This is a genomic window from Methylococcus capsulatus str. Texas = ATCC 19069, from assembly GCF_000424685.1.
Classification (GTDB): domain Bacteria; phylum Pseudomonadota; class Gammaproteobacteria; order Methylococcales; family Methylococcaceae; genus Methylococcus; species Methylococcus capsulatus.
The window spans coordinates 53511-109705 of sequence record NZ_AUKJ01000016.1 but is presented as its reverse complement, the minus strand read 5'-3'; the positions used below and the strand labels follow the sequence as shown (position 1 = coordinate 109705).

Annotated in this window: 55 protein-coding genes and 1 riboswitch (1 of these 56 only partly in view); of the genes, 27 read left to right on the top strand and 28 right to left on the bottom strand. The window is 65.6% G+C overall.

The features are described from left to right. A protein-coding gene (lspA, locus tag H156_RS0102750; RefSeq protein WP_193375376.1) for a signal peptidase II crosses the window boundary here: on the top strand, positions 1-100 show its 3' end. Its footprint begins 365 nt before the window's first position; only the last 100 of its 465 coding nucleotides appear in the window; the start codon falls outside the window, past its left edge; it ends in the stop codon at positions 98-100. Between the two features lie 374 nt (positions 101-474). Here lspA and H156_RS0102740 read toward each other — a convergent pair whose 3' ends face one another. Further along, positions 475-1098, bottom strand: a complete 624-nt coding sequence (locus tag H156_RS0102740) for a TetR/AcrR family transcriptional regulator (RefSeq protein ID WP_010961486.1) — start codon at positions 1096-1098, stop codon at positions 475-477. 112 nt (positions 1099-1210) lie between these two features. Between H156_RS0102740 and H156_RS0102735 the strand changes: the two genes are divergently transcribed. From H156_RS0102735 to H156_RS0102725, 3 genes are all read left to right on the top strand, one after another. After that, entirely contained in the window at positions 1211-2236 is a 1026-nt protein-coding gene (locus tag H156_RS0102735) for an HlyD family secretion protein (RefSeq protein ID WP_017364682.1), read from the top strand. Positions 2237-2242: 6 nt separating this feature from the next. Beyond that, entirely contained in the window at positions 2243-3793 is a 1551-nt protein-coding gene (locus tag H156_RS0102730) for a DHA2 family efflux MFS transporter permease subunit (RefSeq protein ID WP_017364683.1), read from the top strand. Between the two features lie 225 nt (positions 3794-4018). Next, a complete protein-coding gene (locus H156_RS0102725; RefSeq protein WP_248617027.1) occupies positions 4019-7135 on the top strand; it encodes a cytochrome C in 3117 nt (1038 codons plus the stop codon). Between the two features lie 179 nt (positions 7136-7314). Here H156_RS0102725 and metE read toward each other — a convergent pair whose 3' ends face one another. Next, on the bottom strand, positions 7315-9603 hold the full coding sequence (metE, locus tag H156_RS0102720) for a 5-methyltetrahydropteroyltriglutamate--homocysteine S-methyltransferase (protein WP_026045952.1): 2289 nt from the start codon (positions 9601-9603) through the stop codon (positions 7315-7317). A gap of 100 nt (positions 9604-9703) precedes the next feature. Here metE and H156_RS0102715 point away from each other — a divergent pair, with 100 nt between their 5' ends. The 5 genes from H156_RS0102715 (at position 9704) to H156_RS0102695 (ending at position 16994) form a co-directional block, all read left to right on the top strand. After that, positions 9704-10645 (top strand): LysR family transcriptional regulator, encoded by a 942-nt coding sequence (locus tag H156_RS0102715; protein ID WP_010961491.1) that lies wholly within the window; start codon positions 9704-9706, stop codon positions 10643-10645. A gap of 51 nt (positions 10646-10696) precedes the next feature. Further along, entirely contained in the window at positions 10697-11140 is a 444-nt protein-coding gene (locus H156_RS0102710) for a hypothetical protein (protein WP_154656635.1), read from the top strand. Between the two features lie 106 nt (positions 11141-11246). Then, the gene (locus tag H156_RS0102705; protein ID WP_017365360.1) at positions 11247-12527 is read left to right on the top strand and encodes a TolC family protein; all 1281 of its coding nucleotides are present in this window, start codon (positions 11247-11249) and stop codon (positions 12525-12527) included. Then, complete coding sequence (locus H156_RS0102700; protein WP_017365361.1) at positions 12524-13792, top strand: efflux RND transporter periplasmic adaptor subunit; 1269 nt, start codon at positions 12524-12526, stop codon at positions 13790-13792. Before H156_RS0102705 ends, H156_RS0102700 begins: the two co-directional genes overlap by 4 nt. A 1-nt stretch (position 13793) precedes the next feature. After that, a complete protein-coding gene (locus H156_RS0102695; protein ID WP_017365362.1) occupies positions 13794-16994 on the top strand; it encodes an efflux RND transporter permease subunit in 3201 nt (1066 codons plus the stop codon). 173 nt (positions 16995-17167) lie between these two features. On the opposite strand, the gene H156_RS0102690 is transcribed toward H156_RS0102695, so the two are convergent. Further along, positions 17168-17623, bottom strand: a complete 456-nt coding sequence (locus H156_RS0102690) for an ArsI/CadI family heavy metal resistance metalloenzyme (protein ID WP_010961495.1) — start codon at positions 17621-17623, stop codon at positions 17168-17170. A 327-nt stretch (positions 17624-17950) separates the two neighbouring features. On the opposite strand from H156_RS0102690, the gene H156_RS0102680 reads away from it, so the two are divergent. Further along, a complete protein-coding gene (locus H156_RS0102680) occupies positions 17951-18187 on the top strand; it encodes a hypothetical protein (RefSeq protein WP_017365364.1) in 237 nt (78 codons plus the stop codon). A 47-nt stretch (positions 18188-18234) separates the two neighbouring features. On the opposite strand, the gene H156_RS0102675 is transcribed toward H156_RS0102680, so the two are convergent. Continuing rightward, entirely contained in the window at positions 18235-18846 is a 612-nt protein-coding gene (locus H156_RS0102675) for a nitroreductase family protein (RefSeq protein WP_017365365.1), read from the bottom strand. Between the two features lie 35 nt (positions 18847-18881). Continuing rightward, positions 18882-19583 carry a pirin family protein gene (locus H156_RS0102670; protein ID WP_017365366.1) on the bottom strand — a complete coding sequence of 234 codons (702 nt, stop codon included), beginning with the start codon at positions 19581-19583 and terminating at the stop codon, positions 18882-18884. Between the two features lie 104 nt (positions 19584-19687). On the opposite strand from H156_RS0102670, the gene H156_RS0102665 reads away from it, so the two are divergent. From H156_RS0102665 to rimI, 8 genes are all read left to right on the top strand, one after another. Further along, the gene (locus H156_RS0102665; protein ID WP_017365367.1) at positions 19688-20590 is read left to right on the top strand and encodes a LysR family transcriptional regulator; all 903 of its coding nucleotides are present in this window, start codon (positions 19688-19690) and stop codon (positions 20588-20590) included. 212 nt (positions 20591-20802) lie between these two features. Continuing rightward, positions 20803-22533: an acetolactate synthase 3 large subunit gene (locus H156_RS0102660; protein WP_017365368.1), complete on the top strand. Its 1731-nt coding sequence runs from the start codon at positions 20803-20805 to the stop codon at positions 22531-22533. A 2-nt stretch (positions 22534-22535) separates the two neighbouring features. Then, complete coding sequence (ilvN, locus tag H156_RS0102655; protein ID WP_010961501.1) at positions 22536-23027, top strand: acetolactate synthase small subunit; 492 nt, start codon at positions 22536-22538, stop codon at positions 23025-23027. 61 nt (positions 23028-23088) lie between these two features. After that, a complete protein-coding gene (gene ilvC, locus H156_RS0102650) occupies positions 23089-24105 on the top strand; it encodes a ketol-acid reductoisomerase (RefSeq protein WP_010961502.1) in 1017 nt (338 codons plus the stop codon). Between the two features lie 48 nt (positions 24106-24153). After that, the gene (gene pssA, locus H156_RS0102645) at positions 24154-24900 is read left to right on the top strand and encodes a CDP-diacylglycerol--serine O-phosphatidyltransferase (protein ID WP_010961503.1); all 747 of its coding nucleotides are present in this window, start codon (positions 24154-24156) and stop codon (positions 24898-24900) included. A 259-nt stretch (positions 24901-25159) separates the two neighbouring features. Further along, complete coding sequence (locus H156_RS0102635; protein WP_017365371.1) at positions 25160-26704, top strand: 2-isopropylmalate synthase; 1545 nt, start codon at positions 25160-25162, stop codon at positions 26702-26704. Further along, positions 26697-27428 carry a uracil-DNA glycosylase gene (locus H156_RS0102630; RefSeq protein WP_017365372.1) on the top strand — a complete coding sequence of 244 codons (732 nt, stop codon included), beginning with the start codon at positions 26697-26699 and terminating at the stop codon, positions 27426-27428. The genes H156_RS0102635 and H156_RS0102630 overlap by 8 nt, the downstream gene beginning before the upstream one ends. 4 nt (positions 27429-27432) lie before the next feature. Next, positions 27433-27969, top strand: a complete 537-nt coding sequence (gene rimI / locus H156_RS0102625; protein WP_017365373.1) for a ribosomal protein S18-alanine N-acetyltransferase — start codon at positions 27433-27435, stop codon at positions 27967-27969. Here rimI and H156_RS0102620 read toward each other — a convergent pair. The 3 genes from H156_RS0102620 to H156_RS0102610 form a co-directional block, all read right to left on the bottom strand. Then, entirely contained in the window at positions 27950-29347 is a 1398-nt protein-coding gene (locus H156_RS0102620) for an ATP-binding protein (protein ID WP_017365374.1), read from the bottom strand. The genes rimI and H156_RS0102620 overlap by 20 nt on opposite strands. Then, positions 29334-30050 carry a response regulator gene (locus H156_RS0102615; RefSeq protein ID WP_017365375.1) on the bottom strand — a complete coding sequence of 239 codons (717 nt, stop codon included), beginning with the start codon at positions 30048-30050 and terminating at the stop codon, positions 29334-29336. Before H156_RS0102615 ends, H156_RS0102620 begins: the two co-directional genes overlap by 14 nt. 186 nt (positions 30051-30236) lie before the next feature. Then, on the bottom strand, positions 30237-30575 hold the full coding sequence (locus H156_RS0102610; RefSeq protein ID WP_017365376.1) for a Spy/CpxP family protein refolding chaperone: 339 nt from the start codon (positions 30573-30575) through the stop codon (positions 30237-30239). 175 nt (positions 30576-30750) lie between these two features. On the opposite strand from H156_RS0102610, the gene H156_RS16925 reads away from it, so the two are divergent. Beyond that, positions 30751-30927 (top strand): hypothetical protein, encoded by a 177-nt coding sequence (locus H156_RS16925; RefSeq protein ID WP_017365377.1) that lies wholly within the window; start codon positions 30751-30753, stop codon positions 30925-30927. A 167-nt stretch (positions 30928-31094) separates the two neighbouring features. Here H156_RS16925 and H156_RS16920 read toward each other — a convergent pair whose 3' ends face one another. The 4 genes from H156_RS16920 to H156_RS0102590 form a co-directional block, all read right to left on the bottom strand. Next, positions 31095-31637 (bottom strand): WYL domain-containing protein, encoded by a 543-nt coding sequence (locus H156_RS16920; RefSeq protein ID WP_154656634.1) that lies wholly within the window; start codon positions 31635-31637, stop codon positions 31095-31097. Positions 31638-31722: 85 nt separating this feature from the next. Then, entirely contained in the window at positions 31723-32577 is an 855-nt protein-coding gene (locus tag H156_RS0102600) for a hypothetical protein (protein ID WP_154656633.1), read from the bottom strand. A gap of 170 nt (positions 32578-32747) precedes the next feature. Beyond that, positions 32748-33320, bottom strand: a complete 573-nt coding sequence (locus tag H156_RS0102595) for a hypothetical protein (RefSeq protein ID WP_017365379.1) — start codon at positions 33318-33320, stop codon at positions 32748-32750. 234 nt (positions 33321-33554) lie between these two features. Further along, positions 33555-34454: a class II glutamine amidotransferase gene (locus H156_RS0102590; RefSeq protein ID WP_017365380.1), complete on the bottom strand. Its 900-nt coding sequence runs from the start codon at positions 34452-34454 to the stop codon at positions 33555-33557. A gap of 74 nt (positions 34455-34528) precedes the next feature. On the opposite strand from H156_RS0102590, the gene H156_RS0102585 reads away from it, so the two are divergent. Then, entirely contained in the window at positions 34529-35023 is a 495-nt protein-coding gene (locus tag H156_RS0102585) for a hemerythrin domain-containing protein (RefSeq protein WP_017365381.1), read from the top strand. Positions 35024-35041: 18 nt separating this feature from the next. Further along, entirely contained in the window at positions 35042-36577 is a 1536-nt protein-coding gene (locus H156_RS0102580; RefSeq protein WP_017365382.1) for a preATP grasp domain-containing protein, read from the top strand. An 18-nt stretch (positions 36578-36595) separates the two neighbouring features. On the opposite strand, the gene H156_RS0102575 is transcribed toward H156_RS0102580, so the two are convergent. Further along, the gene (locus tag H156_RS0102575; RefSeq protein WP_010961513.1) at positions 36596-37162 is read right to left on the bottom strand and encodes a YqiA/YcfP family alpha/beta fold hydrolase; all 567 of its coding nucleotides are present in this window, start codon (positions 37160-37162) and stop codon (positions 36596-36598) included. A gap of 93 nt (positions 37163-37255) precedes the next feature. On the opposite strand from H156_RS0102575, the gene H156_RS0102570 reads away from it, so the two are divergent. From H156_RS0102570 to cobD, 4 genes are all read left to right on the top strand, one after another. Further along, positions 37256-38284, top strand: a complete 1029-nt coding sequence (locus H156_RS0102570; RefSeq protein ID WP_026045954.1) for a hypothetical protein — start codon at positions 37256-37258, stop codon at positions 38282-38284. Between the two features lie 167 nt (positions 38285-38451). Continuing rightward, on the top strand, positions 38452-38742 hold the full coding sequence (locus H156_RS0102565) for a hypothetical protein (protein ID WP_017365385.1): 291 nt from the start codon (positions 38452-38454) through the stop codon (positions 38740-38742). A 176-nt stretch (positions 38743-38918) separates the two neighbouring features. Continuing rightward, positions 38919-39860, top strand: coding sequence for an adenosylcobinamide-phosphate synthase CbiB (cbiB, locus tag H156_RS0102560; RefSeq protein WP_010961516.1), 942 nt, complete (start codon positions 38919-38921; stop codon positions 39858-39860). Then, complete coding sequence (gene cobD, locus H156_RS0102555) at positions 39853-40839, top strand: threonine-phosphate decarboxylase CobD (protein WP_010961517.1); 987 nt, start codon at positions 39853-39855, stop codon at positions 40837-40839. Before cbiB ends, cobD begins: the two co-directional genes overlap by 8 nt. Positions 40840-40848: 9 nt before the next feature. On the opposite strand, the gene bluB is transcribed toward cobD, so the two are convergent. The 15 genes from bluB to H156_RS16615 form a co-directional block, all read right to left on the bottom strand. Then, positions 40849-41514, bottom strand: coding sequence for a 5,6-dimethylbenzimidazole synthase (gene bluB, locus H156_RS0102550; RefSeq protein WP_010961518.1), 666 nt, complete (start codon positions 41512-41514; stop codon positions 40849-40851). Continuing rightward, positions 41511-42800 carry a cobyrinic acid a,c-diamide synthase CobB gene (locus H156_RS0102545; protein WP_017365386.1) on the bottom strand — a complete coding sequence of 430 codons (1290 nt, stop codon included), beginning with the start codon at positions 42798-42800 and terminating at the stop codon, positions 41511-41513. The genes bluB and H156_RS0102545 overlap by 4 nt, the downstream gene beginning before the upstream one ends. Then, a complete protein-coding gene (gene cobO, locus H156_RS0102540) occupies positions 42797-43399 on the bottom strand; it encodes a cob(I)yrinic acid a,c-diamide adenosyltransferase (RefSeq protein ID WP_017365387.1) in 603 nt (200 codons plus the stop codon). The genes H156_RS0102545 and cobO overlap by 4 nt, the downstream gene beginning before the upstream one ends. Beyond that, complete coding sequence (locus H156_RS0102535) at positions 43386-43742, bottom strand: (2Fe-2S) ferredoxin domain-containing protein (protein WP_017365388.1); 357 nt, start codon at positions 43740-43742, stop codon at positions 43386-43388. Before H156_RS0102535 ends, cobO begins: the two co-directional genes overlap by 14 nt. Next, a complete protein-coding gene (gene cobJ, locus H156_RS0102530; protein WP_017365389.1) occupies positions 43735-45114 on the bottom strand; it encodes a precorrin-3B C(17)-methyltransferase in 1380 nt (459 codons plus the stop codon). Before cobJ ends, H156_RS0102535 begins: the two co-directional genes overlap by 8 nt. Further along, entirely contained in the window at positions 45107-45697 is a 591-nt protein-coding gene (locus H156_RS0102525) for a cobalamin biosynthesis protein (protein ID WP_081504042.1), read from the bottom strand. Before H156_RS0102525 ends, cobJ begins: the two co-directional genes overlap by 8 nt. Further along, complete coding sequence (locus H156_RS0102520; RefSeq protein WP_017365391.1) at positions 45694-46425, bottom strand: cobalamin biosynthesis central domain-containing protein; 732 nt, start codon at positions 46423-46425, stop codon at positions 45694-45696. Before H156_RS0102520 ends, H156_RS0102525 begins: the two co-directional genes overlap by 4 nt. Next, positions 46422-47255, bottom strand: coding sequence for a precorrin-2 C(20)-methyltransferase (cobI, locus tag H156_RS0102515; protein WP_017365392.1), 834 nt, complete (start codon positions 47253-47255; stop codon positions 46422-46424). The genes H156_RS0102520 and cobI overlap by 4 nt, the downstream gene beginning before the upstream one ends. 80 nt (positions 47256-47335) lie before the next feature. Next, positions 47336-48619 carry a bifunctional cobalt-precorrin-7 (C(5))-methyltransferase/cobalt-precorrin-6B (C(15))-methyltransferase gene (locus tag H156_RS0102510; RefSeq protein ID WP_017365393.1) on the bottom strand — a complete coding sequence of 428 codons (1284 nt, stop codon included), beginning with the start codon at positions 48617-48619 and terminating at the stop codon, positions 47336-47338. A 33-nt stretch (positions 48620-48652) separates the two neighbouring features. Next, positions 48653-49798 (bottom strand): cobalt-precorrin-5B (C(1))-methyltransferase, encoded by a 1146-nt coding sequence (locus H156_RS0102505; RefSeq protein ID WP_017365394.1) that lies wholly within the window; start codon positions 49796-49798, stop codon positions 48653-48655. Between the two features lie 7 nt (positions 49799-49805). Then, a complete protein-coding gene (locus H156_RS0102500; protein ID WP_017365395.1) occupies positions 49806-50465 on the bottom strand; it encodes a precorrin-8X methylmutase in 660 nt (219 codons plus the stop codon). Continuing rightward, positions 50462-51313 (bottom strand): sirohydrochlorin chelatase, encoded by an 852-nt coding sequence (locus H156_RS0102495; protein ID WP_017365396.1) that lies wholly within the window; start codon positions 51311-51313, stop codon positions 50462-50464. The genes H156_RS0102500 and H156_RS0102495 overlap by 4 nt, the downstream gene beginning before the upstream one ends. Further along, positions 51310-52107 (bottom strand): precorrin-4 C(11)-methyltransferase, encoded by a 798-nt coding sequence (gene cobM, locus H156_RS0102490; RefSeq protein WP_238536860.1) that lies wholly within the window; start codon positions 52105-52107, stop codon positions 51310-51312. Before cobM ends, H156_RS0102495 begins: the two co-directional genes overlap by 4 nt. 20 nt (positions 52108-52127) lie before the next feature. Then, the gene (locus H156_RS0102485) at positions 52128-52796 is read right to left on the bottom strand and encodes a CbtA family protein (RefSeq protein ID WP_428829180.1); all 669 of its coding nucleotides are present in this window, start codon (positions 52794-52796) and stop codon (positions 52128-52130) included. A 17-nt stretch (positions 52797-52813) separates the two neighbouring features. Then, positions 52814-52990, bottom strand: coding sequence for a CbtB domain-containing protein (locus H156_RS16615; RefSeq protein ID WP_017365399.1), 177 nt, complete (start codon positions 52988-52990; stop codon positions 52814-52816). A 116-nt stretch (positions 52991-53106) separates the two neighbouring features. Further along, positions 53107-53339: riboswitch (cobalamin riboswitch) on the bottom strand. Positions 53340-53494: 155 nt separating this feature from the next. Here H156_RS16615 and H156_RS0102475 point away from each other — a divergent pair. Together H156_RS0102475 and H156_RS0102470 are read left to right on the top strand one after the other, a co-directional pair. Next, positions 53495-54436 carry a GHMP family kinase ATP-binding protein gene (locus H156_RS0102475; protein WP_238536861.1) on the top strand — a complete coding sequence of 314 codons (942 nt, stop codon included), beginning with the start codon at positions 53495-53497 and terminating at the stop codon, positions 54434-54436. A gap of 1 nt (position 54437) precedes the next feature. Beyond that, complete coding sequence (locus H156_RS0102470) at positions 54438-55955, top strand: cobyric acid synthase (RefSeq protein WP_017365401.1); 1518 nt, start codon at positions 54438-54440, stop codon at positions 55953-55955. Positions 55956-56195 lie beyond the last annotated feature (240 nt).

Genomic DNA, 56195 nt, shown 5'->3' with positions numbered 1-56195 from the left:
CGACTGGCACTGGCCGGCGTTCAACGTCGCCGACTCGGCCATCACCGTCGGTATCGGCATGCTGCTGATCGATTCGTTCCGGGGCCGTGCGAACGCCTGAATCTCAAGCGGACGCTAACTCGACCGGCGGCTGAGGCAGGAGAGACAGGACGACGTGATCTCGTTCAGGAGGAACGAGGCATCCGGGTACCGATTCCGGAACCGGCCCGGTTTGCGGCGCGCCGTCGTGGATGACCGCCAGTTCGGCGGACCTCTGCCGCAGATCGACCGCACCCCTGCGCCCGGACTCGCCCAGAACGCCGGTGAAGGTTTCCGGGGCGGGCCCCACGACATCGCCGAAATAGGCCTCGCACTCCCTGCCCTATTCCGCTTCGGCCGCCGAGGAACCCTGGACCTCCAGAGCCAGATCCCGGAAACAAAGGTTTACACTCCGATGCCGGCTCATCCTCGCTTCCCCTCTGCGCCAAAGGCCGGCTATCTCGCGCACAGGGACTCCGCATAGCCGTGCCCCCGCAGAAACAGATCGACGGCCGCGCCGACCAGTGAAATTTTTTCAGCTTCGCTGAGACCCTCCTTCTGACCGAGCAGGCAGCGGAAGTGCTCGTCACCTTTCAGCATCCCCAGAAACAGCCGGGCCGAGACGCCGACATCCGGAATCGCCAGGACCTTCTGGACCGACAGGTCCTCGAGATAGGCCGACAATCTCCGGAGCACCGGCTCGGGGCCGGACCGGTAGACGCGGCCACCCAGTTCGGGGAAATGCAGCTGCTCACCGATGATCACCCGGTAAAGCGTCAAGGCGTCTTCGGAATAGATCAAATCCACGAAGGCGCGTGCGATGGCGGTGAGCGCGGCGACCGGATCACGCACCTCGGTGTGCGCCCAGGCCAAGGTGTTCAACAGCGCCTCGCACTGCAGCGAAATCACCGCAGCGAACAGATCCTGCTTGCCCTCGAAATGGCTGTATAAAGTGGCCTTGGCGACCGGCGCCGCTTCGGCGATGGCCTCCATGCTGGCCCCGGCATAGCCGTGCAGGAGAAAAATCCGCTTGGCTGCAAGCAGGATACTCTCGCGTTTGGCAAATCGGACGGTGCTCATCGGTTCTCAAGAGATCGTGCCGGCTTGCGGCCGAATCGGTTCGTCATTATGCTGAACTGAACGCATCAGTTCATTTTTCTCGTTCCGCTTTTCCCTATGGTAAACGCGCGCGATGCGACTGCCCATCTCCCCGCGGCATCTGCTGCTTCTCGCCGGCTTGGCGTCCCTGAGTACGGGCGGCGCAGCGTACTGGCTCGAGGCCATACTCCCCTACGAAACCACTGACAACGCTTACCTCAAGGCACACCTCATCCTGCTCAGTTCCAAGGAAACAGGCTACGTGAAAGAGGTGTTGCTCCAGGACAATCAGCAGGTGAGGAAAGGGGACCTCCTGGCGGTGATAGACGATCAGGAATTCAAGGCGCGCGTCGCCGAAGCCGGCGCCGAGGTGGCGGCGACCGCGGCGCGCATCGAAGCCCTGGAATCCGAGAAACGGACCCAGGCGGCCAGGGTCCGCGAAGAAGACGCCAACATCGCCTCGGCCCTGGCCGACCATGACCGTTCGCGGCGTGACCTGCAACGGCTCGACCGACTGGCCGACGCCGGCGCCGCCTCGGCCCAGTCGCTGGATGGCGCGGAAGCCGCCTACAAACAGGCCAAAGCACTGCTGGACAAGAACCGCTCGGCGCGGGACCAGGCCGAAATCCGCCTGATCGCCCTGGATGCGCTGATCGCCGAAACCCGGGCCCAGCTGCAGCGGGCCCAGGCCCGGCTGGAATTGGCCCGGATCGACCTGGAAAACACCCGCATCCTCGCCCCCATCGACGGGACGGTAGGAAATCTGAGCATTCAGGTCGGCCAACTCCTCCAGCCCGGTAGCGTCATTGCCTATCTGATCCCGGCGGACGGAGTGTTCGTCGAGGCCAACTTCAAGGAAACCCAGATCGAACACCTGCGGATCGGCCAGACGGCGAGCGTCGTCGTGGACGCCTATCCCGGCCGGCCGTTCGAGGCGGTGGTGGACAGCCTGGCGCCCGCCAGCGGATCGGAATTCAGTATCCTGCCGCCGGAGAATGCCACCGGCAATTTCACCAAAATCGTCCGCCGGCTTCCGGTCAAGCTGGCCTTCGCCCCCGGTACCGACCTCAGTCTCCTCAAACCCGGCCTGTCGGTGCAAGTCAGTATCAAAGTGCGCTGAATCGGCATGACCGAGATCGAGAACGTCCCTCTCCGCGCCTGGATCGGCTTTTTCGGGATGGTGTTGGGAGTCTTCATGGCGATCTTGGACATCCAGATCGTCGCCAGCTCGCTGGAGCAGATCCAGGCCGGCCTCGCCGCCACCCGCGACGAGATTACCTGGGTGCAGACCGCTTACCTGATCGCCGAAGTGGTCGTCATCCCGCTGTCCGGGTGGCTGAACCGCGCCCTCTCGACCCGCTACCTGTTCGTGTCGTCCTGCGGCGGTTTCACCTTGACCAGCCTGTGCTGCGCGCTGGCGTGGAACCTCCCCTCGATGATCGCGTTCCGGGCCCTGCAGGGCTTCTTCGGCGGGGCCATGATCCCGACCGTATTCGCGGTGATTTACACCCTGTTCCCGCCCCGCCAGCAGGCGACCATGGTGATCGTGGTCGGCCTGGTGGTGACGGTGGCCCCCACCGCCGGCCCCGTACTCGGCGGCTATCTGACCGAAGTCCTGTCCTGGAAGGCCCTCTTCCTGGTCAATCTGCTGCCGGGCGTGCTGGCCTGCCTTTCGACCTGGTTCCTCGTGGAGGTAGACCAGCCGGAATGGACGCTGCTCAAACGCGTCGATTTTCCCGGCATCCTCTACATCGGCGTTTTTCTGGGCAGCCTCCAATTCGTCCTGGAAGAAGGCATCCGCGAGGAATGGTTCGATAGCCGAGAGATCGTGTTCTTCAGCGCCGTTGCGGTAGTAGCCGGCGGCGCCATGTTCTACCGCGAGCTGCGCATCGAGGAACCCATCGTCGACCTGTGGGCGTTCCGTAACACCAATTTCGCGGTCGGCTGCCTGTTCAGCTTCATCATCGGCATCGGGCTCTATACCCTCATCGCGTTGACGCCCGTCTACCTTTCCACGGTGAAAGGCCTCAACAGCCTGCAGATCGGGCAGTACCTGATGGTCACCGGCATGTTCCAGTTCGCCTCGGCTTTCGTGGCGGGACCCTTGGCGAAGCGGATGGACTCGCGTCTGATGTTGGCGCTGGGCCTCTTCCTCTTCGGACTGGGCTCATGGCTGAACGGAAGCCTGAGCCACGACTCCGGCTACTGGGAATTCTTCGGGCCCCAGGCCCTGCGCGGCTTCGCCCTGATGTTCGCCTTCCTGCCCATCAATTCGCTGGCGCTGGGAACCCTGCCACCAGAGGAGGTCAAGAATGCCAGCGGGCTGTACAACCTCACCCGCAATCTGGGCGGCGCCATCGGCATCGCCGTCGCCAATACCCTGATGATCCGCTGGGACAAAGCGCATTATGCCGCCCTGCGCGATTCCGTCACGCCGGGTTCTCCACAGGCCGACGCCCTGCTGACGCGGCTGGAAGCCCAGGCCGCCCTGCTCCGCGTCTCCGATCCCGCCGACGCCGCACTCAAGCAACTCTACGGACTGGCCATGCGGGAGGCTCAGATCATGACCGTCAACGATTTGTTCCACGTCCTCGGCCTGCTGTTCTTCGCCTCTCTCCTCCTGATGCCGCTGGTCAGAAAAGTCCGGCAGGATGCCGGGGACACCGGCCTGCACTGAGCCAGCACCAAACCCTCGTTCGCAATACAAAGACCGGCGCCCGGACGCCGCGGTGCGCGGTTTCGCTCAGTTCAGCGCGGTATCACACGACATGGTTTTTGCGCTGATGTGCAATTGGTATTGATTTTCATGGAGTTTCCTCCTGGCTCGATTACTGCTATGGCGCATCGACGAAGCCCCCGCTCGCGGTCAGCGGGACAACAATCAATAAATTACGGAGGAAACGTGACTACCCCAAGCCATGCACCACCATCATTGCTTCGCAGCGGCCCGCTCGTCGCCGGCCTGCTCCTGGGGCTCGCCGCCGCCCTGGCGCCGGAAGCCATCCTGGCCGCTGGCAAGATCAAGATCGCCAAGGCCGGCTGGTCGGACAAGACCGGGACGCTGACGGTCAAGGGCAGCGTCAAGGGCAACAGCGGTCCGGTCGACGTCTACGACATCAACGGCCGCCGCCTGGGCAGCGGCCAGGGCGCCAGCTTCGCCCTCACCCTGGGCCGCCAGGACCTCGCCAACGTGCCTTGCGCCGTGCGGGTCGAGGCGGGCGGCACGGAAGCGGTCAAGCCGGTGAAGGGAGCCCCCAAATCCTGCACCGGCGTTCCCACCTGCAGCATCACGAGCCCGGCCGATGGCGCGTCGCTCCAGATCGGCGTGCAATCCCATTTCGAGGCCACCGCCAACAGCAGCGACCCCGCGGCGCAACCGCTCAGATACGAGTGGGATTTCGCGGGCGGCGCCTGGGGACACCCCACCGATCTGATGGCGATGGCGACCTTCATCCGCGACAACAGCCGTTACCGGGTGCGCTTCAGCGCCACCGACGCCAAGGGCCGGCGCTGCGAGGATGCGGTCGAGGTCGTCGTGGGCACCCCGCCCGCAGGCTTGCCGGGCAAGGTTTCCGAACGGCCGGCGCCCAGGTTCGGCGGGGAACTGGACGGCACGCCGGACGACCTCGCGGTGCTGCCCTTCGAGGACTGGACCATGCAGCACACCACCGACGCCAAGACGATGCCCAACGACTACGTGTCGTTCAATCCGCTGATCAGCACGATGAACGCCTACGTATACAAGAAGGCCAGGCTACCGGTCCCGCTCGCCGGCGATGCCGTGACAGTCGACTATTCGGCCGCATCCAACCCGAGCGATCCGGTGGGCTCCAACTCGATCAACTCCACCAGCCAAAACTGGCCGGTTGGGGCGTCGTTGATGGAGGCGGCCGTGCAGAAAACGGACCTGTGGGAGACCTTCACCCGCACCGATTTCGCGGACGTCGACCTGAGCAAATACATCAACGGCTCGTGGATCATGGACCCCTGGAAGAAAGGTGGCCAGCCGCAGCCGGACGAAGGGTATTTCAAATACAAGGCCGTGACCAACAGGGACGGCGGCAAGGTCTACGGTTCGGTGCCGGACAACGACCCGAACAACAGCGACCACGGCCGCTACATGCCCGGCATCGCCCAGCCGTACCAAGCCAACGACCCGCAGGCGTTTTCCAAATTCCTGGACAATGAGCAACGGTTCGCGGCCATCACGATCCCGATGACGGACATCGACGACCAGGGCCGGGTCAACCCCTTCCCGCTCCTGCGGGTGGAGGCGAAACAGAACGGCCAGACGCTCGCCAGCACCGACGCCGTCCTCAGCAATTCCAGGGACCACCACTGCCGGGAATGCCATGCCAAGGGCGGCATCGCCGCGCCCGAGAACCCGCCGCAGACCAAGGCCGCATGCCGTTCCAGTCCCTTCGGCGCGATTTCCGACGAACGCCGCAAGCGCATGGGCAGAGCGGCTTATCCGCCGTGCGAGGAAAAGCCCGTTTATTATTCGGTTTCGGACTTCGGCGGCGATCCCAACAGCGTCTTCGACCAGGAGTACGCCGCCGCCCTCAACTATTCCAGCATCCACGAGTTCTACGACGGCCTCTATTTCCTGGATCAGATGCTGCACGGTGTAAAGGACCACATGTCCGGCAAGGTCATCGCCGACCGTCCGTCCCCCTGCTATGGCTGCCATGCCACGGCGATGCTGTTCGTACCCTTCAAGCAGGACTGGTGGGACGTCGACGGTTTCAAGGTGAATGATCCGGTCTACGAACCGAACTACTCGATCGCCATGCACCGCTTCCACGGCGAACTGCAATGGAACGACAGCAAGACCGATATCGTCCGCGACGACAAGGGCATGTACGTGCGCTGGGATTGGAAAACCAAGGGCCGCAACACCAGGACACTGTTTCCGGTGTTTGACGCCAACGGCAATCAACTGCCGATGGAGGAAAACTGCCTGAAATGCCATGCCGGCCACCGCGAGCAGCTGTACCGGGACCGCATGTATACCGCCGGCGTCACCTGCTACGACTGCCATGGTGACATGCTGGCGGTGGGCGAGGCCTTCCCCAAGAACTATCTGGCCAACAAGGACAAAGTCGGTTCGGTCGAACGCGACGACTACCGGGTGCCCTGGTTCGACGAAACGGACTGTGGCTCCTGCCACGTCGGCAACGGCAACCTCGGCAAGGACGGCTCCGGCGGCTTCTTCAGCGCCGGTGTCATGAAGCGGGCTTTCGACGATGCCGACCTGTCGGCGACGACCCGGCCTGTCGATCGCACCCATCCGGATTCGGTCCGCTTCGCCGTCGCCCCCAAGGAGAACTACAAGGCGACCTTCCCGACGTTGTTCTATTACACCGTCGATCCGACCTCAATGGTGTTCCAGACCAAGATGGTCGACACGAAGATCGACGCGCCGGTATACCGGCACGGCAAGGACAGCCACGGCAACGTCGCCTGCGCGGCCTGCCATGGAGCGGCGCATTCGATCTGGCCCAATCGAGACCCGAGCGCCAACGACAACGTCACCGCGCTGCAGCTCCAGGGCCACACCGGCACCATCCTCGAGTGCAACGTCTGCCACACGGCGGATTCGTTCGCCAGGAAAGAGGATCTGGATGGCGGCCAGTACAGCGGCGACGCCAAAGCCGGCATCCTGGGCGGGCCGCACAACATGCATCCGGTCAACGACCCGTACTGGTGGAAGGGGGCGGAGGGCGACGGAGCCAACGGCGACGGTACCGCCTACGGCGGCTGGCACAACGACTACGCCAAGCTGTCCGACGCCAAGGGCGAAGACCAGTGCGCGGCCTGCCACGGCAACGACCACAAGGGCACGCGTCTGTCGAAGACGCCGGTGGACCGGGTGTTCGACTTCCGGGGCTTCGACGGCAAGAAGCTGAAGAAGGCCGGGTTCAAGACCAGGGTCGTGAAAGTGGCCGCCGGCACGCCGATCGGCTGCGACACCTGCCACAGTCTCCAGACCAGCTTCATCGGCTCGCCGGGGCATTGAGGATGCAGCAGGAACGGAAGTCCAACCGCGCCAGGGAGGGCTCGCCACGGCGGAGAAGCTGAGCGGCAGCGGCTTGCTCCCGCATCGGTGCCTCGAGGCGGAAAAACACAAAAAACGGCGGAACCGGACAACCGGTACCGCCGTTTTCATTCATGTCCGATTCGAGGCGGAGACCGATTTCAAGCCGCCGATCCGGCCGGCGATTCGGCTCTTCGCATCGCCCTGGCCGCTTCGACCATGTTCGCCAGCGCCTGCTCCGCTTCCGGCCACTGGCGGGTCTTCAGGCCGCAGTCCGGATTGACCCACAACCGCTCCGGATCGACCGCCGCTGCGGCCTTTTCCAACAGCGCCCGTATCTCGGCGCCGGCCGGAACCCGCGGCGAATGAATGTCGTAGACGCCGGGACCGATGTCGTTGGGATAGCCGAAGGCGCCGAAGGCTTCCAGCAGGTCCATCGCCGAGCGACAGGTTTCGATGGTGATGACGTCGGCATCCAGCTCGGCGATGGCCGGCAGGATGTCGCCGAACTCCGAGTAGCACATGTGGGTGTGGATCTGGGTGTCGTCGGCGACGCCACAGGAGGCGAGCCGGAACGCCTTGACTGCCCAGTCCAGATAATCGGCCCGGTCTGCGGCCTTGAGCGGCAGCCCCTCGCGGAAAGCCGGCTCGTCGATCTGGATCGCAGCCACGCCGGCGGCCTCCAGGTCGGCGACCTCGTCCCGGATCGCCAGTGCGATCTGCAGGGCGGTCACCGCACGCGGCTGGTCGTCGCGCGCGAATGACCATTGCAGCATCGTCACCGGCCCGGTCAGCATGCCTTTGACGGGCTTTTTCGTCAGACTCTGGGCATAGCCGATCCATTCCACCGTCATCGGCTCGGGTCTCGCCACATCGCCGTAGATGATCGGCGGCTTGACGCAGCGGGATCCGTAGCTCTGCACCCAGCCGTGCTTGGTGAAGGCGTAGCCGGCCAACCGTTCGCCGAAATACTCCACCATGTCGTTGCGCTCGGCCTCGCCGTGCACCAGCAGGTCCAGCCCCAGCGACTCCTGTCTGTTCACGGCCTCGCGGATGGCGGCCTGCATCGCATCCCGGTAGGCGTCCCCGTTCAACTCGCCGCGGCGGTGGGCGGCACGCGCCGCGCGGATCTTCGGTGTCTGGGGAAAGGAGCCGATGGTGGTGGTGGGAAACGGCGGCAGGCGCAGCCGCTCGCGCTGCAGCGGGCTGCGCTCGGCGAACGGCGAGTGGCGGCGGAAATCGGCATCGCTCAGACCCTCCAGCCGCCGTTTGACGCCTGGATCACGAATCAGCGGCGATTGCGCCCGGGTCTGCAGCAGGCGATCCCGCTCGGCGAGTTCCGCGGCGACGGCCTGCCGCCCCAGCCGCAGGCCTTTGTCGATCACGGCCAGCTCTTCCAGCTTCTGCACGGCGAAGGCGAGCCAGTCCTTGATCTCGGGATTCAGCGAGGTTTCCAGCGAGAGATCCTGCGGCACGTGCAGCAGGGAGCAGCTGGGCGCCAGCCACAGTCTCTCCCCCAGCACCGCACCGGCGCTTTCCGCCTGCTCCAGCGCGCGACGCAGGTCGGTGCGCCAGACGTTGCGGCCGTCGATCAGTCCCAGGGAAAGCACCTTGTCCGCCGGGAAATCCTTCACGAAACCGGCGACCTGTTCGGGCGCCCGCACCGCGTCGATGTGCAGCCCGGCGACCGCCGAGGACTTCAGCCATACCGCGTGCTCCGCCACCGAAGCGAAATAAGTCGCCAGCAGCAGCTTGGGACCGGCTTCCGCCAGGGCGGCATAGGCCGGCGCGAAGGCTTCGAGCCATTCCGGCGGCAGATCCATCCCCAGGATCGGCTCGTCCATCTGCACCCAGTGCACACCCGAGGCATGCAGTCGCCGCAGGATCGCGGCATAGGCCGGCAGCAACCGGGGCAGGAGTTCCAGGCGGCTGAAGCCGGCCTGCCTTTCCTTGCCCAGATGGAGATAGGTCAGAGGCCCGATCAGCACCGGCTTGGGATTGAGCCGCAGCGCCTTGGCCTCCTCCACTTCGTCGAACAGCCATTCCGTGCCCGGACCGAAGCCGGTCTCCCGGTCGAACTCGGGGACGATGTAGTGGTAGTTGGTATCGAACCACTTGGTCATTTCCATCGCCGGCTGTTCGGCATTGCCCCGCGCGAGCTGGAAATACTGGTCCAGGCTCAGGGCATCGGCCTGGAAACCGAAACGCCGGGGCGCCGCTCCCAGCAGCGCCGTCATGTTCAGCATCTGGTCGTACCAGGCGAAATCGCCGACCGGCACCAGGTCGATGCCGGAACCGCTCTGGATCATCCAGTGCCGCTCGCGCAACTCCCGGCCGGTCTGCGCCAATTCCGCCGGGCCGGTCCGGCCGGCCCAACAGGCTTCGACGGCCCGCTTCAGTTCGCGCCCGGCGCCGATGCGGGGAAATCCCAGGGAATGTGTGACTGCCATCTCTGCCTCCTCGTGTTCATCGAATTGAGAGCTGGCATGATCGGGATCGGACAATTATTATTCAAACTCAATATTTTCATAACAGTCATCGATTTCATTCATGAAGCCATCTCTGCTGGAACTCCGCCACCTGCAAACCCTGTTGGCTCTGGTGGAAACCGGCACGCTGTCGAAGGCGGCGGCGCGGGTCTTCCTCACCCAGTCGGCCCTCTCGCACCAGATCAAGCAGCTGGAAGACCATTACGGCGTAGCGCTGTTCGAGCGCAAGACCCAGCCCTTGCGCCTGTCGCCCGCGGGCCAGCGCCTGCACGGCCTGGCCGAGACGGTGATGAAGGCGGTGCGGGAAGCCGAACGCGACATCGCCCGCATAGCCCAGGGCAACAGCGGCCAGTTGCGGATCGCGGTGGAGTGCCACACCTGCTTCGACTGGCTGATGCCGGCGATGGACCAGTTCCGCGAACACTGGCCGGAGATCGAACTGGACCTGGTCTCCGGCTTCCACGCCGATCCGCTGGCGCTGCTGCGGGAGGACCGCGCCGAGCTGGTGGTGGTGTCCGAGCCGCAGGCGCACGAGGGCATCGCCTTCCATCCCCTGTTCCGGTTCGAGATCGTCGGTCTGGTGTCGCGCCGGCATCCGCTCGCACCCAGGGACTTCCTGGCACCGGAGGATTTCGCCGAGGAAACCCTGCTGAGCTATCCGGTGCCGGAGGACATGCTGGACATCGTCCGCAAGGTGCTCAAGCCCCGCGGCATCGAGCCCCGGCGGCGCACCGCCGAACTCACGGTCGCGATATTGCAGCTCGTCGCCAGCCGCCGCGGCATCGCCGCCCTGCCCCAGTGGACCGTGCAAAGCTATCTCGATCGCGAATATGTGCTGGCCAAGCCGATCGGCGAAACCGGGCTGTGGAGCGCGCTGTATGCCGCCACCACGGAACGGATGGCGCAATCGGTCTATATGGGGGATTTCCTGGACATCGTGCGCTCCAGCAGCTTCCGCAATCTGCGGGGGCTGCTGCCGCTCACGAAGGAAGATTCGCCGTGATGCCCGGTGACGACAGACGAACGCGTTCACGGTTGCATGAGCCCCGGCAACATGTTTTCATTCCCTGCCATGTTCATGCCGTCGCCCGCGCAAATCCGCCGCTCGCTCGCCTGCCGCCTCTGCACGGTACTGAGCCTGTGCGTCTGGCTTTGGTCCTCGGCCGGCACGGTCTGCCTGATGGGCGGCATGCCGCAGGCCGAGCAGGGCGCGGAGCATTGCGCCGGCATGCCGGCGCAAGACACATCCCATCAAGCAACGCCGGACGGCTGCGACAAGCAGGTCTCCTGTTTCGGCCTGCAGGCCGTGGACGAAGACGACGCCGCCATCGACAAGGCCGGCACCGGTCTTGGAGTGAAACTCCTCACGCTTTGCCTGCTGGTCGTCGCCGGCCTGTGGGCCGCGATCCTGCGGCAGCCGGATCGCCACTACCTGCGGCGGTCCCCCCCGCCTCCCAAGGTTCCCGTCGCTCTCCGATTCTGCATTCTGCTGAATTGACGCTCCTTTTCCATCGATGACCGCAGCGCGATTGCCTGCCGCGTCCTGAGCCGGACCGGAAGGAAATCGCCGGTTTCGACCTGCGCATGAAATTGAGGAGCATCCCATGTTTTCGCTATCCCCTTGGTCCAGGCGGCCGCGCCTCGCACCGTTTCTGATCGCCTGCCTGGCAGCCCCCGTCCAGGCCGGTCCGCTTTCCCTGGAACAGGCCCTGAACCAGGCGCTGGCCGGCAACCCGGGACTGGCCGAACTCAAGGCCCGGGCCGACGCCCTGGCCAGCGTTCCGCCCCAGGCCGGCAGCCTGCCCGATCCATTCCTGAGCTTCGGCGCGCTGAACGTCCCGACCAACGATTTCAGCCTGAACCAGGACCAGATGACCATGATGGAGGTCGCCGTCAGCCAGCAGCTTCCCTTTCCGGGCAAGCTCGGCCTGGCCGAACGGGCGGCGCAGCAGGATGCCATCGGCGCGGCCAAGGATGCCGATGAAGCGCGTCTCCGGCTGGCGCGGGACATCCGTCTGAGCTGGTGGGCGCTGTTCTACTACGACCGCACCCTCGGCATCCTCGCCGAAAGCCGGGACTGGATGGCCAAGCTGGCGGACATCGCCGACCAGCGCTACCGGCTCGGCCAGGCGGAACAGTCGGATAGCCTGCTGGCCCGGCTGGAACTCACCAAGCTGCGCGACAAGACCCTGGAGCTGATCAACATGCGCCACGGCGAAGCGGCCCGTCTCAACGTGCTGCTCGACCGCTCCAGCGACAGCGCGCTGGAACTGCCCGGCGAGGCCGCGTTCCATTTTCCGGAACTGCCGGCCGAACCGGCGCTGCTCGACCAGGCCCAAGCCGGGCGCCCGCTGCTGGCCCGGAAACAGGCGGCCATCGAAGCCGCCCAGAACCGCCTCGACCTGGCGAAAAAGGACTACCTGCCCGACCTCAACCTCGGCTTCGGCTATGCCTTCCGCCAGAACGCGCCGAACGGCGCATTCCGCAGCGACTTCGCCAACTTCCGGCTGAGCATGAACCTGCCGCTGTATGCCGCGACCAAGCAGTCCAGGCAGGTCGATCAAAGGCAGAGTGAGCTGATGCGGGAACGCTATGCGCTGCATGATGCCGAACGCACCGTCCAGGCCGACGTGACCACCGCCCTGGCGGCCTACCACCATGCCCATGAACGCCTGAGCCTGTTCGAGAAGGAGTTCCTTCCCCAGGCGCGCAGCACGCTGGACTCCCTGATCGCCAGCTACCGTGTGGGCAAGATCCCCTTCGCAGACGTACTGCGCGCCCAGCTCTCGGTGTTCGATTACCAGGTACAGTACTGGAACGCCCTCACCACCTCCCAGCAGGCGCTCGCCCGCCTGGCGGCCGCCCTCGGCAAGGAAACGCTATGAAACCGTCTGTACGTCCGATCTTGCTCCTCTTCTTACTGGCCGGCACCGGCCTCGGCGGCTACTGGTTGGGGCGGAAAACCGCGCCGCCGCCTTCACCCGCCCCGGAGACCGCGGCCGCGAGGCGTCCGTTGTTCTACCGCAACCCGATGAACCCACAGGTCACCTCGCCGGTACCGGCCAAGGACGACATGGGCATGGACTACGTGCCGGTCTACGCCGAAGGCCTGACGCCGTCCGCCGGTTCCGGTGAAGCGGTCATCCACCTCGGGCCAGAGAAGGTCCAGAAGCTGGGAGTGCGGTCCGAGCCGGCGCAGCGCCGGGCCCTGACCCACGTCATCCGGGCGCTGGGCGTGGTCGAGATCGACGAGCGCCGGGTCCACGCGATCACGCCGCGCTTCGAGGGTTGGATCGAACGCCTGGACGTCAACACCACCGGCCAGCCGGTGCGACCGGGTGAAGTACTGCTGGAGGCGTACAGCCCGGAACTCGTCTCGACCCAGGAGGAATACCGCATCGCCGGCTCCGGTGCGGCCAGCCGGGCCTTGCGGGAGGGGGCGATCCAGCGGCTGCGCAACTGGAACGTTCCGGAATCCTGGCTGCGCCGGTTCGAGGCCAGCGGCGAAATCCAGCGCCGGGTGCCGTTCGCCTCGCCGGTGAACGGCATCGTGCTGGAGAAGAATGCGGTGCAGGGCATGCGCTTCATGCCCGGCGACACCTTGTTCCGCGTCGCCGATCTGTCCACGGTCTGGGTCATCGCTTCGATCTTCGAGCAGGACCTCGGCCATGTCCGGGTGGGACAGACCGCCCGCATCGGCTTCAAGGCCTATCCGGACCGAAGCTTCGACGGCCGGGTGGCCTATGTCTACCCTACGGTGAGCGATGCCGTGCGGACGGCGCGGGTGCGCATTGAGCTGGCCAATCCGAAGCAGCTGCTCAAGCCGGCGATGTACGGCGATGTCACCCTGCAGGCGGCAGAGGCGGAACCGGTGCTGGCGGTACCCGACTCCGCCGTTCTCGACAGCGGCACCCGGCAGCTGGTGCTGGTCCGCCTGGGGGAAGGCCGATTCGAGCCCCGCCCGGTCGAGACCGGCCAGCGGGTGGAGGGGTATACGGAAATCCGCCGGGGACTGAGCGAAGGCGAAGAGGTGGTGGTCCGTGCCAATTTCCTGATCGATTCGGAAAGCAACCTGCGTGCGGCGATCGGCGGTTTTTCGACCGAGCCCGCGCCCGCTCCGGCCGACCATTCGATGCCCGGAGGCCATTGAGATGCTCGCGCACGTCATCGACTGGTCCTTGCGCAATGTCTTCCTGGTGCTGCTGGCAATGGCGGCCGTGATCGCCGCCGGAATCTACGCGATCGTTCGCACCCCGCTGGACGCCCTCCCGGACCTGTCCGACGCCCAGGTCATCGTCTACACGGAATTCCCCGGCCAGGCGCCGCAGGTGGTGGAGGACCAGGTCACCTATCCCCTCACCACCTCGATGCTGAACGTGCCCCGATCCAAGGTCGTGCGGGGCTTCTCGTTCTTCGGAGCCTCCTACGTCTACATCATCTTCGACGACGGCACCGACATCTACTGGGCGCGCTCGCGGGTGCTGGAATACCTCAACGCCGCCGCCGGCAAGCTGCCCAAGAACGTCACGCCGCGCATCGGCCCGGACGCCACCGGGGTCGGCTGGGTCTACCAGTATGCGCTCACCGGCGCCGGCCAGACCCTGGCCGAACTGCGCACGCTGCAGGACTGGTTCCTGCGCTATCAGCTCAGCAAGGCGCAGGGCGTGGCCGAGGTCGCCAGCATCGGCGGCTTCGTGCAGCAGTACCAGGTGACCGTCGACCCGCACAAGCTGCAGGCCTACGGCGTGCCCTTGAAGAAGATCATCGAGGTGATCCGCGCCAGCAACACCGACGTCGGCGGGCGCGTGGTGGAATTGGCGGAAACCGAATACATGGTACGGGGGCGCGGCTACCTCCATGGCATCGCCGACCTGGAGCAACTGGTGGTGAAGGCGGCGGGCGGCATCCCGGTGCTGATCCGGGACGTTGCGCGGGTGGAACTGGTGCCCGACGAGCGCCGCGGCATCGCCGAACTGAACGGCGAAGGCGAGGTGGTGTCCGGCATCGCCCTGGCCCGCTATGGCCAGAACGCGCTCGACGTGATCAGCAGCGTCAAGGCCAGGCTGCTCGAAATCGCCCCCGGCCTGCCCGAAGGCGTCGACATCGTCCCGGTCTACGACCGTTCCGAACTGATCCTGCGCGCCATCGCCACCCTACGCGAGACCCTGCTGGAGGAAAGCGCGGTGGTCGCCGCTGTGTGCGTGCTGTTCCTGTTCCATCTGCGCAGCGCCCTGGTCGCCATCCTGATGCTGCCGGTCGGCATCCTGATCGCCTTCATGGTGATGCGGGCCATGGATCTGAATTCCAACCTGATGAGCCTGGGCGGCATCGCCATCGCGATCGGGGCCATGGTCGACGCCGCCATCGTCATGATCGAGAACGCCCACAAACATCTCGAACGCAATCCGGATCAACCCCGGATCGAACTGATCCGCGCCGCCTGCCGGGAGGTGGGGCCGGCCCTGTTCTTCAGCCTCCTGATCATCACCGTGTCGTTCCTGCCCGTGTTCGCGCTGGAAGCCCAGGAAGGACGGCTGTTCCATCCGCTGGCCTACACCAAGACCTTCGCCATGGCCGGCGCCGCTCTGCTATCGGTCACGGCGGTGCCGGTCATGATGCTGCTGTTCGTGCGCGGCCGCATCCTGCCGGAAGGCCGCAACCCGGTGAACCGGCTGCTCATCGCCCTGTACCGGCCCGTGATCCGGAGCGTGCTGCGCCACAAGGCACTGACCCTGACCGGCGCCCTCGCCGCCCTGACGGCGACGCTCTACCCCGCCTCGCGCCTCGGCAGCGAATTCATGCCCACACTGAACGAAGGCACCCTGCTGTTCATGCCGACCACCCTCCCCGGCATCTCCATCACCAAGGCGTCGGAACTGCTGCAGACCCAGGACCGCATCCTCAAGAGTTTTCCGGAGGTCGCCTCGGTGTTCGGCAAGGCCGGCCGCGCCCAGACCGCCACCGATCCGGCGCCGCTGGAAATGGCGGAGACCCTGGTCAACCTGAAGCCTCAGGCCCAGTGGCGGCCGGGCATGACCATCGACAAACTCGTTGCCGAGATGGACCAGGCGCTGCAGATCCCCGGCGTCACCAACGCCTGGACCATGCCGATCAAGAACCGGATCGACATGCTCTCCACCGGCATACGCACACCCATCGGAGTCAAAGTGTTCGGCCGGGACCTGGAAACCCTGGACCACCTCGCCCGTCAGATAGAGCAGACCATCAAGCACGTACCCGGCACCACCAGCGTGTACGCCGAACGCGTCACCGGCGGCCATTACCTCAACATCGAGCCCGATTACACCCAGCTGGCGCGCTACGGCTTGACCGTCGGCGACCTGCAGGAGGTGATCGCCACCGCGCTGGGCGGCGAAACGATCACAACCACGGTGGAAGGGCGCGAGCGCTTCGGGGTGGTCGTGCGCTATCCCCGCGAGCTGCGGGACAGCCCTTTGGAAATCGGCAGTCACATCCTGATTCCCACCGAAGCGGGGGCCAACGTTCCGCTCGGCCAGCTCGCCCGCATCTCCGTGACCGAGGGGGCTCCCGGCATCCGCACCGAGAACGCCCTGCTCTCGGCCTATGTGTTCGTCGACCTGCGCGGACGCGACATCGGCGGCTATGTGGAGGAGGCCAGGCGGGCGGTCCAGGCGGCGGTGAAACTCCCTCCCGGCTATTTCATCACCTGGAGCGGACAGTTCGAATACCTGCAGCGGGCCGAACAGCGCCTGATGCTGGTGGTACCGCTCACGCTCGCCGTGATTTTCGTCCTGTTGTACCTGAATTTCGGTCGGCTGACGGAAACCTTGATCGTGATGGCCTCCGTGCCGTTCGCACTGGTCGGCGGGGTGTGGCTGCTGTGGCTGCTGGACTACAACCTGAGCATCGCCGTGGGCATCGGCTTCATCGCCCTGGCCGGCGTTGCCGCGGAAACCGGCGTCATCATGCTGATCTATCTCGACCATGCCTGGAAGGAACTGCGTGAGGAAGCCCGCCGGGCAGGCCGCCGGCCCGGCGCGGACGATCTCTATCGCGCCGTCATGGCCGGCGCGGTGGAGCGGGTGCGACCGAAGATGATGACCGTGACGGCGATCATGGCCGGCCTCCTGCCCATCCTCTGGAGCACCGGTACCGGCTCCGAAGTCATGCGCCGCATCGCCGCGCCCATGGTCGGCGGGATGGTCTCCTCCACCGTCCTGACCCTGGTGGTCATCCCGGCGGTCTACGCCTGGTTCAAGCTACGTTCGCTGAACGGTGCAGCCTGTAAAGGCTTCTCCGATCAAAATCCCCCAGCTCCTCCTCGACAACGGCAAGGACAAAATCGCTTGGAGCGATTTTGGACCGCGTAGCGGTTCCCGACGGGACGAACCCCAGGGAAGGGGTGAGCAATTCACCGACCGCCTGTCCGGCCGGCAGACTCCGATCCAAAGCATGAAAGCCCGGTATGAAACTCGTCCCGATCCGTTTCATCGGCGTATTCATGATCGTCCGGGACTTGACGACGAACCGCTATTTAGTGATGTCACCCGCAACACCTGGACGGCTTCCCGTCCACCGGCGGAGCGCAGCAGGCCGACTGCGAACCCGCTTCGGCCTTCGGCGCCTCGCCGAACACCGGAATCTCGCCCAGCGAATGGAAGGACTCCCAGGGGATGCCCTGCGGATCGAGTACCCAGTATTTGTCCGATACCGCGTAGCAGCAGCCGGTGCCCTTCTGTTCGGCGATCGGGGTATCGGCACGGTCGAGACGCCGCTTCAATTCGGCCAGTTCGGCATCGTCTTCGGCCTGGATGCCGAGATGGTCCAAGCCGGTCTTGCCGCTGCGGCTGGAGATGGCGAAGTTGACCCTCGGGTCCTCGAGCATCCATTTGGCGTAATCGGACTTGCGCACCGTCGGCTCGGAGCCGAAAACGGCGCTGTAGAAACCGACATTCGCATCGATATCGGCCACCGAAATATGGACATGCAAACGTTTCACACCGACTCTCCTCAACGTTCATCGAAACTGTCATGACTGCCCGAACGTACCCACGGCAAATGCGGGCGCTTTCCACTGGCGTCCCAATCTGCGCAATGCCTGTGGATTTCGACATTTCAATGATAATCGAAATGTTTGAGCGGGACAACCCCGCTCTTTCCTTGAAGACGCAGCCCGGCGACTGCGAACCTGGTCACGCGTTCGGAAACCGCTAACCGGCTACGGTTGACTATCAAATGATAATAGTTATCATTTCAGACAGGATGCCGCTCTGGCGCGGAATCCTGAGAAAAGACCTGCGTGCCAACCCTGCTTCAGGAGCCTTCCATGCATCCCCACTCTTCGACACTTACCGAGCCGCAAATCTCCACCGACATCCTGATCGGCCTGCTGCGCTCACTGTTGATGCAATACGCCCGCACCCCTTCCCCCGTGATCGCGGGTAACATCGCCAACTGCCTCGACCGGCTGCTCTCCCACCCTCGATTCGATGAACCACCCCGGGAACGCTGCACCTATCTGTACATGCGAACCTACTGGCGCCTCGTCGAGTCGCTGGGATAAACGGGTATCCCGACCAGCACGAACCTTCGAGGAACCACTGCCCGGCGTCACAGGCCCGATGGTACGACGGGCCTGCCCCACTCCCCCTCGAAGAAGTTTTCGCCCAGCGGACGGCGCTGGCGCAGGGCGATTTCCGAGTCATGCAAATCGCCGTCCAGGACCGCCGCATCCGCCTGATGGCCGACGGCGATCATCGCCATGGGAGTGTAGCCGTCCGGCACGTTGAATGCCCGCTTGACCTCTTCCGCGTCGAAGCCCCCCATGGGATGCGCCGCCAGCCCGAGCGCCACCGCCTGCAAGTACACGTTTTCGGCGGCGGCACCCGCATCAAACATGCCCCAGCGGTTAGGGGCGCCCTTGCGGAAGTGTTCGCTGGCGAGCACCAGCATCAGCACCGGCGCATTCTTCACCCAGCCCTGGTTGAATTCGCCCAGGCAGTCGAAGGCCCTCTGGAACGCGGCGGCATCGTGGTTGCGATCCCACACGATGAAGCGCCACGGCTCGTCACCATAGCAGGACGGCGCCCAGCGCGCGGCTTCCAGCAGGGAGATCAGCTGGGCGCGGCTGACCCGCTTGTTGACGTCATAGGCGCGCGGGCTCCAGCGGCGCGCGATGATGTCGTGGATGGGGTGTTGGGTAACGGCGGGTTTGTCGTGCATGGGGGTTTCCTTTTTGATAGTTCGCGTTTCTACTTCTAGGCGGTGAGGTCAAACAGCAGCACCTCGCCCGCGCTGTCGGTACTCAAGTGGAGCAGGGCTTCATCGACGATCGCCGCGCCATCGCCAGCGGTCAATCTCGTGCCATTCAGCCGTATTTCTCCGCGCGCCACGTGCACATAGGCGCAGCGGCCGGGCGCGAGCGTATGCTGCACGGCCTCGTCCGCGTCCAGGACGGTGGCGTAGAGCAGCGCATCCTGGTGGATTGTCAGCGAGCCGCTACGCCCGTCCGGCGAGGCCACGAGACACAGGCGACCGGCCTTGTCCTGCGCGCTGAAGCGCGCCTGTTGGTAGCCGGGTGTGTAGCCACGCCGGTCCGGCAGGATCCATATCTGCAGGAAGTGCACACCGTCGGCATCCGAGGCATTGAATTCGCTGTGAGTGATCCCGGTCCCGGCCGTCATGCGTTGTACCTCGCCGGCGCGGAGCACCGAGCCGTTTCCCATGCTGTCCTTGTGCGCGAGCGCGCCTTCCAGCACGTAGGTAATGATCTCCATGTCGCGGTGCGGATGGGTGGGGAAGCCCGCCGCCGGCAGCACGCGGTCGTCGTTGATCACGCGCAGGCTGGAAAATCCCGTGTGGCGCGGATCGTAGTAGTCCCCAAAGGAAAAGGTGTGACGGCTGTCGAGCCAGCCGTGGCTGGAGTGGCCGCGCTCCTGGCTGTGCCTGATCCGGATCATAGGTGCTCCAATGGTTTGCCTTCATTGAAAACCGAAACCATCATAAACATGGGTTTTGCGGCTTGATAGCGAGAATATTTGGAAAAATCATTCGGAAATATTGAATGATCAGGATCGACCTGGACGGATTGCGGCTGCTCGACGCCATCGCACGCCGTGGCAGCTTCGCCGCTGCCGCAGAGGAAATGCATCGTGTACCCTCTGCGGTGACCTACGGCATCCAAAAGCTGGAGCAGGATCTGGGCGTAATCCTGTTTGATCGCAGCGGCCACCGCGCCACGCTGACCGAGGCCGGCCGGGAACTGTTGCAGGAAGGCCGCCACCTGCTGCGTGCCGCGGCGGAATTGGAGGAACGGGTGAGGCAGGTGGCGAGGGGCTTCGAGACCGAGCTGCGCATCGCCTTGAGCGATCTGATTCCCTTGGACCGTTTTTACCCCCTGCTGGAGGCGTTCTACGTCCTCAACTGCGCAACGCGCATCAAGCTGAGCCGGGAGGTCTATGGGGGTACCTGGGATGCCCTGGCCACGAGCCGTGCCGATCTGGTCATCGGTGCGCCTGGCGAGGCGCCGCCCGGCGGGGGGCTGGCCACCCGGCCGCTGGGGGTGGTGGAGTTCGTGTTCGCCATCGCGCCCGGTCACCCGCTCGCCGGCCTGGCGGAACCGCTGCAGCGCGCCGACATCCAGCACCACCGCGCCGTGGTGGCGAGTGACAGCTCGCGCAATCTGCCGCCGCGCACCTCCGGTCTGCTCTCGGGTCAGGACACCCTGGCCGTACCGGATACCGAGGCCAAGCTGGAAGCCCATCGGCGTGGACTGGGGGTCGGCTACCTGCCGCGACAACTGGTTCTGCAGGATTTGGCACGGGGTACGCTGATCTGCAAGGAGGTGGAGGAGCCCAAGCCGCAGGTGCCGCTGTTTCTGGCGTGGCGCAGCGGCCATCGAGGCAAGGCACTGGACTGGTTCATTCAGCGCGTCGAGCAGGCAGCCGCCGCCGGCTTGCTGGTTTGATACGGTATCCGGGACCAATCCCGAGGCTGGCATCCACCCAGGGATGGTCCGGCGGCGGCATCGCAGGAAAGCGACCCGAGCTTTCCAAAGCTGTTCTTGACGTAACACGAAGTTCCGGGTACGGTTCTCCACTTTTCACTTGCGCGCTCCCACACTGGAGCGGTTTGCAACGGGCGCCCGTAAGCGCCTGATCAGTAAAGAGGGGCCGAAGCGTGGAACTCAGCGGTGCGGAAATCGTCGTCCAATGCCTGAAAGACGAGGGTGTGGAATACATCTTCGGCTATCCGGGCGGTGCGGTACTGCATATTTACGATGCGCTGTTCAAACAGGACGATGTAAAGCACATCCTGGTGCGCCACGAACAGGGCGCGACCCACGCGGCGGACGGTTACGCCCGCTCCACCGGCAAACCCGGCGTGGTCCTGGTGACTTCGGGCCCCGGTGCGACCAATGCCGTCACCGGCATCGCCACCGCCTACATGGATTCGATCCCGCTGGTGGTCATCACGGGCCAGGTACCCCTCCCCGTCATCGGCAGCGACGCCTTCCAGGAGGCCGACATCGTCGGTATCACTCGACCGTGCGTGAAGCACAACTTCCTGGTCAAGGACATCCACAAGCTGGCCGAAACTTTCAAGAAAGCCTTCTACATCGCGACCACGGGACGCCCGGGGCCCGTCGTGATCGACATCCCCAAGGATGTCACCGATCCGAACGTCAAGATTCCCTACGAGTATCCGCGCAGCGTATCGCTGAGGTCCTACAATCCTTCGGTGAAGGGTCATCCGATCCAGATCAAGAAGGCGGTGGAACTCATGCTCTCGGCTCGCCGACCGATGATCTACAGCGGCGGCGGCGTCATCCTCGGCAATGCCGCGGACGAACTGACCACGCTGACGCGGCTGCTCGACTTCCCCATCACCAACACCCTGATGGGTCTGGGCGGCTACCCCGCCACCGACCGCCAGTTCGTCGGCATGCTGGGCATGCACGGCACCTACGAGGCCAACATGGCGATGCACGACTGCGACGTGCTGCTCGCCGTGGGCGCCCGCTTCGATGACCGCGTCACCGGCAAGATCGCCGAATTCTGTCCCGGCGCCAAAATCATCCACATCGACGTCGACCCAGCCTCGATCTCCAAAACGGTCAAAGTGGACATCCCCATCGTCGGCGACGTCGCGCCGGTGCTGGCCGACATGATCGAGCTGATCAAGACTTCCGGCCGCACCCCCGATGCCGAGGCGCTGAAGGCCTGGTGGGCGAGGATCGGCCAGTGGCGCAGCCTCGACTGCCTGCGCTACGACCGCAGCAGCGACAGGATCAAGCCGCAGTTCGTCATCGAACAGTTATGGGAACTGACGCGGGGCGACGCCTTCGTGGCCTCCGACGTCGGTCAGCACCAGATGTGGGCGGCCCAATACTACAAATTCGACAAGCCGCGCCGCTGGGTCAATTCCGGCGGCCTGGGCACGATGGGCTTCGGACTGCCGGCCGCCATCGGCATCAAATTGGCGCATCCGCAGGAAGAGGTCATCTGCATCACCGGCGAAGCGAGTATCCAGATGTGCATCCAGGAGCTGGCCACCGCCCTGCAGTACCGCACCCCGGTCAAGATCGTCAACCTGAACAACGGCTACATGGGCATGGTGCGACAATGGCAGGAGTTCATCTATGAAAGCCGCTATTCGCACTCCTACCTGGAGACTCTGCCGGACTTCGTCAAACTGGCGGAGGCCTACGGCCACGTCGGCATGCGCATCGACAGACCGGCCGACGTGCGCCCGGCCCTGGAAGAAGCCCTGAAACTCAAGGACCGCACCGTGTTCATGGATTTCCTGACCGATCCCACCGAAAACGTCTATCCCATGGTCGAATCCGGCAAGGCCCATCACGAGATGCGGCTGGCGCCCGGTACTGCGGTTGACAGGGAGCTCGCCTGATCATGCGTCACATCATTTCCGTACTGCTCGAAAACGAATCGGGCGCGTTGTCGCGCGTTGCCGGCCTGTTCTCCGCCCGCGGCTACAACATCGAATCGCTCACCGTGGCGCCAACCCAGGACCCGACCCTGTCGCGCATGACCATCGTGACTTCCGGCAGCGATGAAATCATCGAACAGATCACCAAGCAGCTGAACAAGCTGATCGACGTGGTCAAGCTGGTCGACCTGTCGGAATCGGCCCACATCGAGCGCGAACTGATGATGGTGAAGGTACGCGCGACCAACGGCGGCCGCGAGGAGGTCAAGCGGCTGGCCGACATTTTCCGCGGCAACATCATCGACGTGACGCCGACCAGCTACGTGATCGAGGTCACCGGCGAAAAGTCCAAGCTGGATGCCTTCCTGCAAGCTCTGCGGGACGAGGACCTCATCGAGGTGGTGCGCTCCGGCACCACCGGCATCCTGCGCGGGGAGCGCGGACTCCACGTCTGATCCCGTAGCCGGGTTTCCCCGGCAACCTGCCCTTAAAAAAAGCTCAACGAGAGGAAGTTCCATGCAGATTTACTACGACAAAGACGCCGACCTTTCCATCATCCAGGGAAAGAAGGTTGCCATCATCGGCTACGGCTCGCAGGGCCACGCCCACGCCAACAACCTCAAGGATTCCGGAGTGCAGGTCGTGGTGGGGCTGCGTCCGGGTTCGGCTTCCGCCAAGAAGGCCGAGAACGCCGGCCTCGCGGTCGCCTCGGTCGAGGATGCGGTCAAACAGGCGGACGTCATCATGATCCTGGCGCCGGACGAGCATCAGGCCCGCCTCTACAATGAACAGATCGCGCCGAACATCAAGCAGGGCGCCGCCCTCGCCTTCGCCCACGGCTTCAACATCCACTTCGAGCAAATCACCCCGCGTGCCGACCTCGACGTGATCATGATCGCGCCCAAGGGTCCCGGCCATCTGGTACGTTCCACCTACACCCAGGGCGGCGGCGTGCCCTCGCTGATCGCCGTGTACCAGAATGCCAGCGGGCGCGCCAAGGAACTCGCGCTGTCCTATGCTTCGGCCAATGGCGGCGGTCGGGCTGGTATCATCGAGACCACCTTCCGCGAAGAGACCGAAACCGATCTGTTCGGCGAACAGGCCGTCCTGTGTGGCGGCGCCACCGCACTGGTGCAGGCGGGTTTCGAGACGCTGGTCGAAGCCGGTTATGCGCCCGAGATGGCCTATTTCGAGTGTCTGCACGAACTCAAGCTGATCGTCGACCTGATGTACGAAGGCGGCATCGCCAACATGCGCTATTCGATCTCCAATACGGCAGAGTACGGCGACCTGACCCGTGGTCCGCGCATCGTCACCGAGCAGACCAAGCAGGAAATGAAGAAAATCCTGCGCGAGATCCAGACCGGCGAATTCGCCCGTGAGTTCATTTTGGAAAACCAGGCCGGAGCCGCCACCCTGAAAGCGAAACGCCGTCTCGGCCGAGAGCATCTCATCGAGAGCGTGGGCGCCAGGCTGCGCGACATGATGCCGTGGATCAAGGCCAACCGCATTGTGGACACGAGCAAGAACTGATACTTTGTGCCGGCGCGGACGTCCGTGCCGGCACGACAGTTTTCCACCATGGAAGAAAACGCATCTCCCAATCCCAAGCGTCGGCGCGGCATCTATCTGCTGCCCAACCTCTTCACCACGGCCGCTCTGTTCGCCGGCTTCTATGCCATCACGGCGGCGCTCAACCAGCGCTTCGAGCTGGCCGCGATTTCGATCTTCGTCGCCATGATCCTGGATGGGATGGACGGCCGGGTCGCCCGGATGACCAACACCCAGAGCGCGTTCGGTGCGGAATACGACAGCATGGCGGACATGATTTCGTTCGGGGCGGCGCCCGCCCTGGTGGTCTACATCTGGTCGCTGTCCACTCTGGGCAAGCTCGGCTGGGTCGCCGCGTTCGTCCATACCGCCGGCGGCGCACTGCGCCTGGCCCGCTTCAACACCCAGATCGCCACCGCCGACAAGCGCTATTTCCAGGGCCTGCCCAGCCCCTCCGCCGCCGCCATCCTGGCCGGCTTCGTCTGGTTCTCTGTGGACCAGGGCCTGAGCGGCGAGACCATGCGCTACATCGCCCTGGGGCTCTCCGTCGCCACGGGGCTGGCCATGGTCAGCAACTTCCGCTACTACAGTTTCAAGGACGTCGACCTGCGGGGGCGGGTACCCTTCGTCAACGCCATCTTCGTGATGCTGCTGTTCGCGGTGCTGTTTTCCAACCCGCCGCTGGTGCTGTTCCTGTTCTTCGGCGCCTATGCCCTGTCGGGCCCCGCGTTGACGCTGGCCCTGCTGAAACGGCGGCGGGGCGAGCGGCGCCCGTGACCACCGTGCGTTGGCAAGCCGGCCGGGGCCGTGTATATTCCCAGCCAATGAAACGCATCATGTCGATCCCGCCCACCTTCCGCTTCGATGCCGCGCCGCTCACCGGTGCGGCGGCGCGCGCGCTGTCGTCTCTCGGTTTCCTCCGCCTGCTCCTGCCCTGAGGGGCAGAACACGCGAACCTTTTCGATATACCCCAATAATCCCGGACGAACAGAACCGGCCGTCCGCATCGAACCGGCGGCCCTAGCGGAGTTTCGCCATGCACGACAAACTGATCATTTTCGACACGACCTTGCGCGACGGAGAGCAGAGCCCCGGCGCGTCCATGACCCGCGATGAAAAGGTCCGCATCGCCCGGGCGCTGGAGCGTCTGAAGGTCGACGTCATCGAGGCGGGCTTTCCCGCCGCCAGCCCCGGCGATTTCGAGGCCGTCCAGGCCGTGGCCCGGACCATCAAGGACAGCAGGGTCTGCGGCCTGGCCCGCGCCCTCGACCGCGACATCGACCGCGCCGGCGAAGCCCTCAAGGACGCCCAGCGCGCCCGCATCCACACCTTCATCGCCACCTCGCCCATCCACATGCGGCACAAGCTGCAGATGTCGCCCGACCAGGTGGTGGAATACGCGGTCAAGGCCGTCAGGCGGGCCCGCCAGTACACCGACGACGTGGAATTCTCGCCCGAGGACGCCGGACGCTCCGAGGAGGATTTCCTCTGCCGCATCCTGGAAGCCGTGATCGATGCGGGGGCGACCACGCTGAACATCCCCGACACCGTCGGCTACGCCTTCCCGGAACAGTTCGGGCACATGATCGGCCGGCTGATCGAGCGGATTCCGAACTCCGACAAGGCCGTGTTCTCGGTTCACTGCCACAACGACCTGGGACTGGCGGTCGCCAATTCGCTGGCCGCCGTGCTGCACGGCGCGCGCCAGGTGGAATGCACCATCAACGGGCTGGGCGAGCGGGCCGGCAACGCCGCGCTGGAAGAGATCGTCATGGCGGTGCGCACCCGTAAAGACATCTTCCCCTGCCACACCAACATCGAGACACGGGAAATCGTGGCCTGCTCCAAACTGGTCTCCAGCATCACCGGCTTCCCGATCCAGCCCAACAAGGCCATCGTCGGTGCCAACGCCTTTGCCCACGAGTCGGGCATCCACCAGGACGGTGTGCTCAAGAGCCGGGAAACCTACGAGATCATGAGCGCCGAGGACGTGGGGTGGAGCACCAACCGCATGGTGCTGGGCAAACATTCCGGCCGCAACGCGTTCCGTACCCGGATGCAGGAACTCGGCATCGAGTTCGCCTCGGAAGAAGAACTGAACTCGGTGTTCCAGCGCTTCAAGGTGCTGGCCGACAAGAAGCACGAGATCTTCGACGAGGACCTCCAGGCCCTCATCACCGAAGCCGGCGCAGAAGCCGAGGACGAACGGGTCAAGCTGGTCGCGCTGCGGGTCTGCTCGGAAACCGGCGAGATTCCCCACGCCCAGGTCACCATCAAGGTGGACAACGAGGAACGCACCGGCACATCAAGCGGCGGCGGCGCCGTGGACGCCAGCCTCAAGGCCATCGAATCGCTGCTGCACACGGACACCGCGCTGACGCTGTACTCGGTCAACAACATCACCAGCGGCACCGACGCCCAGGGCGAGGTCACCGTGCGGCTCGAGAAAGGCGGGCGCATCGTCAACGGCCAGGGCGCCGATACCGACATCGTGATCGCCTCGGCCAAGGCCTACGTCAACGCCGTGAACAAACTGCTGGCGCCCATCCAGCGCACCCACCCGCAAGTCGGGGATGTGTGACTATACGGACCTGAAAGAGCGGCTCCGCCTCCAGTACCTGGACGCCATGGGCATCCCGGTCTGGAAGCTGCGGAGTCAGCCGGTCCCGGCGGCCGAACCGGCAGCGGACGCACCCCCTTCCCCCCCTGGGAGAAGGGAGTGCGAAGGACCGGATGAGGAAAACTGGGACCGCCTGGCGGCGGAAGTCTCCGCCTGCACCCGCTGCGAGCTGCATCTCACCCGCACCCAAACCGTGTTCGGCGTCGGCAACCGCCGCGCCACCTGGATGGTGATCGGCGAAGCCCCCGGCGAACAGGAGGACCTGCAGGGCGAGCCCTTCGTCGGCCGCGCCGGCCAACTCCTCAACGAGATGCTCAGGGCCATCGGCTTGAAGCGCGAAGAGGTCTACATCGCCAACATCCTCAAATGCCGCCCGCCGCGTAACCGCGACCCGAAGCCGGAGGAGGCCGCCGCCTGCGAAAGCTATCTCAAGCGCCAGATCGCGCTGATCCGGCCCCGCATCATCCTTGCCGCAGGCCGCATCGCCGCACAGAATCTGCTGAAAACCACCGAAACCATCGGCAAGCTGCGAGGAAGGGTGCACCGGTACGAAAACATCCCGCTGGTCATCACCTATCACCCTGCTTACCTGCTGCGCGCTCCCCTGGAGAAGCGCAAGGCCTGGCAGGACCTCCTGCTTGCCGTCGAGACCCTGAACCGATCACCCGTCACGCCCTCGAGCTAAGACCATGGCCAGCCTGTTCGACCAGATCAAGAAGTGGATGAGCTACGACGCCGAAACCGAGTTCTACTACAAACATAATCCCAGCCTGGCCGAACGGGCGGAATACCTGCTGCGGCCGATGAGGAAGACCGACCTCCGGGCCGTCATCGACATCGAAAAGAGCGCCTACGAATTTCCCTGGGAACCGCCGACCTTCCGCGACTGCCTCAACGTGAACTATGGCTGCTTCGTCGGCGAAAAGGCCGGGCGGATCGTCAGCTATGGCATCGTTTCGGCCGGCGCCGGCGAATCGCACATCCTCAACCTGTGCGTCGCCCCGCACACGCAGGGCAAGGGCTATGGCCGTATCATGCTCGAACACCTGATCGATGAAGCCCGGAGGCGCGCCGCCGAAGTCGTCTTCCTGGAGGTGCGCCCGTCCAACCACAACGCCATCAAGCTCTACCGCAGCCTCGACTTCAACGAAGTCGGCACCCGCAAAGGCTATTACCCGGCGCGCAATGGCCGCGAAGACGCCCTGGTCATGGCGCGGATGCTTTAGCCGACAAAGGCAGCATCACGACGACCCTCAGGCCCGGGGCCGCATTCTCCGCCCGGACCGTACCGCCACACATCTCGACCGCCCGTTTGGCGATGGCCAGCCCCAGCCCGCTTCCGTTCGGCGCCGGAGCGGAAACCGAAGGCTCCGGAATCCGGAAGAACGGCTCGAATATCGACGCCAGATGTTCCTCCGGAACGCCGGGGCCGCAGTCGCGCACTTCGATCACCGCACGGCTTCCGGCCACGCGCTGCCGCACTTCCACCTCTCCGGCCGCCGGCGCATGACGTATGCCGTTGCGGACGATGTTCTCCAGTGCGCTCGCCAGCACCGGCTCCGCAGCATCGATCCGGCAGGTTTCGCTTTGGGTAAGACGCACCCGCTTGCCGGCGGCGCGCGCCTCGAAATCAGCGTCGTCCACCAGCTGCGCGAGCAGCCCCGACAACTCCAGGGTCCCGGCGCCCGCTCCTGCCCCGCCATCGTTCAGGCGGGACCATTGGAGAATCTGGCCGATCAACCCGTCGAGCCGAGAAATCTCCTGTTCGATCCGCTCGTGCTCGCCCTCCGCGCCCCCGGCTCCTTTCCGGCGCGCCAGCCCGAGGGCGATGGACATCCGCGTCAAAGGCGAACGCAGCTCGTGGGACACGTCGCGCAGCAGCCGCTGCTGCGCGCTGACCAGACGGTTCAGCCGCCCGGCCATCCGGTTGAAATCCTGCCCCAACTGGCCGATCTCGTCGCGCCGGGAGACCACGGCGGCGGAAACCGCCGTGTCCAGTTGACCTTCGTTGATACGCCGGACCGCGGCGCGCAGCTCGCGGATCGGCGCCACCAGATAAGCGGTCAGGATGAAGCACAGCGCGCCGCTCACCACCAGCAGCACCAGAAACACCGAAGGCTCGTGTGAAATGAGCCGCCACAGCTTGTGCAGCATGTGGGTCGGCTTGGACTTGACCAGATAGGCCAGGTATTCCGCGCCCTCGCGCTCGAGCCGGTACGGCCCCAGCAAGACCTGCCCGTCCCGGACTGCCATGCGGTATTCCGTGGCGTCGCGGGTTTCCCGAAAGAAATCCCGCAGACTCCCCGGCGGCTCGCGCACGCCGAGCGGCCGGCCGGCCCCGTCGAAAACGTAGAGGGTATTGCGAAAGCCGTGCGACGCATGCCAGGAGGTCAGCGTGTCCAGCGCCTCGAACCGGTCCCCCGGCAACCGCTCCAGCACCCGCCCCACCGTCTCCAGCTCGCGGAACAGCGCCCGGCGTTCCGGCAGGATATCGGCCGGATCGACCAGCACGGACAGCGCAAACGTCAGCGAGACCATGACGCTGACCATGCTCAGCCAGAACCAGAAGAAGATCTTCCAGAACAGCCGGTTATGCCGAACCATCGCCGCGGCCCGATGGCGTGCCGATGTAGAAATAGCCGGAGCCGCGCACCGTGCGAATGCGCGGGCTGCCGTCCGGCTTCTCGCCCAGCTTGCGGCGCAGATTGCTCACGTGCATGTCGATGGCGCGGTCGAACGGTGTCAGGCGCCGGTGCAGGACGATCCGCGTCAGCTCGTCGCGACCGACCAGCGTGCCCGGAACCTCTGCCAGGGTCTTGAGCAGCAGGAACTCCGCGGCGGTCAGTTCGACCGGCACGCCGCCGCGCCGGACCTCCCGGTTCGCCGGATTGATCGACAAGTCGTCGATTTCCAGGATTCGCGTGCCGGAAGCCGGCCGAGAGTCCGGATCGGTGCGCCGCAGGATCGCCTTGATCCGCGCGACCAGCTCGCGGTGATTGAACGGTTTGGGCAGGTAATCGTCCGCGCCGATTTCCAGGCCCACGACCCGGTCGAAATCGTCCCCGCGGGCGGTGAGCATCAGCACCGGCAGGGACGATTCCTGGCGGATGCGCTTCAGCACCTCGAAGCCGTTGAGGCGGGGCAGGGTCACGTCCAGCAGAGCCAGCCGGTACCGGCCGCTGAGCGCCGCCGCCAGACCGGCCTCGCCGTCGTGCACGGCTTCCACCGCATAGCCTTCCAGGGCGAGGTACTCGCTGAGCAGCTCGCACAGCGCCGTGTCGTCGTCGATGAGCAGCAATCGGGTCATGCGCTGAGAGCCGGACTGTTCGAAGTGGGGACCATCCTGAATCGGGCGTCATCGGAAACCGGAAAGGCCGCAAACCCTCATCCCCTGCCCTTCTGAAGGGAGCCAGGCCCCTCTCCCTCTGGGAGAGGGGAAGGGGTGAGGGAAGGCGACGGTCAACACAACATCACGCCGCCGCCCTGACGGAAATCAGGGGGACGGAGACTTGGCGGGCTCCGTATCCCAACCCCGGTGATGGCGCGCCCGGCGTTCCTCCGCCATCTTATCCAATTTCTCGCCCTGCTCCTTGCTCAAGACCGCCTTGAGGCGGCTGCGCACCTGTTCGTGCAGCGCCCGCTTCTGCTCGTGCAGCGCCTTCCGCTGCGGTTCGAACTCCTCCAGAATCTTGCGCACCTGCTCGGTCTGCTCGGGCGTGAGCTTGAGCTCCTTTTTCATGTGTTCCAGGCGCTCACCGGGATCGCGCCCGGCGAAGGCCGGCTGGGCGGCGAGGGCGATGGCCAGTGCAAGTATCTTGATCGCGGTTTTCATGACGGACCTCGTGAGTTGAAAAGAAGTGCGGACATGCGTCGGCATGTACGGGGCCAGTCTAGGCCGGAAAAGCTTGGGAAGACCGCAAGCCTGTGTAAAGATTCGGTAAGCGCGGAACCGCCCCGCAGCGCGCGGAAATTGGACTCTATCAACGCACTATGGGGAGGAAGACATCATGTCCGGATACTTGCGCAACCTGGGACGGCGAATCGCACCGTTTGCCCTGCCCGTCATCGCCGCGGCCAGCACCCTGTTCGTCATGATCGGCAGCCTGCTGCTGGCGCCGCTCATACTCGCCGGGTTCTGGCTCAACGATTATCTGATGCGGGAAGAGGGGGTTGTTGCAGGATAGCTCTGCGAGCTACTTCGTCTCCTCCGCACCGGACCATCCAATGCCGTCTTATCCCATTTGCCGGGCCAAAGGGGATGAAGCTTGGTCCTAGATTAAGTTACTAGAATTGGCATAACGCTTTGGATCATGGGCGCACAGCGAAATGGAGCGTCCCTTTGAGCCCATGGTTAGGTCTTGTTGTTTGGCGCATGTGTTTTTGATTCTTCATTAAACAATTCCATTGCACTTGATAGCTTTCCAAAAGTACGGGCCGAAGCCAAACTCGGGCCGTAAACGTAGAATGGTCTTGAAGGATTATCATCGTATTTCGCTATTACCACATCTGCTCCTTTACGAATTTTTCCGTTCTTAAAATACCTGTGCAATGAAATTGCATCCTTCTCTAGCCCAACATACCAACCGAGTTCTTTTAATTTTTCTACTTGCCCTTGGTAAGCCTCTCGGATTGTTGCTGGTTCAAGGCTACCACTCTTAGTACTTGGATCGTACTGTTTCGGCGACGAAGTAGAGTTAGCCAGCTCCATTTTAGCGACAAGAAAGGTTTTTACCTCGTTGCTTGAAATGTCTATTCCTCGAACCTCTCTCGACGTAACTTTGATTGGACTTAGTTGGCGAACGGAACCGGGCTGGCTACCTCCGTGATAAATCACAGATAGAATCTCTCCAGTTTTTATGGCGTCGTTTAGCTTGCTTATCAATTCATCGCTCATTGTTTCGAAACCTAACGTAAAGCTAACCGGCCTGCGCGGCTTTTCGCACAGGTCCGGTTAAGCGCAATGCTAGATGACAGATGGTTCATTGCACCGGATACCCAAGAATGGGACCCGTCAATAAATCAGAGACGAAGACCTCTAGTGTTGCCACTGCCCCGCCAACGTCCTCGAATGTTGGCACTGGAAGATTTCCATGGACAAGGTCGCTTCGCATCTGATAGCAATGAGTGAAAAACTCCGGAGCGGTTCTATCTCCGTACACTCTGTCCCCCAGTCGCTCCGTTGCAAGGCGTTTACCTGCCTGATTTATCGACTCCCTGCGAAGCCAGCGCAAGGAACCAAGAATTGAATTGCGTTCTTCGACTGGAAGCGGCGAAGACTTTGTTTGCTCGATTAGCGACTCCACGTATTTTTGCGCGTCAGATGACCGAAGGGCTGGCTCAATCAGTGCCTCAATGGACATGACCAGCAGCAGAAAACGGCTATCCGCTGTAGGCTGAAAGAACGAAGCATTAAATAGCGTGTAGGCCAGCAAATCACGTTCGGAGATTTGTGGTTGCAAACTAATCGCCTGCGTGAAAGCAGACATAAATATCTCTGGGCTGGCTCTGCGAATCATTTGAGCGTTTATTGATGCGAAGCGCGGCTTTGGCTCGGACTGAAAAACCATCAGCCCATGGATATCGTTCAGTACTCTTTGCCCAATCTGTTCCTCAACCCAATTCAATCCATGGGTGGTAAACATTCCCTTTGCCGCACGATGGCCAAAATCGGCCCCAACGCGAACTCTGGCAAGGGCCACCATCAATGCATCTTGTAACCGCGAACCGGCGGCTCTTGCTTCGCTTTCGGTTTGATAGCCTGAACCGACTAGCACCAGTTGGTCTGAGTCCTGGATCGGTAAATCATCTCGTCGCGCGCTGAGAACGATGGACACCCGCGTGTCTGGCACCGAGACCGAGAGCTGATTTGCAGCGCTTTGGATTGTGTCGGTAGGGGAGCGATTGAACCGAATGCGAAACGAGTACACCGCGATGTACCTCTGTCATCCAACGTGGAGCTAACCGGCCTGCGCGGCTTTTCGCGCAGGTCCGGTTGAGCGCAGGGTTATGCATAGGCGATAAATGAGTGGTTGGTGTCATAGACGCCCCAGAGGAAAAAGCCGTAGGACGACAAGCCGAACAGAATGCACAGCATGTTGAAGGCAAACCCAACCTTCCGCATCCAAGGGCGAGTGCTTGCGTAGCACCATTGCGACAAATAGGTGAAGCCAGATGTAACGGAAATTGCCAAGACGCCATACGCGAAAGGCATGAGACACGCTGCGAAGGTTGGCACCTTCTCAGGCCTGAACTGGGCGAGGTGGCCGATGAACGCGAGCATGGCCACGGCAGCGCCACCGTTAAGCAAGAAGGATGATTTGATCGCGGCCTGTCCGGATGTGACGACCGAACGAAACATTTCGAGGCACCCCTCGTGGTTGTACTTGTTGGTTTCAATCCAGTTCTGGAGGTCGGCTTTGTATCGCTCTATCTGAATGGCCGACGGCTCTGCCTCGGGTGTGTTTTGGACTTCCGCAAGATAAGCGATGAGGTTGTCGCAATAGATGGCTGCGGTGCCATTGGCCTTGATCTCCTCAATCATGGCCTTCATCTGCGCGGCAAACTGCTTGGCGCTCATACGCGGCTCCTATGCATAACAATGCATTACATTGATCTGTATATCCAGCAATTCTGCATGATACCCAGAAAGCTCCCGATCAAGTAACACGGGTCCTACGGATACAGGACCGGATTGTAACGCCGCATACCAGCAGTAGCAAACGCCGCCAACACCCTTATGTTGGTTCTTCTCGATCGTATCTGCCGATAGCTGGAATATCGGGATCACCGCCCACTGGGGCTTATCTCCATACTAAGCCACCGCAACAATATCCTCAACATGAACCCGCATATCGGGGGTAATCTCATACACGGAACCCTCGGGTATCTCCCGCCAAGCCTCGTGCGACAGCGGCTCCGAGGCAACGACCACGGCGAAGTACGGATTCCCCGGCGTGTGATCGATGTGCGGGAAGCCGCAGATTTCGCAGTCGAGCAACCCCTCGCGTTCGACGTAGTAGAGCGTCCGGCCCAGGCGTGTGCCGACGAACCGGTCTCCGTCGGTGAGCAGGACGTTGAGTCCGAGTCCGCGGTGGGAGGGGAACTCCTCGCACCAGGCCATGATCCGCCGGGCGCCGTCGCGCACGATGTCGAGCAGCGGGCGGTCCGGCGCCGCCTCGTGCATGCTGAGGAGCAGGTGGAAGATGTGCTCGCTGTCGGTGGAGCCGCCGATCGCCGCCCGGTGCTCCGACGTCATCGCTTCCAGCATGGGCGGCCTGATCTCGGAGAAGCGGGGGATGGTCCCGTTGTGCGCGAAGGTCCAGCAGCCGTGCGTGAAAGGGTGGGTGTTCTCGAGCAAGGGCCGGCCGACGGTGGCGTGGCGCACGTGGGCAATGACGGTGCAGGCACGGACGCTCGCCGCGGCGCGCCGGAACCGCTCGCTGTGGTAGGCTGCCCAGGCCTGCCGCTCCACGTGCGGGAGGCGGTTCTCGTAGGTCGCCACCCCCCAGCCGTGGCCGTGCCGCAGCCCCTCCCGGTCGCGCCGGCTCTGGACCATCAGGGCGTTCTGGGCATGGACCAGCGCGCATTCGACCTTGGTCGGTTCGGTGGCGCGGAAGCCGTACAGCCTGCACATATGCGGTTTGCCTGCTCCGGAGCGGATACGTAGACTGACGATCATGGCGACCAGCCGCCCCGGGTGACGAAAAACCATGATCGTTTCCCTCACCCCTGCCCTCTCCCAAAGGGAGAGAGGGATAAGGTACTGCGATTTTCACGTTAAATCCTATGGAAAACCGTCAGTCGCCACCAGAGCATAACCTGTTCGACGCATTCCGCGAGGACCACGCCGTGCTCGGGCGGGGCTTTCACGAGCTTTCGCAGTGCCTGCGGGGCGCTGATGCCGCCGGCGCGCGCGAGGCCGCCGAGCGCATCGACACCACGGCCGGCGCCCACATCGCCTTCGAGGAAAAGCACTTCTATCCCGCGCTGGCGCACATGCTGGGCTCGACGGAAGTACGCCGCCTGTACTCGGAGCACGGCAAGGGGCTCGAGGCCGTCCGCGCCCTGCTGGAGCGCGAACCCGGCGCGCCGCTCCCGGAAGACGAGCGCACCCGGCTGATGGAACTGTCCCGCGCGATGGAGGCCCATATCGCGGAATGCGGGGAGATGTTCGCGGCGATGGAGCGACTTCCCGAGGAGGACCAGGCCGCGCTGTACCGGGAGTTGACGGTCTGGCGCGAACGGCATCCTCGCTGGACCGGCCTGGCCGCGTCCGGCTGAAACCGAGTCTTTGCCCCGATGGCCGCGACGACGAAGTGCCCCTGCCCCGCTTCGACGCGGCCATCCCTGCCGATCGTGGAGTTCCCCGGCGTCGGCCTCGATGCCGCGCAAGCCCGACGGATCGCGGGCATCGCCAAACGCATGCTCGCCGACGAGCCGACGCTGGCCTCGACCCGGATGTTCGGCGACAAAGTCTCCGCCGGCGTCGACGACGCTCCCGCGCTGCTTTTCGAAGACCACGCCGAGATCACCCTGTACGCCCAGCCGGGGGCTGACCTGGGGCTGCAGTACCGCGCCCTGATGCTGGCGGGGGACGAGGACATGGTCCTCATCGGTGGACCCCGCAGCGAGGACTTCGAGACGTATTGCCGCCACACGCTGGGACTCGGAAGCGTCACCGTGCTCGGGGTTCCGCCGGCATCGGCCCTCGGCCATGCCACGCTCCCCGAGCGCTGCGCCGCCACGCCGAGCGCGCTGGAACCCATCGTCGAGACGGCGCGCAAGCACCGCCGGCTGAACCTGATCCCCTACATCGGGACCCGCCAGGCATGGCGGTTCGCGGGGCTGATCGCAGAGCGGACCGGAGCCAGGGTCAAGGTCGCCGCACCGCCGCCGCATCTCACCCAGCGGGTCAACGACAAGCTCTGGTTCGCCCGATGCGTGAAGGATCTGCTCGGTCCCGCGGCGCTGCCGCCGAGCTACTGCACGTTCGGGCCGGTCGGTCTTGCCGGACGTCTGGGAGCGCTTGCGCGGCGCTTCGAGCGGATCGTGATCAAGATACCGGACAGCGCCGGCGGTGCCGGCAATCTGATCTTCCTTTCGGAGCTGATCCGGCGGCTGCCGCCTGCCCTGCTGAGCCGCCGGGTGTCGCGACTTCTGGCCCGGCGCGGCTGGAACGGCGGCTTTCCGCTGCTGGTCGGCGCCTGGGACTGCGATGTCCTCGCCAGCCCTTCCGTCCAGATATGGATTCCCGCCCGCGACGATTCGCTCCCCGTGGTCGAAGGCATATTCGACCAAGCCATCGGCGACGAGGAAGGAACCTTCGTCGGCGCCATGCCGTGCGAACTGCCCGAGTCCCTGCGCAACCGCCTGGCCGGCGAGGCCCTGCAGCTCGCGCACCTGTTCCAGCAGATGGGCTACTTCGGGCGCTGCAGTTTCGACGCCGTGATCGCTGGCAACGATGCGGCCACGGCCTTGCCGCACTGGATCGAATGCAACGGACGCTGGGGCGGAACCTCGATCCCCATGACGCTCGCCAACCGCCTGCTCGGCGACTGGAAACGGCGGGCACTGCTGATCGTACAACGCACCGACTCGAAGAACCGCCCCTGCTCCCTGCCGGCGGCGCTCGCGCGCTTGGGCCCCCTCGCCTTCCGCGACCGCGGCGAGGAGGGTATCGTGATCCTCACGCCGGCCGGGCTGGAAACCGGGACCGGCATGCATCTGATGTCGATCGCCGGAAGCACGGATGCTGCGCGCAGGCAGGCCCTGGCCGCCGAATCGCTGCTGCGGGCCGAGCCCACGGACGGGCGAGCGGGTTCCGGCCCCCGGTAGGTGCTCTGCAAGGTGTGCTCAAGGCGCCAGCGAGAAGTCGATGATCGCATCCAGATAGTCGGCAAAATGGCGGAAACTGTGGTCCCCGCCCTCGATCACCGTCTGGCGGGCGCCAGAATACTTTTCGACGGCCTCGCGGTAATCGAGTACCTCGTCGCCGGTTTCCACCAGCAGCCAGAAGCGCTCGGGATGGCTCAGTCGCGGCACCTCGAGCCGTGCCAGCTCGGCCAGATGGCGTTCGGTGAACTCGAAAGGCTCGCCGGTATGGAGATTCCGCTGCCGCCCCACCGCCGGAGCCAGACTTCGATAGGCGAAGGCGGCCGGATTGATCAGCACCGCGCGCAGGTCGTGCTTCTCGGCCAGATGGGTGGCATAGTAGCCGCCCAGCGAACTTCCCACGAGAGCGGGACGCGTTCGGCACTTCGCCAGGACTCCCTCTACGAACTCGATGGCCTGGCGCGGGCCGGGCGGAAGCTGCTCGCACCAGAATCTGTCCGCCAGGGCGCGCTCGGCCATGCGCCGTCCGAGGAGAGTCGCCTTCTCCGATCGAGGCGACGAACAAAATCCGTGCAGATAGACGATCATGACTTACATCAGGTGATACGCTGAAAACGGGTTCGGATTCCACAGGCGTAAAATCCGTACCGCCACCGCCGATTCTAACAGGAGGCCGTTTTCGTGCTGCGATTCCTGAGTTCCCTGTTCACACCGACGGCTGCAGGAGACGCAGGCCCCGACCGGGCCTTGATCGACGCAGCCATCGAACGGGCGGTCGACGGCACCGACCGCCGCGTGCGTGCCCTTGGCGACTACCGGCAGCGGCTGCGCGAGCCCGTCGCGCGCGCGGTCGATCATGTCATCGCCCTGGTCGATTCGATGCCGCCGCCGACGGAGATCAGCGCGCAGAGTTTCGGCACCGATCCACGCATCCGGGCGTTCTTCAGCTCGGTCGACCACCTTCACGACGTGCTCGGCAAGCTCAAGGACGTCCGGGAGTACCGACGGCATTGCACGGAAATACCGGCCGACGAAATTTTCGGACTGCTGGTGATGCAGAAGGAAGAGCGCACGGTGCTGGGCATGGAACTGGAAGGCGACACCGTCCGCAAGGACGTGGTCCAGGTGGCGGTCAGCTTCTCCCATCACCGCTACATCGCCCCGGCCTCCTCCGAAGAGGGAGCCCGGCGGGAACTGAAGAAGCGGGCCTTCGACTTCCTGATCGAACGGGCACTGGAACGGCTTGCCCGGGAAACCCGGAAAAGAGTGGAATTGGAACACCAGCGCCGTCTGCTGCGGCGCAAGCTCGATGCTCTGCGGGCGGGCGGCTGGGGCATCTCCTCCGCCCTGGCCGACGACGGGCACGACGGAGGGGGCATCGAGGCGGCGGAAGCCGAGATCGAGTCGATAGACGCCGAGCTGGGGCAGGTCGGGACGAATGCTCTCGGCCTCGACCAAAGCCTCGACTGCATCGCGGAGGTTCTAGGCCAACCCGGGAAATGGCTCGATATCCGGCCGGTCGTCCTGCGGCTGGATTACCGCGGGATCAAGCTCGCGGATTTTGAGCCATCGTCGGCCGGCGAACTCCGGCTCACGGAGCTGTTCTCCGCGACCGGCGCGCGGAGAATCATCCTGCCCGGACGCATCCCCAAAGGGGAAATTCCCGACCGCCCCGATGTGGTGAAAGAGCTCTCGCGCTATCTGGGATGAAGCCGGTTTTCCCGTTCCCCGTGAACCAGGATTTGCCGGGTCGGAGATTCGCCTTGCCTCGGGCGCCCGCTCGCCGGACAATCCGAGCGCACCGAAGCACCCGAAGCCGGCCGCCCGCAGGACCCGCGGCGATCCGGGCTTCCATTCGCCAGTTCAGGAGGGAGACCATGACCGAAGTATCCAAAGACACCGGCATCGCGATGGCACTGTTGGAGCGGCTGAGGACGCAGAGGCTTCCGAGGGCTTTCGCACTGAAGGAAAAGGTCGACCGGGGTGAGCGGCTGGATGACGGCGATTTGGCGTTCCTCCACGAAGTGTTCGAAACCGCGGAACGAATCAAGCCGATGGCCGACCGGCACCCGGAGTACCAGGATATCTATGCCAGCGCCATAGATCTGTACAAGGAAATTACGGAAAAAGCCCTCGCCAACGAAAAAATCGGGCCTTCGACCGGTTGACGCAGCGGGACACCGGTAAGGAAAGACATAGCCTGGCGGGCCCGGAACGCGGGGAAGACACCGGGGAATCAAACCGCCCGGCATTTCCCTGGCCCGAATCCTCTTCCAGAGGGAAGACGAACAGGACACACCTTCTCCACGATTCCGACCCGACCGCTCCACCTGAACGATGAACCATGGAATCCAGCACGGAAAAAGCCATTGCGTCGTTTCTCATGCCCGTGGCCGTCGTCATCGACCACTTCCTGGGCGAACCACGCAAATTCCATCCTCTCGTCGGCTTCGGCCGCCTGGCCAACCGGATGGAAACAATCACCTATGGGCCGCCGGAGTGTTCGGCCAAGGCGCGGCAGATGCGCGGAATCGCAGCCGTGACCGGCCTGCTGTTACCCGCCTGGCTGATATCGCTCCTCCTGGCCGGCCATGGTGCGATCGGGGCCGCCATCGCCGGCGCCGGCCTTTACCTGGCGTTGGGCGCCCGGAGCCTGTTCGAACATGCCGAGGCCGTTCGCGATGCCTTGCTGAATGACGACCTGGCGAACGCGCGACGGGCGGTCGGGCGTATCGTCAGCCGCGACGTTCTGACCATGGACGCGGGACAGATCGCTGCCGCCACCGTCGAATCGGTGCTCGAGAACGGTTGCGATGCGGTGTTCGGTGCGCTGTTCTGGTATGCAGCCGGAGGGCTGCCCGGTGTGGTCGTCTACCGCCTGGCCAACACCCTGGACGCCATGTGGGGATACCGCAACGAACGTTACCGGGATTTCGGCTGGGCGGCGGCCAGGCTGGATGACGTGCTCAATTATCTTCCCGCCCGGCTCACGGCCATGAGCTACGCACTGTGCGGCCACCTTCCCGCGGCTTTGCGGGCCTGGCGGCATCAGGGCCGGTACTGGAAGAGCCCCAACGCCGGCCCGGTCATGGCAGCCGGGGCCGGAGCGCTGGGCATCGCGCTCGGCGGTCCGGCCAGCTACCACGGCAGCCTGACACACCGGCCCGCGCTGGGTGACGGACGACCCGCCGAAACGCGGGACATCGGGCGCGCCATCTCCCTCGTCCGGCGTTCCTTGACGCTTTGGCTCTGGGCCGCCGTCATCGGAGGCGTCGCACTTGCTTGAACACGGCGGACGTTTGCGGCAAGCGGCCCGCGCCTCCGGCACCCGCCCGGCGGACTGGCTGGACCTGTCCACCGGCATCAGCCCCCGTCCCTGGCCATTTCCGGAAATCCCGGCGGACTGCTGGACCCGTCTGCCGGAAGACGAGGACGGACTGATCGAAGCCGCCATGGCCTGTTACGGCGCGCCGGCCCTGCTGCCGGTGGCCGGCACGCAGGCCGCGATCCAGCTCCTGCCCCGGCTTCGGGCAAAGAGCCGCGTGGCCGTGCTGAGTCCGGCCTATGCCGAGCACGCGCATGGATGGCGGCTATGGGGACATGAAGTCCACGAAGTGGATCTCCGAACCGTGGAACGACAGATCGAACGGTTCGACGTCGTGGTGGTGGTCAATCCCAACAACCCGACCGGGGAATACCGTGACAGCGGGCGTCTGAAAGGATGGCACGCCGCGCTGCGGAAGGGAGGCGGCTGGCTGGTGGTGGACGAAGCCTTCATGGACCCCACGCCGGAGGGAAGCCTGGCCGCTGAAACCAGGCACGAGGGGCTGATCGTGCTGCGATCCTTCGGCAAGTTCTTCGGTTGTCCCGGCGCCCGTCTCGGCTTCGTCGCCGCCCGCCCCCCCTTGCTCGAAGCCTTGCGCGATATCGCCGGCCCGTGGGCGGTGTCCGGACCGGCGCGCTGGCTCGGGCAGCGGGCCCTGGCCGATTCCCCCTGGCAGGCCGAGGCCCGCCGGCAGCTCGTCCGCGACAGCCGGAGGCTGGCGGCGCTCCTGACCCGCTACGGCCTGACGCCGGCCGGAGGCACTCCGCTGTTCCAATGGGTGCGGACCGATGATGCCCGCCGGCTCGACGCGCACCTCAGGCGCCACCTCATTCTGCCGCGTCGGTTCGAGCATCCGCCCGGCCTGCGGTTCGGCCTGCCGGCGACGGAAAGCGGCTGGTCGCGCCTCGACCATACGCTGTCGGCATGGCGCGCCGCCTAGCGGCGAGCGCTACCCCTCGACTCCGAACGCCCGCCGGTTCCAGCGGTTTTCGAAGACCACGTCCTCGAGGTCACGGCGCCGTTCCCAAGCCGCCGATTCCAGCAAGGGGCGAGGGTAGAACGACTCGACATGTCCCAGGCAAAGCAGCGCCACCGGTTTGCCGCCCGGCGGAATTTCCAGCATCCCGGCCAGATCCACCGGATCGAAGAACGACACCCAGCCCATGCCCAATCCCTCCGCACGGGCCGCCAGCCAGAGGTTTTGTATGGCACAGGCGAGCGAGGCCAGGTCCATCTCGGGGAGGGTACGGCGCCCGAAGACGTGCCGCTCACGGCCGTCGGTCAGCACCGCCGCCAGCAGCTCTCCGCACTCGCGTATGCCTTCGATCTTGAGCTTCCGGAACTCGTCCGCCCTGTCGCCCAGGGCTTCGGCGGTGCGCCGGCGCTCGGTTTCCACCAGGTCGTGGATGCGCCCGCGCAGATCCCGGTCGGTGATGCGGATGAAGCGCCAGGGCTGCATGAAGCCCACGCTGGGCGCCTGATGGGCGGCCCACAGCAGACGCCGCAGGACCGCCGGATCGACCGGATCGGGGCGGAAATGGCGCATGTCGCGCCGCTCGCGGATGACCCGGTAGACGGCCTCGATCTCTTCCGGTGTGAAATCGGGCGGAGTCATGGCCGCAGCAGCTCCGCCGCCGCCTCGGGACAGGACGGCAGATACCAGTGTAGGTACGACGCGGTGAGCCGGCCCTGCCGGTAGACCGCTTCACCGGCACTGCCTCCCCGGCGCCGCTCCGCCATAAGAAACGGCGACAATGGCGTTTCCAGGCGCGAATAATGGAAGGTGTGGGCGCGCAGCGTTCCGGACCGGAAGGCGGCCGACTGCAGGCCCAGCCCCGCCAGCCGCGTCTGCATCTTCGCCCGTCCGGGCAGGATGCCGCACATGGCGCTGGTTCGCCCGTTCTGGTCCGCCAGTTCCTCCAGCAGGTACAGCAAGCCGCCGCATTCGGCGAGCAGCGGCTTGCCGGCGGCGACATGCGCCCGCAAGGATTCCTTCATTCCGCCGTTGCCGGCCAGGGTATCCAGATGCAGTTCGGGATAGCCGCCGGGCAGGTAGACGCTGTCCACCTCCGGCAAGCACCGGTCCCGGAGCGGCGAGAAGAAGTCCAGATTCGCGCCCATGGCCCTGAGCAGGTCGAGGTTGGCCGGATAGAGGAAAGAGAAGGCTGCGTCCCGCGCGATGCCGATGCGGACGTCTTCCAGCAGGCGCGGCGGGGCGGCGGCGGGCTCGGGGGCGAAAGGGACGCCGTCCGGCAGGTCGGCGAGGCCGGTCCCGGCGACGGCATCGGCCAGGGTGTCCAGCCGCCGGTCCAGATCGCCGAGTTCGAGGGCCTGCACCAGCCCCAGATGCCGGTCGGGAAAGCCGGCGTCGGGCTGGCGGAAGAACGCGCCCCGGAACGGAATGGCGCCGGGCACGCTGGCGCGCAGCCTATCGGCGTGGCCGGGCGAAGCGACCCGGTTGGCGACGACGCCGGCAAAGGGCAGGTCCGGCCGGTGCGTCGCCAGCCCGTGCGCGACCGCGCCGAAGGTTTCCGCCATGCCCGAGGCGTCGATCACCGCCAGCACCGGTACGCCGAAGGTCTGCGCCAGATCGGCGGCGGACGGCACGCCGTCGAACAGGCCCATGACGCCCTCGATGAGGATCAGGTCGGCGGACCGCGCGGCCTCGAACAAAAGGCTTCGGCATTGGTCCTCGCCGACCAGCCAGAGATCGAGCTGATAGACCGGCTGGCCGCTGGCGGCCTGCAGCAGCATCGGGTCGAGAAAGTCGGGGCCGACCTTGAACACCCGCACCCGCCGTCCCTGCCGGACGTGATGGCGCGCCAGCGCCGCCGTCAGCGTGGTCTTGCCCTGGCCCGAAGCGGGCCCGGCGATGAGAAGGGCGGGGCAGGCGACATTCAAAACTCGATCCCCTTTTGCGCCCGGATGCCCTGGGCGAAGGCATGCTTGACGTTGGTGACTTCGCTGACCGTATCGGCCAGCTCGATCAGTTCGGGCCGGGCGCCCCGGCCGGTGACGACCACATGCTGACCCGCGGTGCGCCGGCTCAGGTCGGCCAGTACCCGCTCCAGCGGCAGATAGCCGTGCTTGAGCACGATGTTCAGCTCGTCCAGCACCACCAGCCCCAGTTCCGGGTTTTGCAGCATGGCGCGGGCGGTTTCCCAGGCGGCCTCGGCGGCCTGCCTGTCGCGCTGCCGGTCCTGGGTGACCCAGGTGAAGCCTTCGCCCATGACCCGGTAATCGACTTCCTCGGGGAAGCGGCGGAAGAACGCCTCCTCGCCGGTGGAGAACGCGCCCTTGATGAACTGCACCACGCCCACTTTCATGCCGTGGCCCAGGGCGCGCGCGATCATGCCGAACGCCGAACTGCTCTTGCCCTTGCCGATGCCGGTCAGCACCAGCAGGAGGCCTTTGTCCCGGATGGCCCGGGCGACCTTCGCCGCGACGACTTCCTGCTTGCGCGCCATGCGGGCGCGATGGCGCTCGTCAGACGGCGCCACAGCCCGGTCCCTGGTGATAGATCAGCTCGGCCACCGGCGTGCCGCCGACCAGGTGCTCGCGGATGATGCGGTCGAGATTGGCCTCGGTGACGTCGTAGTACCAGACGCCGTCCGGCTGGATGCAGACGAGGGGGCCGGACTTGCAGGTGGCGAAGCAGGAAACGCGGGTGCGCTTCACGCGCAGCTCGCCCTGGTCGATGCCGGCGGCCCTGAACTTCTCGCCGAGGCTGTCGAACAGGGCCTGCGACTCGCCGTTCGTGGTGCAGCGCGGGCCGGTGCAGACCAGGAGGTGGCGCCTGTAGGCGCCCATCTTGGGCTTGATCGGGTCTTGAACGTCACTCATCGGTTTCGGCCTCCGGTTCCGGGGTTTCGGTGACAGGAATGAAGGGCTGCCCGTAGCGTTCGCGGGACTGGTGGAAATGGCCCAGGGCGGCGGCGTCGAAATCCTCGTCCGGCTTGACCAGCAGCAAGGAGAAAACCGCATCCCCGGCTTCGTCCAGGAAATAAACCCCATGCTGGCGATGCTCCCGGCTGTAGAACCAGAGCCCCGCGACTCGGGACAGATCCGCGTGCAGATGGAAGTTCTCGGTGATCAGGTTGAGCCAGTCGCCGCGGCGGCTGAAATCCTGTGCCTCGCACAGCAGTTCGGTCACCGCGCCGCCCTCGCTGCGCACCACGGCGCGCAGCCGGCCCCACTGGCGGGCGCTGTCCAGCAGGGCGTCGAGGTCCCGGCGCGCCACGGCCGTCGCCCTATGGGTTCCGGCCCCGTCGTCCGGCTGGGCCGCGCCCACGGCGGCGAGGATTTCGCCCAGGGGCGCGTCGAAATGGCGCGCCGCCTCGCGCAGGGAGCGGTCCGGATCGTCGCGCAGCCAGCGGCGCACGCAGCCGTGCCAGCCGGTCAGGCCCATGCTCAGGGAGCGTCCGGCCCGCTCGCCGTCCTTCGCGGCGCCGGTGAGGCCGTCGTATTTGTTGGCATAGCCCCGCGGCGTGATCATCAGCCCTTCGCGCACGAAGCTGCTGCCGTTGCCGATCAGCACCGTGCACAGCATGCCGATGTCGCAGTCGGCCATCGCCTCCAGCGTGGCCATCTGGATGTTCTGCCGGCGGCGGTAGGCGGACTTGACGATGGCCACCGGCGTGTCCGGCCGGCGGTGGCGCAGCAGGATGCGCTGCGCCTCGACGATCTGGCGGGTGCGGCGGCCGCTTTTCGGGTTGTACAGGGCCACCACGAAATCCCCCCGCGCCGCCGCCTCCAGCCGCCGCGCGATCACCGGCCAGGGCGTGAGCAGATCGGACAGCGAGATGGAGCAGAAGTCGTGGGTGAGCGGTGCGCCCACCAGCGCCGCGCAGGCGCTCAGCGCCGTGGCGCCGGGGATTACCTCCACCTCGATGCCGCTCGCGGGAGTCCAGCCGGCTTGCAGCAGCACCTCGAAGGTGGGGCCGGCCATGCCGTAGACCCCGATGTCGCCCGACGAGATCAGGGCCACGGTCTTGCCCTGGCAGGCCTGCTCGTAAGCTTCCACGCAGCGGTCGATTTCCTCGGTCATGCCCTTGCGGACCACTTCCTTGCCGTCCAGGAGTTCCTGCACCAGCTTGATGTAGGTGGAATAGCCGATCACCACGTCCGCCTCGGCGATCGCCTCGCGCGCCCGGTAGGTCATGTGCTCGGGGGCGCCGGGGCCGAAGCCCACCAGCAGGATTTTGCCTTCATTCATCGTTCAGCCTTGCGATGGATACCGTGGCGTTCTTGCCGTCCGCGCCCCGGTATTTGTGTTTTTCCAGCAGCAGATCACCGATCCCGCCCCGGGCGGCGAGCAGGGCCGCGGCCTCGGCCACCGCCGGCGTGCCCATGTAGCGGCGCACCGTTTCCGAGGGGTTGGGCACCGGCACGCGCGCCAGTTCCTCCGCCGTGTAGAAGCGCAGGGGCCAGCCGTGACGGGCCGCCAGTTGCAGGATCGCGTCCTCCTCGTTCTTCCTGTCGATGGTGGCGAGGCCCGCGACCGCGTCGCCGTTCAGCCCGGCCAGCGCCAGGGCCTCGTCCACCGCGGTCTGCAGGGTCTCCGGCGCCGCGCCGCGGTCGCAGCCCAGTCCCAGGATGACCCGCAATGTTGCTGAACCAAGCCCCTCTCCCCGTGGGGAGAGCGTGGCGACGGGGGCGAAGCCGGTTGGGGTGAGGGTTTCGGCGCCCAAGGCTTGCGACGAAGTGGTTGAAACATTCAGCGCTGTTGCCCTCACCCTGCCCTCTCCCAGCAGGAGAGGGTTCCATGGCTCGCCGGTATCGAGGATGAACCGCGTCATGGCGTTTCCGGCGGACGGTAGACCACCAGCCGCTCCTCCAGTTTCGTCCACAGCTCGGGCGCGATCTCGCGGCGCGTCACCCAGAGCACGGCGCGAAAGCGGTCCAGATCGACGTCCTCGAAGCGCTCGAAGCAATGGATATTGGCGGGCAGCGGCGTAGACCTCGTCCACCAGTCGCGCGAGCCCGCCTCCTGCACGAAGGCGATGGGTTCCTCGTTCACCACGTGGGCGGATACCCTCGTGATGTTGAGCTTCGGCGCTTCCACCCGCCAGCCAAGTTCCCGCCCCAGAATGTCCACCGGGATGGTCTTGCCGACGTCGGACGCCGTCGTCAGCACGGCCGTGGCGCCGAGCAGCGCGGCCAGGTGCTCGGCATAGGCGTTGGCGCCGCCCACGTGGCCGGACAGCACCGGGATCACGAACCGGGCAGCGTCGTCCACCACCAGCACGCCGGGGTCTTCGTCCTTGGACTTGAGGTGAGGCGCGATCAGGCGCACCACCGCGCCCAGGGACACGAAGAACACCAGCTGGTCGTAGCCGGCGAACAGCGCGCCGATGTGGGCGCTCAATGCGCCGGCCAGGACCCGGACGGTGTTGGGCAGGGGCGGCAGATCGGCGAACTTTTCCGTGACCACCACCTCGGCTTCCGGCAGCTTCTCCACCAGCCGCAGCAGCTTTTGGACGCCGTGCTTGGTGATGCCCACCAGGGCGATGCGGGGTGTCGTCATGCGTCTTCCCTTTTCTTGCGGCAGCCGCGCCGTAGCTCGCCGCGCGGCCGCTCCGGGTTCTTCACCAGCAGCAGGGACAGGTAGTTCACCTTCTCGCCGCGCAGGCGGGCCACGTCGCGCTCGACCCGTTCGGCGGGCGTGCCGGCCTTCTCGACGAAAGCGGCGTGCGGCAGCAGCCCGCGCCGTTCCAGCAGGTCCAGGATGTCATCCAGCAGCGGTTTCACCTTCAGCAGCACCAGGGTGTCGAAGTCGTCCAGCAGCCGCTCGATCAGTTCGATGCCATAGCCGGCGGGGACGATCGCCACGGTCTCGTCGCTGTCGGCCAGCGGCATGCCCAGCCGGGCGGCGGCGGCATTGAAGGACGGCACTCCGGCGACGGTCTGGATGTCGATGCCGGGTTCCAGCGCACTGACCGTCCGGGCCAGATGGATGAAGGTGGAATAGGTGGACACGTCCCCTTCGGCCAGGAACAGCACGTCCCGGCCTTCCCGCAGGCGCGCCAGCACGGTTTCGGCCGCGCGCAGCCAATAGCCCGCCAGGATCTCCGCATCATGGGTCATGGGGAAGACCAGCGGCGTGTGCTCCGCCGGCAACCCCAGCCCCGCTTCCAGGGCGATTTGCAGCGCGAAGCTGTCGGCGCCCTTTTTGCGGACCGGATAGCTCCAGTAGGCGTCGGTCCGTTGCAGCAGTTCGAAGGCGCGGCGGGTGATCAGGCCGGGATCGCCGGGGCCCAACGATACGCCGAAGAGGCGTCCCTGCGAGCGTGTGTGAGAAGCTACTGCGCAATCCGATTGCTGCGTTGCGCGGTGCTCGGAATCCTCATGTACCATTTGTACACTCCGGTTCCTGCGCTCCGGGCGCCTTGCACTCGGACTGCTCGTGACGCTTCCCACACGCGCTCTTGTTGATTTCACTCATTGTTCTCTCGCTGGGCGCAAACGATCCAGACCGGGTTTTCCGCCTGCAGGCGGTGCATGTCCAGGATGGGACGGCTGCGCGCCGCCTGCAACTGGGTGACATCCCAGCTTGCCCCGGACGCCTTCAGGGCATCCGCCGCCGCCGCCAGGTTTTCCAGGGTGGCGAAGTTCATCACCAGCCAGCCGCCGGTGCGCAGCCGTCGCAGGCAGATCTGGATCAGCTCGCGCAGTTCGCCGCCGGAGCCGCCGATGAAGACGCCATGCGGATCGGGCCAGCCGTCCAGTTCCCGGGGAGCCTTGGCCTGGACCAGCGTGTAGTTGCTGACGCGGAGGCTCTCGCGGTTGCTCAGGGCGATGGCGAAGTCCTCCGCATTCTTCTCGATGGCGTAGACGTGGCCCAGGGGGCACAGGCGCGCCGCTTCCAGGCCGACCGCGCCGGAGCCCGCGCCGATGTCCCAGACGATGCTGTCCGGGCGTAGCGCCAGCCGGGCCAGGGACACGGCGCGCACCTCGCGCTTGGTGATGAGGCCCTTGTCCGGAGCGCGCTGCCGGAAACGGGTGTCGGGGAGGCCGAACAGCGCCTCCCGCTCGCAGGGCCGGCGGCGCAGCAGCACCACGTTGGGATCGGCGAAGCATTGGCCGGCGGCCTCGGCGATGCCCAGCCAGCCATGTATACGCTCGTCCGCCTGCAACAGCCGTTCCGCGATGGCCATCTCGAATTCCTCGTCCAGCCCTTCGGCCCGCAACATGCGGGCGATGCGGTCCGGGCCGTTTTCCGGACTGGTGAAGACGCCCATGAGATCGGCCTGCCGCAGCTTTTGCAGCAGCCCGTACAGGCCGTGCCCGGGGCCGGCGCCCGGTGTCCACTCGCCGGCATCGCGGCTGTGCACCGAGCCGATGGCCAGGTCCTGCCAGGGCAGCCCCAGCCGGGCGCAGGCGAGCTGGATCGTGGAGACGTTGGGGAGGATCTCCAAAGCCTCGCAGCCGAGCTTGTTGCACAGATAGGCGGCGATGCCGTGGCACAGCGGATCGCCGGTGGCCAGCACTGCGACCCGCTTTCCATTCCGGCGCGCCTCGGCGATCCAGTCCGGCACTTGCGCAAGGCGACCGCCCAGATCGCGGCATTCGGCGCCCTCGGCCAGGTGAGCTTCGAACAGGGCGAGGGTGCGTTCGGCGCCGATCACCAGATCGGCGGCGCGAAGGCTCGCCAGCGCCTGCGGCGTCAGTCCCTCGGCGCCGTTGTCCAGTGCGCCGATGATGCGGCAGGGTTCAGTCATGAGGAAGAAAAATCCATGTTAATTCCCTTCACCCTAATCCTCTCCCCGAGGGAGAGGCGATGATAAACGAAGTCCCGGAGAATCCTCCTCTGCCACTTCCGCCAGCTTGTTGGCCTCGAAATCGCACATCAGAATCCGCAGGGTGAATCGATCGGGGTAGCGTTCGCGCAGGGTGCGGATCGCCCGCCGCCCCAGTGCTTCGTAGAAGGCCGTGATCAGGCCCAGATCTTCCATGCGCTCGCTGGCGTAGCGGGCCATGGCGGAGCTCCGGATGTCCGCGCAGACTTCGGCGGGCGCGCCGACCTCGGCGGCGATGTCCGCCAGCAGGTCGGTGTCCACCGCGTTGCGGTTGGCGTGGGTGATGGTTTCGCCCTGGGCGATCTTGGTCAGCTTGCCCACCATGCCGCCGATCACCACATGGCGGAGGCCGCACCGCACGACGGTGTCCAGGGCGTACTTGAGGAAATCCCCCATCTGCACGAAGCAGACCGGCGGCAGTTGCGGCAGTTCGTTCATCACGAAGCGTTCGGTGCGCCCCCCCGTGGTGAGCACCACGACGTCCTGGCCCTGGTTGGCGGCGACCTCGATGGCCTGGATGACGCTGGCACGGAATGCCGCGGTGGAGTAAGGGTGGACGATGCCGGTGGTGCCCAGGATGGAGATGCCGCCGACGATGCCGAGGCGATAGTTCAGCGTGCGTTTCGCGATCTCCTCGCCGCCGGGCACGGAGATGACGACCTCCAGCCCGGCCCGCTCCAGCAGGTCCCCCGCCGCCTCGCGCACGTTGGCCTCGATGTTGCGGCGCGGCACCGGGTTGATGGCGGGTCCGCCGACCTCGAGGCCCAGACCTTGCCGGGTGATGGTGCCCACGCCCTCTCCGCCCTTCAGGACCACGGCGCCCACCGCCTCCGGAAGCAGGGCCACGTCGGCGGTGAGCCGCGCCTTGTCGGTCACGTCGGGGTCGTCGCCGGCGTCCTTGATCACCACGGCGTGGGCCGTCGCGCCCTCACAGCGGCCGTCGGTGACGGCGAACACGACGCGCTGGCCGTTGGGCAGCTCGCACTCCACCTGATCCGGCACCCTGCCCCGCACCAGCCCCAGGGTCGCCGCCCGCGCCGCGGCGGCAGAGCAGGCGCCGGTGGTATAGCCCGTGCGTGTGCCCTTGGGTTTCTTTTCCATCCGCCGGTCAGCTTGCCGCCTCGGCCAGGGCCAGCAACGCGTGGAGGGCCGCCACCACCAGGGTGGAACCGCCCTTGCGGCCCTCGGTGACGATCCAGGGCACCGAATCCAGCGCCGCGGTCTCGGCCTTGGACTCCGCCGCCGCGACGAAGCCCACCGGCATGCCGACGATCAGCGCCGGCCGGAGTCCCTCCTCGCGGATCGTGCGCACCACTTCCAGCAGGGCGGTGGGGGCGTTGCCGATGGCGACGATGCCGCCGTCCAGGAGGCCCGCCGACCGGGCCTTGCGCATGGCCTGCACGGCCCGCGTGGTGTTTTCCGCCCTGGCGCCGGCGATCACGTCCGGATCGGCGATGAACTGATGGACGCTCATGCCGAAATGGTCCAGGCGCGGTCTGGACAGCCCGACGCAGATCATCTCGACATCGGCGACGATGGGAGCGCCGCTGCGGATCGCCCGAATGCCCGCCGCGATGGCTTCCGGATGGAAGCGGGTCAGGCCGTTGAACTCGAAATCGGCGGTGGCGTGGATCATGCGCCGCACCACCTGCCATTGCTCGGGGCCGTAGGCATGGGCGCCGGCCTCGGCATCGACGATGGCGAAGGAATCGTGCTCGATGCGGCGCCCTGCTTCGGTGAGCTGTTCGGTGACGCTGTCGTTGCTCATGCTGCGTGATGATCGTGATGATGATGGCCGCCGCCGTGTTCGGCGGCGAATTCGCGGTACTTGCAGCCGTCGCATTCCATCATGGCCCGGGCTGCTCCGGTGGCCTCGGCGAGGCGCTGTTCCAGCAGGGCGTAGACTTCCTCCTCGAAGCCGAAATAATCGCCCAGCGCGAAATGGACGCGCGGATACTGCTGCTGCAACCGCGCCGCCTGGCGCTTGATGCGCTCGATGAGGATGCCGGTGAACAGGTAGTAGGGCAGGATCACGATCTGCCCCATGTCCAGCCGGACCTGCCGCTGTACGACCGATTCCAGCCGGGGATGGGTGATGCCGGTGAAGGCGATGTCCACCAGCGGGTGTTCCCCTTCCTCGAACAGCCAGCGCGCCATGCGCGCCACCTCGCCGTTCGCCACCCGGTCGGACGAACCGCGCCCCAAAAGCACGATGCCGGTGTTGCGGGGGTCCGGCATGTCCAGCCGGCTCATCGCCTTGCGCAGGTTGCGCTTGAGGATGGCGAGGATTTCCTCGCAGGCGCCGAGATGGCGGGCGTAGACGAATTCGACCTGCGGGTGGCGCAGGCGGGCGTGCTCGATGGCTTCGGGTATCTCCATCTTCACGTGGCCCGCGGCGTTGAGGATCAGCGGCGCCACGAGCACCCGGCCGCCGTGGCGGGCGGCGCGGTCCAGTCCCTCGTCCAGCAGCACGTCGGCGAATTCGATGAAGCAGACCTCGATGCGCCACCCGGGACGGCGCTCCCGCCACTTTTCGGCGAATTGCTCGATCTCCCGGTTGCCGGCGCTCTCCCGTGAGCCGTGTCCGACCAGTAAAACGGTATCCCGTGGATTCATGCGGTTCTGTCCGCCTTGCGGAAACGATGGGAAAAACCGGCGTCGTAGAGCCTGGAGCGCCGGATGTCCGGCCAGTGGCGCGCGCCGAGGGCGGGGCTCACGATGATCATGGCCTGGCTGGCGATGCGCTCGGCCTTGCAGCGCTCGCGGATGTCCGCCAGCGTGCCGCGCACGATCCTTTCCTCGCCCGGCCAGCTCGCCTTGTGGACCACCAGCACCGGCGCCTCGTCGGACCAGCCGGCATCGAGCAGGGCCTCCCGCACCTCGCGCAGCAGGGTGATCGAAAGGAACAGGCACAGGGTGCAACGGTGGCGGGCCAGCTCCCGCAGGGATTCGCCCTCGGGCATGGGGGTGCGTCCCTCGACGCGGGTGAGGATCACCGTCTGGGTGACTTCCGGCAGCGTCAGGCTTTCCACCGCCGCCGCGGCCGAGGCCATGGCCGAGGAGACGCCGGGCACCACGCCCACCTCGATGCCGGCCTCGTCCAGCGGGCGCACCATTTCGGTCAGCGCGCCGTAGAGCGAGGGATCGCCGGTTTGCAGGCGCACCACCACGGGGTGGCGCCGCGCCTCCCGGATCAGCCATCCGGCGATCTGCTCCAGCGTCATGTCCCTGGAATCCTCCACCACGCAGCCGGGTCTGGCCCAAGCCAAGGCGGCTTCCGACACCAGGGAACCGGCGTAGAGGATGGCTCCGGCGGATTCGACGAGCCGGCGCCCCTTGACCGTGATGAGGTCGGGATCGCCTGGCCCGGCGCCGACGAACCAGACTTTGCCACCTGCCAAGGTTTCCATGCTCACGGGAACCGGGGGAGTCATTCCGCTGGGCAGAAGCGCCGGAAGGCGACGGCGGAAACACCCCCCAGCATCCCCCAGAACATGGCATTGCTCAAAAGGGTCGCCAGCCTGAACTGGCCACGGAGCGTCTCCGGCGCGAGCCCCCCGCTCACCGGCGGATGAGGCGCGCCGACCAGGTGCGGCAAGGCCAGCAGCAGCACCCCCAGTAGCCGCAGCACACGACGCTCCTGGAGACCAAGCAAAGCCAGGCCGCCCGTGGTACAAAGGGCCGTTGCCAGCCACCAGGACTGCCGAGCGCCGAGTTCGGCGGCGAAATCGCCCGGCAATTCCGGCGGCAGCCCCAAGCCGGGGGCGGCGAAGAACACCACGAAACCGGCAAGCCCCCAGGCCAGGCCTTGCGTCATGCCCTTGGGCCGGCGCCACGCATACAACCCCGTCATCATCAGGCCATAGCCGATGCCCAGGAGACAATTCCCGGCGGCCGTGGCGAGCAAACGCGGCCAACCGGTTTCCGGCCGCCAGGCGTCGAGCGCTCCGTCAGGCGTTTCCGCCGGCGCCGGCATGCCGGCCGCGGCCGCCTCCTCGTAAACCTCCGCCTCGAGAATCAGAGGAGTCACCCAGAAGGCTTGCGCCAGGGTCAACACGGAGGCCGCCGACAGCCCCGCCAGCACGGCGGAAAAAGCCAAGGCGCGGAACATTCCGGTCAGTGGCAAGGAAAACCGGCGGAATGCCGGGTGTCGTGCGTCGCATCGTGCACGGCTGGCAAGGGTGAAAAACCGACCATGAGCACCAGCAGACCACCGAGCGCGAAGGCGGCGATCGCGGCGGCTCTGGCCCCGACATGGGCCGGCAAGGAATGAGATGATGTCTGTGCGTTCATGGAGGTTGACTTTCCGTCAATTCAAAGACGATTCGGACCCAACCGCTGGACGTGAACGCGCGCCGTTGGCAGCACCTGGGGTGCGGTGCCATGGAGCCGCGCCCGCCCGCCGCGGGTCAGCACCACTGCCACGGGCCGGTCTCCGGACTTGCGAGCGACACGGGCCGTGCCGGTCCATCGCCTTCCCGCAAGGGCCAACCCTCGCAGTGGCGTCGTGATGGGGTTTGACTCGCTTACCGTTGCGGGGGCAGCGCCGGCCTTGCCGGAGGCTCCCCTCCGCCGCACCGGCTTCCCGTTTAACCCGGACGCGGCGAATGCCGGCCGAGCACCCGAAAGCAGAGCGCACACTCTAAGAGATTTGTCCCATCCCGTCAAAATCCGCAGCTACCGCAGCCCACGAAGCGCAACCCCGGCTATGCAAGACCCGAGCGAATGGCGAAAATCCGTGCTTCCGGTTTGAAACAGCCTTTCGCGTCACCTTGCCCCAGCGAACGCATCCGACAAATGCCCTACTTGCTTTCCATGGGCCGGGGGGAATCCCACGGACACCACGGAGAAATCCTGCAGGGTGCGATCCCTTCGGCGGTCGGCACCCCGAGACCCATCCTGGTCACGCTGCCCTGCCTGCACTACCGGGTCACCGTCTGCTTTTTTCCGGCCGCCGGAAACCGGTTGCAAACGATTCCCGCTGCCCGTCCCAAGGCGGCACGAGCGGCGTTGCTGACACTGTCCTGCCTTGGAGTCTCCGGTGTTGGCGGTCTGCTGTTCCTGAACGGCAACATCCCCCCCGGTCAGGGACTCGGCTCTTCCAGTGCCGACGTCACGGCGACGATTCGGGCAGTCGCCGATGCCTGCGGACAGACCTTGGCGCCTGAACGGATCGCGCGCCTGGCCGTCGCAGCCGAGACGGCCTCGGACCCGCTGATGTTCGACGGCCCCGCCCTGGTTTTCGCGCAGCGCGAGGGGTTCGTCGTGGAACGATTCGACAACCCGCTGCCTCCCATGGAACTGCTGAGCGTCCAGGATCCCGCCAACGGCAGCGGAGTCGATACACTGAGCGGTACCCCGCGCCGTTACGAACGGCGGGAAATGGCCCGGTGCCAAGCTCTGCTGGAGACATTGCGGGCCGGCATTGCAAGGGGCGATGCCGGCCTGGTGGGGGCCGTGGCGACGGCCAGCGCACGCCTCAACCAGCGGTTCGTCCGGAAACCCCGCCTCGATGAGCTCGAAGCCGTCGGCAGACATCATGGCGCACTCGGTGTCCAGGTGGCCCACAGCGGCACGGTCATGGGCCTGTTGTTCCGGCCGGGAGACCGGGATGCGATCGGGGCGGCGAGACGGCAGCTGGCCGCGCGAGGATGGAAGTCCGGCCTCCCCGATCTCCCGACCTCTGCGCCAGCCATCGCGCAGGATGTCGAGGACAGCGCCAGTAACGCGAGCCGCTGACATGTCCCACCGTCTCCCCCAGGGTGCAACACTGATGATTCAGGGCACGACGTCCGATGCCGGCAAGAGCACGCTGGTGACCGGTTTGTGCCGGGCCCTGCATCGCCGCGGTTTCCGCGTCGCGCCCTTCAAGCCACAGAACATGGCGCTCAACAGCGCCGTCACGCCGCAAGGAGGGGAGATAGGGCGGGCCCAGGCAGTCCAGGCGCAGGCCTGCGGGCTGCCGCCACACACCGACATGAATCCGGTCCTGCTCAAACCGTACGCCGATCAAGGCTCGCAGGTGATCATCCAGGGCCATGCCGTGGGCAACATGGATGCCCGCCGTTACCATGAATTCAAGCCCAAGGCTCTTTCCGCGGTGCTGGAATCCTATGCCCGGCTCGCCCACCAATTTCAGGCGGTCATCGTCGAAGGTGCAGGCAGCCCGGCGGAAATCAACCTGCGGACGGGCGACATCGCCAACATGGGCTTCGCCGAGGCGGTGGACTGCCCGGTGCTTCTCGTCGCCGACATCGATCGCGGCGGTGTGTTCGCCCACCTCGTCGGTACGCTCGAGCTCCTTTCGGCCAGCGAACGCGAACGCACCCGAGGCTTCGTCATCAACCGGTTCCGCGGCGACATGGACCTGTTGCGGCCGGGCATCGAGTGGCTGCAACGGCGCACCGGCAAGCCGGTGGTGGGGGTTCTGCCCCACCTGGACGGCCTCTACCTCGATGCGGAAGACGCCGTGGTGACGAAGTCGCGGCCCGCCGCGCCCGGCCAGGACACACGCTTGAAGGTCATTGCCCCGAGACTGCCCCGTATCAGCAACCACACAGACTTCGACGCCTTGCGCTTGCATCCGCAGGTCGATTTCCGCTTCATCGGTACGGGCGCGTCCCCCCCGCCCGCCGATCTCATCATCCTTCCCGGAAGCAAGAGCGTCCGCGCGGATCTCGCCTGGCTGCGCGAGGGAGGGTGGGAAGGCGCCATCCGGCGGCATCTGCGCTATGGCGGGAAACTGCTGGGCCTGTGCGGAGGGTTCCAGATGCTGGGCCAGGCAATCCACGATCCCGCGGGACTCGAAGGTCCGCCCGGCTCCAGCCCCGGCCTGGGACTCCTGGATTTCGAAACGACGCTCGAAGTGGAAAAGCAGCTGCGGACCGTCTCCGGCATCTTGGTCTTGGAGGGCGCCACGGTCAGCGGCTACGAAATCCATGCCGGCGTCAGTAGTGGCCCGGCCCTGGAGCGGCCCGCCTGTCGGCTGGAACGAGGCGCCGAGGGGGCTCTGTCCGACGACGGCCAGATCCTGGGCACCTATGTGCACGGCCTGTTCGACGAACCCGAGGCCCTCACCGCCCTGCTCCGCTGGGCCGGCCTGCCGCAACCTCGGGTGTTCGACGTGAGTTTGGAACGCGAACGCGGGATCGAGCGGGTCGCCGCCGCCGTCGAAGCCGAACTGAACATGGAACTGATCATGGACCTGCTGTCGGGCAGCGGCCGCGGAGAGGGCCACGCGCCCGCCGCCAGGGGTTGATCCCCGCCTCATGACCGGCAGACGAACGCCCGCCGGTCAGCCGTGACCCGAAAGGCATGGAGCGGTTCCGAAAGCCGCAATGTTCCTGCGGTGGCGAAGCCAGGCGAGAGCGAATCTTCCCGGCCCGCCATCGTCGCATGCTGCGGCGCCGGTTACGGCGCGCTAGAATGATCCGGTATGTGCCCGTGAGCCTGTTCAGTCGGCGGGCCGCGCTTGCCGGGCGGTAGACGGCGGAATGGA

What these genes read in the sequence shown, in the direction of transcription:
- H156_RS0102520 (WP_017365391.1), bottom strand. Translation starts at nt 46,425, where the DNA reads ATGACGACACCCCGCATCGCCCTGGTGGGCATCACCAAGCACGGCGTC.
- H156_RS16925 (WP_017365377.1), top strand. Translation starts at nt 30,751, where the DNA reads ATGTCCGGATACTTGCGCAACCTGGGACGGCGAATCGCACCGTTTGCC.
- H156_RS0102505 (WP_017365394.1), bottom strand. Translation starts at nt 49,798, where the DNA reads ATGGAAAAGAAACCCAAGGGCACACGCACGGGCTATACCACCGGCGCC.
- ilvC (WP_010961502.1), top strand. Translation starts at nt 23,089, where the DNA reads ATGCAGATTTACTACGACAAAGACGCCGACCTTTCCATCATCCAGGGA.
- H156_RS0102665 (WP_017365367.1), top strand. Translation starts at nt 19,688, where the DNA reads ATGATCAGGATCGACCTGGACGGATTGCGGCTGCTCGACGCCATCGCA.
- H156_RS0102675 (WP_017365365.1), bottom strand. Translation starts at nt 18,846, where the DNA reads ATGCACGACAAACCCGCCGTTACCCAACACCCCATCCACGACATCATC.
- H156_RS0102595 (WP_017365379.1), bottom strand. Translation starts at nt 33,320, where the DNA reads ATGAGCGCCAAGCAGTTTGCCGCGCAGATGAAGGCCATGATTGAGGAG.
- H156_RS0102620 (WP_017365374.1), bottom strand. Translation starts at nt 29,347, where the DNA reads ATGGTTCGGCATAACCGGCTGTTCTGGAAGATCTTCTTCTGGTTCTGG.
- rimI (WP_017365373.1), top strand. Translation starts at nt 27,433, where the DNA reads ATGGCCAGCCTGTTCGACCAGATCAAGAAGTGGATGAGCTACGACGCC.
- metE (WP_026045952.1), bottom strand. Translation starts at nt 9,603, where the DNA reads ATGGCAGTCACACATTCCCTGGGATTTCCCCGCATCGGCGCCGGGCGC.
- ilvN (WP_010961501.1), top strand. Translation starts at nt 22,536, where the DNA reads ATGCGTCACATCATTTCCGTACTGCTCGAAAACGAATCGGGCGCGTTG.
- H156_RS0102470 (WP_017365401.1), top strand. Translation starts at nt 54,438, where the DNA reads ATGTCCCACCGTCTCCCCCAGGGTGCAACACTGATGATTCAGGGCACG.
- H156_RS0102535 (WP_017365388.1), bottom strand. Translation starts at nt 43,742, where the DNA reads ATGAGTGACGTTCAAGACCCGATCAAGCCCAAGATGGGCGCCTACAGG.
- H156_RS0102580 (WP_017365382.1), top strand. Translation starts at nt 35,042, where the DNA reads ATGGCCGCGACGACGAAGTGCCCCTGCCCCGCTTCGACGCGGCCATCC.
- H156_RS0102705 (WP_017365360.1), top strand. Translation starts at nt 11,247, where the DNA reads ATGTTTTCGCTATCCCCTTGGTCCAGGCGGCCGCGCCTCGCACCGTTT.
- H156_RS0102525 (WP_081504042.1), bottom strand. Translation starts at nt 45,697, where the DNA reads ATGACGCGGTTCATCCTCGATACCGGCGAGCCATGGAACCCTCTCCTG.
- H156_RS0102510 (WP_017365393.1), bottom strand. Translation starts at nt 48,619, where the DNA reads ATGACTGAACCCTGCCGCATCATCGGCGCACTGGACAACGGCGCCGAG.
- H156_RS0102500 (WP_017365395.1), bottom strand. Translation starts at nt 50,465, where the DNA reads ATGAGCAACGACAGCGTCACCGAACAGCTCACCGAAGCAGGGCGCCGC.
- H156_RS16615 (WP_017365399.1), bottom strand. Translation starts at nt 52,990, where the DNA reads ATGAACGCACAGACATCATCTCATTCCTTGCCGGCCCATGTCGGGGCC.
- H156_RS0102615 (WP_017365375.1), bottom strand. Translation starts at nt 30,050, where the DNA reads ATGACCCGATTGCTGCTCATCGACGACGACACGGCGCTGTGCGAGCTG.
- H156_RS0102670 (WP_017365366.1), bottom strand. Translation starts at nt 19,583, where the DNA reads ATGATCCGGATCAGGCACAGCCAGGAGCGCGGCCACTCCAGCCACGGC.
- H156_RS0102700 (WP_017365361.1), top strand. Translation starts at nt 12,524, where the DNA reads ATGAAACCGTCTGTACGTCCGATCTTGCTCCTCTTCTTACTGGCCGGC.
- H156_RS0102730 (WP_017364683.1), top strand. Translation starts at nt 2,243, where the DNA reads ATGACCGAGATCGAGAACGTCCCTCTCCGCGCCTGGATCGGCTTTTTC.
- H156_RS0102585 (WP_017365381.1), top strand. Translation starts at nt 34,529, where the DNA reads ATGGAAAACCGTCAGTCGCCACCAGAGCATAACCTGTTCGACGCATTC.
- H156_RS0102565 (WP_017365385.1), top strand. Translation starts at nt 38,452, where the DNA reads ATGACCGAAGTATCCAAAGACACCGGCATCGCGATGGCACTGTTGGAG.
- H156_RS0102590 (WP_017365380.1), bottom strand. Translation starts at nt 34,454, where the DNA reads ATGGTTTTTCGTCACCCGGGGCGGCTGGTCGCCATGATCGTCAGTCTA.
- H156_RS0102635 (WP_017365371.1), top strand. Translation starts at nt 25,160, where the DNA reads ATGCACGACAAACTGATCATTTTCGACACGACCTTGCGCGACGGAGAG.
- H156_RS0102630 (WP_017365372.1), top strand. Translation starts at nt 26,697, where the DNA reads ATGTGTGACTATACGGACCTGAAAGAGCGGCTCCGCCTCCAGTACCTG.
- H156_RS0102475 (WP_238536861.1), top strand. Translation starts at nt 53,495, where the DNA reads ATGCCCTACTTGCTTTCCATGGGCCGGGGGGAATCCCACGGACACCAC.
- bluB (WP_010961518.1), bottom strand. Translation starts at nt 41,514, where the DNA reads ATGACTCCGCCCGATTTCACACCGGAAGAGATCGAGGCCGTCTACCGG.
- H156_RS0102495 (WP_017365396.1), bottom strand. Translation starts at nt 51,313, where the DNA reads ATGAATCCACGGGATACCGTTTTACTGGTCGGACACGGCTCACGGGAG.
- cbiB (WP_010961516.1), top strand. Translation starts at nt 38,919, where the DNA reads ATGGAATCCAGCACGGAAAAAGCCATTGCGTCGTTTCTCATGCCCGTG.
- H156_RS0102710 (WP_154656635.1), top strand. Translation starts at nt 10,697, where the DNA reads ATGTTTTCATTCCCTGCCATGTTCATGCCGTCGCCCGCGCAAATCCGC.
- H156_RS0102575 (WP_010961513.1), bottom strand. Translation starts at nt 37,162, where the DNA reads ATGATCGTCTATCTGCACGGATTTTGTTCGTCGCCTCGATCGGAGAAG.
- H156_RS0102735 (WP_017364682.1), top strand. Translation starts at nt 1,211, where the DNA reads ATGCGACTGCCCATCTCCCCGCGGCATCTGCTGCTTCTCGCCGGCTTG.
- H156_RS0102610 (WP_017365376.1), bottom strand. Translation starts at nt 30,575, where the DNA reads ATGAAAACCGCGATCAAGATACTTGCACTGGCCATCGCCCTCGCCGCC.
- H156_RS0102715 (WP_010961491.1), top strand. Translation starts at nt 9,704, where the DNA reads ATGAAGCCATCTCTGCTGGAACTCCGCCACCTGCAAACCCTGTTGGCT.
- cobI (WP_017365392.1), bottom strand. Translation starts at nt 47,255, where the DNA reads ATGGTACATGAGGATTCCGAGCACCGCGCAACGCAGCAATCGGATTGC.
- H156_RS0102740 (WP_010961486.1), bottom strand. Translation starts at nt 1,098, where the DNA reads ATGAGCACCGTCCGATTTGCCAAACGCGAGAGTATCCTGCTTGCAGCC.
- H156_RS0102680 (WP_017365364.1), top strand. Translation starts at nt 17,951, where the DNA reads ATGCATCCCCACTCTTCGACACTTACCGAGCCGCAAATCTCCACCGAC.
- cobM (WP_238536860.1), bottom strand. Translation starts at nt 52,107, where the DNA reads ATGGAAACCTTGGCAGGTGGCAAAGTCTGGTTCGTCGGCGCCGGGCCA.
- cobJ (WP_017365389.1), bottom strand. Translation starts at nt 45,114, where the DNA reads ATGAATGAAGGCAAAATCCTGCTGGTGGGCTTCGGCCCCGGCGCCCCC.
- H156_RS0102695 (WP_017365362.1), top strand. Translation starts at nt 13,794, where the DNA reads ATGCTCGCGCACGTCATCGACTGGTCCTTGCGCAATGTCTTCCTGGTG.
- pssA (WP_010961503.1), top strand. Translation starts at nt 24,154, where the DNA reads ATGGAAGAAAACGCATCTCCCAATCCCAAGCGTCGGCGCGGCATCTAT.
- H156_RS16920 (WP_154656634.1), bottom strand. Translation starts at nt 31,637, where the DNA reads ATGAGCGATGAATTGATAAGCAAGCTAAACGACGCCATAAAAACTGGA.